40 protein-coding genes, 5 tRNA genes, 3 rRNA genes and 5 pseudogenes (1 of these 53 running past the window's edge) are annotated in these 57,671 nt (G+C 63.3%); 30 read left to right on the top strand and 23 right to left on the bottom strand.

The genetic code is table 11. The features are described 5' to 3' along the window. The first annotated feature begins 273 nt into the window (after positions 1-273). Genes HT579_15865 through HT579_15855 form a run of 3 tightly spaced genes read left to right on the top strand, consistent with a single transcriptional unit; the run spans position 274 to position 4,800 of the window. Entirely contained in the window at positions 274-2,049 is a 1,776-nt protein-coding gene (locus tag HT579_15865) for a type I secretion system permease/ATPase (GenBank protein ID QKS30260.1), read from the top strand. A gap of 16 nt (positions 2,050-2,065) precedes the next feature. Beyond that, the gene (locus HT579_15860) at positions 2,066-3,460 is read left to right on the top strand and encodes an HlyD family type I secretion periplasmic adaptor subunit (protein ID QKS30259.1); all 1,395 of its coding nucleotides are present in this window, start codon (positions 2,066-2,068) and stop codon (positions 3,458-3,460) included. 2 nt (positions 3,461-3,462) lie between these two features. Beyond that, the gene (locus HT579_15855) at positions 3,463-4,800 is read left to right on the top strand and encodes a TolC family outer membrane protein (protein ID QKS30258.1); all 1,338 of its coding nucleotides are present in this window, start codon (positions 3,463-3,465) and stop codon (positions 4,798-4,800) included. 114 nt (positions 4,801-4,914) lie between these two features. Here HT579_15855 and arsS read toward each other — a convergent pair whose 3' ends face one another. After that, entirely contained in the window at positions 4,915-5,913 is a 999-nt protein-coding gene (gene arsS / locus HT579_15850; GenBank protein QKS30257.1) for an arsenosugar biosynthesis radical SAM protein ArsS, read from the bottom strand. Positions 5,914-6,362: 449 nt separating this feature from the next. On the opposite strand from arsS, the gene HT579_15845 reads away from it, so the two are divergent. The 7 genes from HT579_15845 to HT579_15815 all read left to right on the top strand — a co-directional run bounded on the left by HT579_15845 (position 6,363) and on the right by HT579_15815 (position 14,592). Then, positions 6,363-7,682 (top strand): trigger factor, encoded by a 1,320-nt coding sequence (locus tag HT579_15845; protein QKS30256.1) that lies wholly within the window; start codon positions 6,363-6,365, stop codon positions 7,680-7,682. Between the two features lie 157 nt (positions 7,683-7,839). Then, positions 7,840-8,472, top strand: coding sequence for an ATP-dependent Clp endopeptidase proteolytic subunit ClpP (gene clpP / locus HT579_15840; protein ID QKS30255.1), 633 nt, complete (start codon positions 7,840-7,842; stop codon positions 8,470-8,472). Between the two features lie 48 nt (positions 8,473-8,520). Then, a complete protein-coding gene (gene clpX / locus HT579_15835; protein ID QKS30254.1) occupies positions 8,521-9,795 on the top strand; it encodes an ATP-dependent Clp protease ATP-binding subunit ClpX in 1,275 nt (424 codons plus the stop codon). 84 nt (positions 9,796-9,879) lie between these two features. After that, on the top strand, positions 9,880-12,306 hold the full coding sequence (lon, locus tag HT579_15830; protein ID QKS30253.1) for an endopeptidase La: 2,427 nt from the start codon (positions 9,880-9,882) through the stop codon (positions 12,304-12,306). Positions 12,307-12,417: 111 nt separating this feature from the next. After that, positions 12,418-12,493 (top strand) — tRNA-Val (locus HT579_15825). A 37-nt stretch (positions 12,494-12,530) separates the two neighbouring features. Next, positions 12,531-12,607: transfer RNA gene (locus tag HT579_15820), tRNA-Asp, on the top strand. Positions 12,608-12,681: 74 nt separating this feature from the next. Next, positions 12,682-14,592: a SurA N-terminal domain-containing protein gene (locus tag HT579_15815; GenBank protein ID QKS30252.1), complete on the top strand. Its 1,911-nt coding sequence runs from the start codon at positions 12,682-12,684 to the stop codon at positions 14,590-14,592. A 135-nt stretch (positions 14,593-14,727) separates the two neighbouring features. Here the strand turns inward: HT579_15815 and groL are convergent, their stop codons facing one another. Together groL and groES are read right to left on the bottom strand one after the other, a co-directional pair. Next, positions 14,728-16,380 carry a chaperonin GroEL gene (groL, locus tag HT579_15810; protein QKS30251.1) on the bottom strand — a complete coding sequence of 551 codons (1,653 nt, stop codon included), beginning with the start codon at positions 16,378-16,380 and terminating at the stop codon, positions 14,728-14,730. A 99-nt stretch (positions 16,381-16,479) separates the two neighbouring features. Next, a complete protein-coding gene (gene groES / locus HT579_15805) occupies positions 16,480-16,770 on the bottom strand; it encodes a co-chaperone GroES (GenBank protein QKS30250.1) in 291 nt (96 codons plus the stop codon). A 430-nt stretch (positions 16,771-17,200) separates the two neighbouring features. On the opposite strand from groES, the gene HT579_15800 reads away from it, so the two are divergent. From HT579_15800 to msrA, 7 genes are all read left to right on the top strand, one after another. After that, a tRNA-Met gene (locus HT579_15800) sits at positions 17,201-17,277 on the top strand. A gap of 194 nt (positions 17,278-17,471) precedes the next feature. Continuing rightward, positions 17,472-19,013, top strand: a 16S ribosomal RNA gene (locus tag HT579_15795). Positions 19,014-19,070: 57 nt separating this feature from the next. Continuing rightward, a tRNA-Ile gene (locus HT579_15790) sits at positions 19,071-19,147 on the top strand. A gap of 61 nt (positions 19,148-19,208) precedes the next feature. Then, positions 19,209-19,284, top strand: a tRNA-Ala gene (locus HT579_15785). A 233-nt stretch (positions 19,285-19,517) separates the two neighbouring features. Continuing rightward, positions 19,518-22,422, top strand: a 23S ribosomal RNA gene (locus HT579_15780). Positions 22,423-22,496: 74 nt separating this feature from the next. Continuing rightward, positions 22,497-22,610 (top strand): 5S ribosomal RNA (gene rrf, locus HT579_15775). Together the 16S, 23S and 5S rRNA genes with 3 tRNA genes alongside form the textbook arrangement of a ribosomal RNA operon. 137 nt (positions 22,611-22,747) lie before the next feature. Beyond that, positions 22,748-23,299: a peptide-methionine (S)-S-oxide reductase MsrA gene (gene msrA, locus HT579_15770; GenBank protein QKS30249.1), complete on the top strand. Its 552-nt coding sequence runs from the start codon at positions 22,748-22,750 to the stop codon at positions 23,297-23,299. Here msrA and HT579_15765 read toward each other — a convergent pair. Then, positions 23,283-24,116, bottom strand: a complete 834-nt coding sequence (locus HT579_15765) for an alpha/beta hydrolase (GenBank protein ID QKS30248.1) — start codon at positions 24,114-24,116, stop codon at positions 23,283-23,285. The genes msrA and HT579_15765 overlap by 17 nt on opposite strands. A 106-nt stretch (positions 24,117-24,222) precedes the next feature. On the opposite strand from HT579_15765, the gene HT579_15760 reads away from it, so the two are divergent. Next, positions 24,223-25,170, top strand: a complete 948-nt coding sequence (locus HT579_15760) for an MBL fold metallo-hydrolase (GenBank protein QKS30247.1) — start codon at positions 24,223-24,225, stop codon at positions 25,168-25,170. A 165-nt stretch (positions 25,171-25,335) separates the two neighbouring features. Here HT579_15760 and hybE read toward each other — a convergent pair whose 3' ends face one another. The 7 genes from hybE to HT579_15725 all read right to left on the bottom strand — a co-directional run bounded on the left by hybE (position 25,336) and on the right by HT579_15725 (position 31,902). After that, positions 25,336-25,920, bottom strand: a complete 585-nt coding sequence (gene hybE / locus HT579_15755; GenBank protein QKS30246.1) for a [NiFe]-hydrogenase assembly chaperone HybE — start codon at positions 25,918-25,920, stop codon at positions 25,336-25,338. Continuing rightward, complete coding sequence (locus tag HT579_15750) at positions 25,917-26,228, bottom strand: HypC/HybG/HupF family hydrogenase formation chaperone (GenBank protein QKS30245.1); 312 nt, start codon at positions 26,226-26,228, stop codon at positions 25,917-25,919. Before HT579_15750 ends, hybE begins: the two co-directional genes overlap by 4 nt. A 1-nt stretch (position 26,229) precedes the next feature. Beyond that, a complete protein-coding gene (locus HT579_15745; GenBank protein QKS31667.1) occupies positions 26,230-26,721 on the bottom strand; it encodes a HyaD/HybD family hydrogenase maturation endopeptidase in 492 nt (163 codons plus the stop codon). Between the two features lie 76 nt (positions 26,722-26,797). Then, entirely contained in the window at positions 26,798-28,501 is a 1,704-nt protein-coding gene (locus tag HT579_15740) for a nickel-dependent hydrogenase large subunit (GenBank protein QKS30244.1), read from the bottom strand. A gap of 23 nt (positions 28,502-28,524) precedes the next feature. Then, complete coding sequence (hybB, locus tag HT579_15735; protein QKS30243.1) at positions 28,525-29,694, bottom strand: Ni/Fe-hydrogenase cytochrome b subunit; 1,170 nt, start codon at positions 29,692-29,694, stop codon at positions 28,525-28,527. Then, a complete protein-coding gene (gene hybA, locus HT579_15730; protein ID QKS30242.1) occupies positions 29,691-30,728 on the bottom strand; it encodes a hydrogenase 2 operon protein HybA in 1,038 nt (345 codons plus the stop codon). Before hybA ends, hybB begins: the two co-directional genes overlap by 4 nt. Before the next feature lies 1 nt (position 30,729). Next, positions 30,730-31,902, bottom strand: a complete 1,173-nt coding sequence (locus tag HT579_15725) for a hydrogenase small subunit (GenBank protein ID QKS30241.1) — start codon at positions 31,900-31,902, stop codon at positions 30,730-30,732. A gap of 478 nt (positions 31,903-32,380) precedes the next feature. On the opposite strand from HT579_15725, the gene HT579_15720 reads away from it, so the two are divergent. Beyond that, positions 32,381-33,769, top strand: coding sequence for a PAS domain-containing protein (locus HT579_15720; protein QKS30240.1), 1,389 nt, complete (start codon positions 32,381-32,383; stop codon positions 33,767-33,769). 68 nt (positions 33,770-33,837) lie between these two features. Here HT579_15720 and HT579_15715 read toward each other — a convergent pair whose 3' ends face one another. Next, positions 33,838-35,385, bottom strand: coding sequence for a diguanylate cyclase (locus tag HT579_15715; GenBank protein ID QKS30239.1), 1,548 nt, complete (start codon positions 35,383-35,385; stop codon positions 33,838-33,840). 278 nt (positions 35,386-35,663) lie between these two features. On the opposite strand from HT579_15715, the gene HT579_15710 reads away from it, so the two are divergent. Both HT579_15710 and HT579_15705 read left to right on the top strand, forming a co-directional pair. Then, entirely contained in the window at positions 35,664-36,665 is a 1,002-nt protein-coding gene (locus HT579_15710; GenBank protein QKS30238.1) for a tRNA-dihydrouridine synthase family protein, read from the top strand. After that, positions 36,655-37,356, top strand: a complete 702-nt coding sequence (locus HT579_15705) for a methyltransferase domain-containing protein (GenBank protein ID QKS30237.1) — start codon at positions 36,655-36,657, stop codon at positions 37,354-37,356. Before HT579_15710 ends, HT579_15705 begins: the two co-directional genes overlap by 11 nt. Positions 37,357-37,577: 221 nt before the next feature. Here the strand turns inward: HT579_15705 and HT579_15700 are convergent. Beyond that, a pseudogene (locus HT579_15700) lies at positions 37,578-38,144 on the bottom strand (HipA domain-containing protein). Positions 38,145-38,513: 369 nt separating this feature from the next. On the opposite strand from HT579_15700, the pseudogene HT579_15695 reads away from it, so the two are divergent. From HT579_15695 to HT579_15680, 4 genes and pseudogenes are all read left to right on the top strand, one after another. Then, positions 38,514-38,951 (top strand): annotated as a pseudogene (locus tag HT579_15695) (hypothetical protein). Positions 38,952-39,025: 74 nt separating this feature from the next. Then, positions 39,026-40,024, top strand: a complete 999-nt coding sequence (locus HT579_15690) for a ParB N-terminal domain-containing protein (protein ID QKS30236.1) — start codon at positions 39,026-39,028, stop codon at positions 40,022-40,024. Positions 40,025-40,040: 16 nt separating this feature from the next. Next, the gene (locus HT579_15685) at positions 40,041-41,321 is read left to right on the top strand and encodes a DDE-type integrase/transposase/recombinase (GenBank protein ID QKS31666.1); all 1,281 of its coding nucleotides are present in this window, start codon (positions 40,041-40,043) and stop codon (positions 41,319-41,321) included. Beyond that, positions 41,314-42,129: an ATP-binding protein gene (locus HT579_15680; protein ID QKS30235.1), complete on the top strand. Its 816-nt coding sequence runs from the start codon at positions 41,314-41,316 to the stop codon at positions 42,127-42,129. The genes HT579_15685 and HT579_15680 overlap by 8 nt, the downstream gene beginning before the upstream one ends. Before the next feature lie 407 nt (positions 42,130-42,536). Here the strand turns inward: HT579_15680 and HT579_15675 are convergent. Both HT579_15675 and HT579_15670 read right to left on the bottom strand, forming a co-directional pair. Beyond that, a pseudogene (locus HT579_15675) lies at positions 42,537-43,237 on the bottom strand (HipA domain-containing protein). Beyond that, positions 43,227-43,559, bottom strand: coding sequence for a helix-turn-helix domain-containing protein (locus HT579_15670; GenBank protein QKS30234.1), 333 nt, complete (start codon positions 43,557-43,559; stop codon positions 43,227-43,229). Before HT579_15670 ends, HT579_15675 begins: the two are co-directional and overlap by 11 nt. 165 nt (positions 43,560-43,724) lie before the next feature. Between HT579_15670 and HT579_15665 the strand changes: the two genes are divergently transcribed. Next, the gene (locus HT579_15665) at positions 43,725-44,711 is read left to right on the top strand and encodes an IS5 family transposase (protein ID QKS30233.1); all 987 of its coding nucleotides are present in this window, start codon (positions 43,725-43,727) and stop codon (positions 44,709-44,711) included. A 232-nt stretch (positions 44,712-44,943) separates the two neighbouring features. Here HT579_15665 and HT579_15660 read toward each other — a convergent pair whose 3' ends face one another. From HT579_15660 to HT579_15630, 7 genes are all read right to left on the bottom strand, one after another. Next, positions 44,944-45,969, bottom strand: a complete 1,026-nt coding sequence (locus HT579_15660) for an IS630 family transposase (protein ID QKS31665.1) — start codon at positions 45,967-45,969, stop codon at positions 44,944-44,946. 722 nt (positions 45,970-46,691) lie between these two features. Beyond that, positions 46,692-47,873 (bottom strand): ThiF family adenylyltransferase, encoded by a 1,182-nt coding sequence (locus HT579_15655; GenBank protein QKS30232.1) that lies wholly within the window; start codon positions 47,871-47,873, stop codon positions 46,692-46,694. After that, the gene (locus HT579_15650; protein ID QKS30231.1) at positions 47,848-48,597 is read right to left on the bottom strand and encodes a multiubiquitin domain-containing protein; all 750 of its coding nucleotides are present in this window, start codon (positions 48,595-48,597) and stop codon (positions 47,848-47,850) included. The genes HT579_15655 and HT579_15650 overlap by 26 nt, the downstream gene beginning before the upstream one ends. A gap of 83 nt (positions 48,598-48,680) precedes the next feature. Further along, positions 48,681-52,064, bottom strand: coding sequence for a UvrD-helicase domain-containing protein (locus HT579_15645; protein ID QKS30230.1), 3,384 nt, complete (start codon positions 52,062-52,064; stop codon positions 48,681-48,683). Between the two features lie 2 nt (positions 52,065-52,066). Continuing rightward, positions 52,067-52,633 (bottom strand): hypothetical protein, encoded by a 567-nt coding sequence (locus tag HT579_15640; protein QKS30229.1) that lies wholly within the window; start codon positions 52,631-52,633, stop codon positions 52,067-52,069. Continuing rightward, positions 52,630-53,409 (bottom strand): sigma-70 family RNA polymerase sigma factor, encoded by a 780-nt coding sequence (locus HT579_15635; GenBank protein ID QKS30228.1) that lies wholly within the window; start codon positions 53,407-53,409, stop codon positions 52,630-52,632. The genes HT579_15640 and HT579_15635 overlap by 4 nt, the downstream gene beginning before the upstream one ends. A gap of 635 nt (positions 53,410-54,044) precedes the next feature. After that, positions 54,045-54,953: a LysR family transcriptional regulator gene (locus tag HT579_15630; protein QKS30227.1), complete on the bottom strand. Its 909-nt coding sequence runs from the start codon at positions 54,951-54,953 to the stop codon at positions 54,045-54,047. Positions 54,954-55,077: 124 nt separating this feature from the next. On the opposite strand from HT579_15630, the gene HT579_15625 reads away from it, so the two are divergent. Then, positions 55,078-55,356 carry a metal/formaldehyde-sensitive transcriptional repressor gene (locus HT579_15625; GenBank protein QKS30226.1) on the top strand — a complete coding sequence of 93 codons (279 nt, stop codon included), beginning with the start codon at positions 55,078-55,080 and terminating at the stop codon, positions 55,354-55,356. Between the two features lie 195 nt (positions 55,357-55,551). Here HT579_15625 and HT579_15620 read toward each other — a convergent pair. Next, positions 55,552-56,841: pseudogene (locus tag HT579_15620) on the bottom strand (heavy metal translocating P-type ATPase). Between HT579_15620 and HT579_15615 the strand changes: the two are divergent. From HT579_15615 to HT579_15605, 3 genes and pseudogenes are all read left to right on the top strand, one after another. After that, positions 56,785-57,007: pseudogene (locus HT579_15615) on the top strand (hypothetical protein). The pseudogenes HT579_15620 and HT579_15615 overlap by 57 nt on opposite strands. A 74-nt stretch (positions 57,008-57,081) precedes the next feature. Next, the gene (locus HT579_15610) at positions 57,082-57,366 is read left to right on the top strand and encodes a metal-sensing transcriptional repressor (GenBank protein ID QKS30225.1); all 285 of its coding nucleotides are present in this window, start codon (positions 57,082-57,084) and stop codon (positions 57,364-57,366) included. 59 nt (positions 57,367-57,425) lie between these two features. Continuing rightward, on the top strand, positions 57,426-57,671 hold the 5' portion of the coding sequence (locus HT579_15605) for an MFS transporter (protein ID QKS30224.1). It continues 1,080 nt past the right edge of the window; the window shows 246 of its 1,326 coding nt (coding positions 1-246); its start codon is at positions 57,426-57,428; its stop codon lies off the right edge, out of view.

Here is a 57,671-nt window from a genome sequence, read left to right as displayed (position 1 = left end):
CCATCGTCATCGGCCTCGCCAGGGCGGCGCCTCGTCGCCCCGCATGGCGCGTGCAGGCGCGCTGGGATGCAGTTGGTGTGGCGCAACGGACACCGGATGGGCGCTGGGCGACGCCCAGGGCCGCGAGGCTGGTCCTTGTCGCGCGCATCGGTCATCATTGTCCCCCGCCGCAGAGCAGGTTCCTGCCCGGCACGTCGCTGGCGCCGACTGCCGGCGGCGGTTTGAGGCCAGGATCGGGAAGGAGAGGCAGCGTGTCTTCAGGGAATGGCGGCAATGAATAGGCCAGCGCAGCAACGCAGCGAGCTTGCCGAGGTGCTGCTGTCGCTTCGCCGGGCGTTCATCACCGTCGGCAGCTTCAGTTTCTTCGTCAACCTGCTGATGCTGACGCCGGCGATCTACATGCTGCAGATCTACGACCGCGCGCTCGGCAGCCGCAACGTCACGACTCTGCTGATGCTGACGCTGATCACGCTCGGCCTGTTCGGGCTCATGTCGGTGCTCGAGTGGATCCGGTCAATGGTGCTGGTTCGTGTCGGCGCGCGCCTCGATCTCGACATCAATGCCCGCGTCTTCGATGCGACCTTCGAGCGCAACCTGCGCCACGCGGGCCAGAATCCGGCACAGGCGCTGAACGACCTTGCCTCGATGCGGCAGACGCTGACGGGTGCCGGCCTGATTGCCCTGACCGATGCGCCGTGGATGCCGATCTATGTTCTGGTGATCTTCATGCTGCACGTACAGCTCGGGATTTTCGCGCTGATCGGGGTGCTGCTGCTGGTGATCCTGGCGGTGGTCAACGAGCGGGTTTCGGCGGGGCCCCTGGGCGAGGCGCAGAAGCTGGCGATGGCCGCAAGTGCGCAGGCCAACAACAATCTGCGCAACGCCGAAGTGATCGAGGCGATGGGAATGCTGCCGGCGATTCGCGGTCGCTGGTTCAAGTTGCACCAGAAGTTCCTGATGCAGCAGGCTCTGGCGAGCGATCGTGCGGGTGTGCTCAACGCCATCACCCGTTTCGTGCGGATTTCGATGCAGTCGCTGGCACTGGGTTATGGTGCGCTGCTGGCGATCGAGGGCGAGATCACGCCCGGCATGATGATCGCCGGCTCGATCATCATGGGTCGTGCGCTGGCTCCGGTCGAGGTCCTGATCGCCAACTGGAAGCAGCTGGTATCGGCGCGCGCGGCGTATGGGCGCCTGGCCGAGTTGCTGCAGGTCTATCCGGCCCGCGTTGCCGGCATGCCGTTGCCTCGACCCGATGGCGTCGTACTGGTGGAGAATGCGGCGACCGCGGCTCCCGGCAGCAGGGTGCTGATCCTCAAGAATGTCAGCTTCAGCCTGCAGGCGGGCGAAGTCGTCGCGGTCATCGGGCCGAGTGCTTCCGGGAAGTCCACACTGGCGCGCCTGCTCGTCGGCGTCTGGCCGCCGCTGGCCGGTTCCGTGCGGCTCGATGGCGCCGAGGTGTTCAAGTGGAACAAGGACGAGCTGGGTCGCCATCTCGGCTATCTGCCGCAGGACATCGAGCTGTTCGACGGAACCGTTGCCGAGAACATCGCCCGTTTCGGCGAGATCGACTCGGAACGGGTTCTGGCAGCGGCGCAGGCTGCGGGTGTCCATGACCTGGTCCTGCTGTTGCCAATGGGCTACGACACGCCGCTGGGCGACGGCGGCAGCGCCCTTTCGGGCGGGCAGAAGCAGCGGATCGGTTTGGCCAGGGCGCTCTATGGCGATCCGGCGCTGATCGTGCTCGACGAGCCGAATTCGAACCTGGATGACCAGGGGGAAGCGGCGCTGGCGGAAACGCTGCGGCGCCTCAAGGCCCGGAAGCGCACGGTGGTGATCATCACCCACCGCCTGAGCACGCTGGCCGTCGCGGACAGCATTCTGGTGATGCATGAAGGGACGGTCAAGCTGCACGGACCGCGCGACCAGGTTCTGGCGGCGTTGCGCGCGGGGAACCAGGGCGGTGCAGAACGTCCGGGCGCCGCCGCCCGGCCGGCACCGGTGACGGTTGCCGGGAGCACGCCGGCGACACCGCGCGTCGGCGCCTGAAGGGAGAATCAGGAGGATGTCGATCAGCATGTTTGGGCGGAAGAAGGCGTCCGAGGCCGACATCACCGATGTTGGCGAGGTCGCGCAGTTCGGTGAGGTCGGCGGGCAGCGGGCGGCTGCGGTCGATATCGATCATGGTCGGGCGTCGCGTTTCGGCTGGCTGGTTCTCGCCATCGGTTTCGGCGGCTTCATGCTGTGGGCGGCTCTGGCGCCTCTCGACCAAGGGGTCCCGGCGGGTGGTCAGGTCGTCGTGACCGGCAACCGCAAGACGGTGCAGAACCTTGGTGCGGGAAAGGTCGAAGCGATTCTGGTCAAGGACGGGGATGGAGTGCAGAGCGGCCAGGTACTCGTTCGTCTCGACCCAACGATGGCGAGTTCGCAGTACGAGGTGGCGCGGAGCCAATGGTTCGTCGCCAAGGCGGCCGAGTCGAGGCTGCTGGCGGAGGCGCAGGGCAAGTCGGAGATCGTCTTTCCTGACGCATTGCTGCAGGCACGCGACGACCCGCGCGCTGCGAGTGCGATGGCGGTGCAGACGCAGTTGTTGCGTTCCCGGCAGGCGGCGCTGCAGGCTGAACTGGGGGCGATGCGCAGCATGCTCGCCGGTCTGCAGTCGTCGGCCCAGGGCCTCGAGGCGACGCGGCGGGCCAAGGAAGAGCAGAGCAGGCTGCTGCTGGACGAGCTCAAGGGCTTGCGCGACTTGGCGGCGGAAGGTTATCTCCCGCGCAACCGCCTGTCCGAGCAGGAGCGTCTGCTGGCGCAGCTCAGCGGTGCAATTTCCGAGGACATCGGCAATCTCGGGCGAACACGACAGAGCATTGCCGAGGTCCGGATGCGGATGACCGCGCGCCAGCAGGATTACGACAAGGACGTCGAGAACGGCCTCGCCGAGGTGCAGAAGGAGGTGACATCGCTTGACAGTCGTCTCGCCGGACTGGCCTTCGAACTCGCCAACACGGATATCCGCGCGCCGGCGGAGGGAATCGTCGTCGGACTGAGCGTGCATACCGTCGGCGGCGTGCTGGCGCCGGGGACGCCGCTGATGGACGTGGTGCCGAAGAACGAGCCGCTGCGCATCGATGTGCAGATTCCGACGACGCTGATCGACAAGGTGCGCATCGGCTCGCCGGTCGACATCACTTTTCCCGCGTTCAACCAGCGCACGACGCCACAGATTCCGGGTGACTTCGTGCAGGTCGCGGCCGACGCAACGACCGATCCGCAGGGCAGGGTGCCGCCGTACTACCGTGGTCAGGTGGTCGTCACCGAGGACGGGATGAAGAAGCTCAAGAGCTACGAGATCAAGGCCGGCATGCCCGCCGAGGTGTTCATCAAGACCGGTGAGCGGACGATGTTGAACTATCTCTTCAAGCCCCTCGTCGATCGCATGAAGACGGCGCTGACCGAGGAATGAGGATGAGGAGTTGCGCTGCTGCCGGGCTGGCGGGCTGCGTGCTGGCACTGGTGGCGTCCGCGGTGTCGGCGGCCGGCCTGATGGATGCGTACTACGCCGCGCGACAGAACGATCCGACCCTACGCGCAGCGCGCTACGAGCGGGACGCCGGGCAGTATGCGATCGCCATCGGCCGCGCCGGATTGCTGCCGAACATCGGCATGACTGGCGCCTATTCGAGGAACCGGGGTGAACGGACGTACTACACCAGGGCAGGCAGCCCGACCGAGGATCTCGATTACCGCGAGGAGGCTGCTGCCATTGCCCTGCGGCAGCCGTTGTTCAACTACGACAGTTTCGTCCGCTACCGGCAGGGGGGCGTGCAGGCGGCGTTCAGCGACGCCGTCTTCGATCGCAAGGAAGCGGAGTTCGCCGTCAAGCTCGCGGCAGCCTATTTCGAGGTACTGTTCTCGCTCGAGAGGCTGGCGCTGAGCGATGCCGAGATCGCCGCCTACCGTGCCGACCGTGAGACCTCAGAACGGCGGCGCCGGGGGGGCGAGGGGACGGTGACCGAGGTTGCCGAGGCTGAGTCACGATTGCAGCTCGCCCGTGCCGGTCGCGCCGATGCCATCGACCGGTTGTCGGTGGCGATGCTCAAGCTGGAGACGATGACTGGCAAGGCGATGGCGCCGCTATGGCCGCTGCGTCCGGACTTCAGCCCGAGCGCGATGCAAGGCGTCGGTCTCGACCAGTGGTCGGCGATGGCGGAGGAGAGCAGCCCGGAGATTCGGGCGCGGCGCAAGTCCTTCGAGTTCGCCAGCCTCGAGGTCGATCGCAATCGCGCCGGCCATTATCCACAGCTCGACCTGGTTGCGCGCGCATCGCGAACGCAGGGGGAAACGCTGTCGACTGTCGACCAGCGGAACGTCATCAACTCCGTTGGCATGCAGCTGAACATCCCGTTCTTTGCCGGCGGCCGGGTCAACGCGTTGACCGACCAGGCGGTCGCCAACCGCGAGCGCGCCCGGGCCGAGCTGGATGCGGCCGTCAACGAGGTTCTGGTCGAGGTCCGGCGGCAGTTCATGGCAGTCGAGACGGGTGTCAGCAAGGTCGCCGCTTATCAGAAGGCCGTCGACGCCAGCGTCGTGGCCGTCGAGGGGACGCTGCGCGGCATGCGCAGCGGGATCAGGAGCAACGTTGATGTGCTCAACGCCGAACGCGTGATGTTTGTCGCCAGGCGCGACCTCGCGCAGGCGCGTTACGAGTATCTGCTCAGCACCCTGCAGCTCAGGGCCGCCGCTGGCGTACTGTCGGAAAAGGACTTGCAGGAGACGGCAAGCCTGCTGCTACCGCCGGAGTGATTGCTGCCAGCGCCCGGGCGACCGGCAGACCGGCGTTGCTCATCGTCCTGTGCTCCTGTCCGCGGGGTACGAGCGGTCTTGGGCGGTGCGCCTGCCGTTGTACCTGGCAGCAGTTCAGGTGCCACAGGTTGGCGCTGGGGCCGGCTCGTCGCCGAGGGCGCCAGCACAACTCGACCCCTGTCCGGCGGTGCAGCCGTAGCAGTGTTCGGCGACACGGATTGCGTGACCCTCGAGTGAGGCCGCGTCGATGTCGCTGATGTGCAGGCGAAAACTGCCGCGCCCGCCGATCGGCAGGCCGAGTTGCTGGTTGAAATCGCAGTCATAGAGATAGCCTTGCCAGTCGACCGAGAGCAGATTGCGACACATGATGTGCGCGACGTTTTCCTCGCGGTGGGCGGCACGCAGCAGTTGCATGTAGCCGTTGAACTGGCCACGCGAGACGAGGACCGAGCCAAAGCGCTGGATCGGCATGTTTGCCAGGGTGAAGAGCTGGTTGAAGACGATGCCGAACCTTTCTCCGAGCTGTTCCCGGTAAGCCGTCGCCAGTGCGGCCTGCGGTGGTGGCAGCGTCGGCCCCTGCGGATTGAAGACGAGGTTGAGCTGCAGCCCGCTGTCTGCCACGCCATAACCGAGCGCGTTCAGCCGCTGCAGGCCGCGGATGCTGGCGGCGAAGCTGCCCTTGCCACGCTGTTGCTCGACGTTTTCCTCGAGGTAGCACGGCAGCGAGGCGACGACCTCGATGCGATGCGTGGCGAGAAAGTCGGCGAGATCCTCGTGCCCGGGCTCCTCGAGAATGGTGAGGTTGCAGCGGTCGATCACCCGCAGGCCACGCTGCCGGCCGGCGACCACCAGTCGCCGGAAGTGCGGGTTCAGCTCGGGTGCGCCGCCGGTGAGGTCGAGCGCCCGGACTTCGGGACTGGCCGAGATGAAGGCAAGCACGGCATCCACCGTCTCGGCGGTCATTTCCTCTCGGCGCTGCGGACCGGCGTTGACGTGGCAGTGGAGGCAGCTCTGGTTGCAGCGGTAGCCGAGGTTGACCTGGAGGACCTCGACCGAACGGCGGGCCACGGCCGGGAACGTCGTGATCGAGAGCAGGGGCAGGGTGGCGTGCATGAGTCGTTCTCCGTGGGGTGTGCAGGTGCTGTCGCAGCGTGCGTGATTTACTTACAGCTGCGCGTCGTCATCGACGCATCGGCTGCCGCGCCTCCTCGTGCCGGCGGTCGGGCGAATGCTCGGCTTGCCGGCAGGGCGCCACCGACCCGTTGCCGGGTTTGCCGGGCGGTGGGTTTCGAGGCGTCGAATAATACTGTAGAATCACCCGCTTTCCGTGCGCGGGGAGGCAGCGCAACGGTCGGCGCGTGGCTGGCGGTGGCTGCCGAGAGTGCCCGGGTGGGTCTGTGGTCGTCGTGCAGGCGCGGCGGGAGGCGGTTGTAGCGCAGTCGTCTGGTGCCCGCCGGCGGTCGCTCCGGCTGCCGGCGCAGCACGGTCTGGAAGCGTCCGGGGTCGTTCGTGGCGACCTCCGGTTCGAGTCACATTTCAGCCTGTATCACAAGGATTTTTCAATGGAAACTAACGCTGCTAACACTGCTGCACCCGTGGCAAGTGCCCTTGAGCGCCGCCTCGACCTGTCGGTGCCGATAGCCGAACTCGAGCAGGAAGTCGACCGGCGCCTGTTGCGCCTGGGCAAGAACATGAAGCTGCCGGGCTTTCGCCCAGGCAAGGTGCCGGCCAGCATCGTCAGGCAGCAGTATGGCCACCAGGCGCGCTTGGACGCCCTGCAGGAGGCCTTGGGGCGTTTGTTCGGCGAGGCGGTCAGTGCCCAGAAGCTGCGCGTCGCCGGTACGCCGAAGATCGAGGCGAACAACAGCGGCAGTACGACGCACATGGATTTCTCGGCGACGTTCGAGGTTTACCCGGAAGTCACGCTGAGTGATCTTGCCGGCGTCGAAGTCGAACGGCCAGTGCTCGAGGTCGGTGTGGAGGAGATCGACAGCACGCTGGAGATTCTGCGCAAGCAGCGTGTGCGCTACGAGCCGGTCGATCGTGCGGCGGCTCTGGCCGACCGGGTCACCATCGACTTCCTCGGCAAGAAGGACGGCGAGCCCTTTGCGGGTGGCCAGGGCAAGGACTACCGTTTCGTCCTCGGGGAAGGGAAGATGCTTTCCGACTTCGAGAATGCGGTGATCGGCACGCGCGCCGGCGAAGCCAAGTCGTTCGACATGACGTTCCCGGACGAGTACTTCTCGAAGGATCTGGCAGGCCAGTCGGTGACCTTCGACATCGTGCTCAAGGAGGTCTGTGAGCCAGTCCTGCCGGAACTCGACGGGGATTTCGCCCGCGCTCTGGGTGTCGAGAATGGCGACCTGACGCAGATGCGGGCCGAGATCGAGGCCAACCTCCGGCGGGAAGTGAAGAAGCGTCTGCAGGGCCGGATTACCGCCCAGGTGATGGACGTGCTGTTGCAGGCGAACCCGCTGCACGTGCCGGAGGCTCTGGTTCAGCGAGAGGTCGAGCGGTTGATGCAGGCGGCGCGTCAGGATATGGAGCAGCGCGGCATGCAGGTCAAGGATCTGCCGATGCGACCGGAGTGGTTCACCGATCAGGCCCGGCGGCGGGTATCGATCGGCCTGATCCTGTCGGAAATCGTCAGGGTCAACGATCTGCAGGCGCAGCCGGCGCAGGTGAAGGAACTGGTCGAGGAGGCTGCGCAAAGCTACGACAATCCGCCAGAGGTCGTTCGCTGGTACTACGCCAAGGCCGAACGCCTCAACGATTTTGAAGGCGCGGCGATCGAGGCGAACGTGGTCGAATGGGTTCTGCAGCGGGTGACGGTTCGTGACAAGCCGGTGGCCTTCGCCGAACTGATGGGGCAGCAAGCCTGACACGCGGCGCGGCGGTGCTGGCGACGAAGTGGCGGCAGCGGCTGCGCAGCGCCATTGGCATCGTCGGCTTCCCTTGCCCCTGATGCTCTTCCAGCCCTGGTGGTGGAAGGGGCTTCGTGAATCGCGACAGCGATTTCACGGCAACCAAGGAAACGAAATGGGCATTGACCCCGCAGGTAGTTGGAACCCGCAGGCACTTGGACTGGTGCCGATGGTGATCGAGCAGAGCGGTCGTGGCGAACGCGCCTATGATATCTACTCGCGTCTGCTGAAGGAGCGCGTGATCTTTCTCGTTGGTCCGGTCAATGACGTGACGGCGAACCTGGTGGTCGCGCAGCTTCTGTTTCTCGAAGCCGAGAATCCGGACAAGGACATCCACTTCTACATAAACTCACCGGGCGGTGCGGTCTCGGCGGGGCTGTCGATCTACGACACGATGCAGTTCGTCAAGCCCGACGTCTCGACCCTGTGCATGGGGCAGGCATGCTCGATGGGGGCCTTCCTGCTGGCGGCCGGCGCTGCCGGCAAGCGCTTCGCGCTGCCGAACTCGCGGGTGATGATCCACCAGCCGATGGGTGGCTTCCAGGGGCAGGCCTCGGATATCGCGATCCATGCGAAGGAAATCCTGTCGCTGCGCGCCAAGCTCAATGAACTCATGGCGCAGCACACGGGGCAGGCGATCGAGCGGATCGAACGCGATACCGATCGCGACAATTTCCTTTCGGCGCAGGAAGCGGCAGAATACGGCTTGATCGACAAGGTACTGGCCAATCGGCAGGCGGCGCTCTGACGCCGCATCCGGGTAGCCCCGGTCGGGCTCGACTGTGAGGTAGACGAGATGTCGGAAAAGAAAAGTGGCACTGAGAAACTCCTCTACTGCTCGTTCTGCGGCAAGAGCCAGCACGAGGTCAAGAAGCTGATCGCCGGACCGTCGGTTTTCATCTGCGACGAATGCATCGAGCTGTGCAACGATATCGTTCGCGACGAGATCGCGGCCGACCAGGGCGGCGGCAAGGGCGGTAAGGGCGAACTGCCGACGCCGCGGGAGATCTCGGCGCTCCTCGATCAGTACGTGATTGGGCAGGACCAGGCGAAGCGCATCCTGTCGGTGGCGGTCTACAACCACTACAAGCGGCTGCGGCATTTCAGCAAGACCACCGACGAGATCGAACTCGCCAAGAGCAACATTCTGCTCATCGGCCCGACCGGCTCGGGCAAGACCCTGCTGGCACAGACGCTCGCCCGCATGCTCGACGTGCCCTTCGTGATGGCGGATGCGACGACCCTGACCGAAGCCGGCTACGTCGGCGAGGATGTCGAGAACATCATCCAGAAACTGCTGCAGAAGGCCGACTACGATACCGAAAAGGCGCAGCGCGGCATCGTCTACATCGACGAGATCGACAAGATCTCGCGCAAGTCGGACAATCCGTCGATCACGCGCGACGTGTCGGGCGAAGGAGTGCAGCAGGCGCTGCTGAAGCTGATCGAAGGGACGGTTGCCTCGGTGCCGCCCCAGGGCGGTCGCAAGCACCCCAATCAGGACTTCGTGCAGGTCGACACGACGAACATCCTGTTTGTCTGCGGCGGCGCTTTCGATGGCCTCGACAAGGTGATTCGCAATCGCTCCGAGCGCGGTGGCATCGGCTTTGGCGCCGAGGTCCGCAGCAAGGACAACAAGCGGGCGATCGGCGAGGTCCTGCGAACCGTTGAACCCGAGGATCTGATCAAGTTCGGTCTGATACCCGAACTCATCGGACGGTTGCCGGTGATTGCTACCCTTGAAGAACTGTCGGCGGCCGCGCTGGTGGAAATCCTCGTTGAACCCAAGAATGCACTGGTCAAGCAGTACCAGAAGCTGTTCGCCATGGAGGGGGTCGCGCTCGAAATACGGCCGGCGGCAATGATGGCGATTGCCCGCAAGGCGCTTGAAAGGAAGACCGGAGCGCGTGGTTTGCGCTCGATCCTCGAGGGAGTCCTGCTCGACACGATGTACGAACTTCCAGGTATGGAGAATGTCACAGAGGTCGTTATCGACGAAGGGGTGATCGTCGGTGATGCCAAGCCGTTGCTGATCTACGCGGATCAGCCAAAGGTGTCTGGCGGTAACTGATGTCCTGGCCGCCTTTGCTGCGGCTTGAAATTCGGGCTCTTGCCACCATATCCCGCGAGAGCCTCCACCTATAGGGCACAACCCATGTCTGCACCCCCGAAGCTGTCTGCCGAGCCGCTCAAACTGCCGCTGTTGCCGCTGCGCGACGTCGTCGTGTTTCCGCATATGGTCATCCCGCTCTTTGTCGGTCGCCCGAAGTCGATCAAGGCTCTGGAAACGGCTATGGAGGCTGGCAAGAGCATCCTCCTCGTGGCGCAGAAGTCGGCTGTCAAGGACGAGCCCGAAGCCGAGGATCTGTATGGCGTCGGCTGTCTCGCCAACATTCTGCAGATGCTCAAGCTGCCCGATGGGACGGTCAAGGTGCTGGTCGAGGGCGGGCAGCGCGCCCGCCTGCAGGCGATTGATTCGCGGTCTGAGATGTTCCTTGCGGAGGCGCGCCCGGTTCCGGCCGAGGATGGCGTCAACCACGAGGTGGAAGCACTGCGGCGTGCGGTCATCGCTCAGTTCGATCAGTACGTCAAGCTCAACAAGAAGATACCTCCCGAAATCCTGACCTCGATCGCCGGCATCGAGGAGGCTGGACGTCTGGCCGACACGATTGCCGCGCATCTGCCGCTGAAGCTCGAGCAGAAGCAGGAAATCCTCGAGATGTTCGACGTCCGTGCGCGTATCGAACGGCTGCTGGCGCAGTTGGAGTCCGAGATAGACATACTGCAGGTGGAGAAGCGCATCCGCGGCCGCGTCAAGCGCCAGATGGAGAAGAGCCAGCGCGAGTACTATCTCAACGAGCAGGTCAAGGCGATCCAGAAGGAACTTGGTGAAGGCGAGGATGGTGCCGACCTGGAGGAATTGGATCGCAAGGTCAAGGCTGCCGGGATGAGCAAGGAAGGACTTGCCAAGGCGCAAGCGGAGTTCCGCAAGCTGCGACTGATGTCGCCGATGTCGGCAGAGGCGACCGTCGTGCGCAACTTCATCGAAACGCTGATTGGTCTGCCGTGGCGCAAGCGGACCCGAATCAGCAAGGATCTGGCGGCTGCCGGCCGGATTCTCGACGCCGATCACTGGGGCCTCGAGAAGGTCAAGGAACGGATCATCGAGTATCTGGCCGTGCAGCAGCGGGTCGATCGCCTGAAAGCGCCGATCCTCTGCCTGGTCGGGCCGCCCGGCGTTGGCAAGACCTCGCTCGGCCAGTCGATAGCCCGTGCCACTGGCCGCAAGTTCGTTCGCATGAGTCTTGGTGGTGTTCGTGACGAGGCCGAAATCCGCGGTCACCGGCGAACCTACATTGGTTCGATGCCGGGCAAGATCCTGCAGAACATGAGCAAGATCGGCGTCCGGAATCCGCTGTTCCTACTCGACGAAGTCGACAAGATGGGACAGGATTTTCGAGGTGATCCAAGTTCGGCGCTGCTCGAGGTGCTTGATCCGGAGCAGAACTCGACTTTCGTCGACCACTATGTCGAGGTCGAGTACGATCTCTCGGAGGTGATGTTCGTGGCGACGGCGAACACCCTGAACATCCCGCCGCCGTTGCTCGATCGCATGGAGGTGATCCGGCTCTCGGGGTACACCGAGGACGAGAAAGTCAGCATCGCCCAGCGCTACCTGCTGCCGAAGCAGATGAAGAACAACGGGCTGAAGGCGACCGAGCTGACGGTGGCAGAGAGCGCATTGCGCGACATCGTTCGCTACTACACGCGCGAGGCAGGTGTGCGTTCGCTCGAGCGCGACATCTCGAAGATTTGCCGCAAGGTGGTGAAGACGCTGTTGTTGCGGAAGAGTCAGGGTAAGGTCGCGGTGAGTGCGCGCAACCTCGACAAGTTTCTCGGGGTCCGTCGCTACAACTTTGGCGTTGCCGAGCGCGAGAACCAGATTGGCCAGGTCACGGGTCTGGCATGGACCGAGGTTGGCGGCGAACTGCTGACCATTGAGGCGGTGGTCCTGCCGGGCAAAGGCAAGACGACGACCACCGGCAAGCTCGGCGAGGTGATGCAGGAATCGGTCCAGGCGGCGCTGTCGGTCGTCCGCAAGCGTGCGCAGTCGCTGGGAATCGACCACGATTTCTACCAGAAGAGCGACATCCACATCCATCTCCCCGAGGGGGCGATCCCCAAGGATGGGCCTTCGGCTGGCGTCGGCATCTGCACCGCGTTGGTGTCCGTGTTGACTGGCATACCGGTGTGTTGCGATGTCGCGATGACCGGCGAGATCACCCTGCGTGGCGAAGTGCTGCCGATCGGCGGTCTCAAGGAAAAGCTGCTCGCGGCTGTCCGGGGCGGACTGGCCAGGGTTCTGATACCGGAAGAAAACGTCCGGGACCTGGCCGAGATTCCGGACAACATCAAGAACAAGCTCGAGCTCATTCCAGTGCGCTGGATCGATCAGGTGCTAGAGCACGCCCTCGAACGCAAGCCGGAACCGTCGGTTGTCGACGGGGCGGACGTGCCGCCAACGGTGGCGACGACTGCGCCCGACCCGGCTGCGGCTGCGTCCGCCGGTCTCACTCATTGATCCGGCGCGGCGGCCGTTCGCCGGCCGCCGCCGACTACGGCGCCGCCTGCCGGTCTGGCCAAGTGCAGGCGGATGCGTTAGACTCGCGCCTCCAGAGCTTCATCACACCGTGGGTGCTTAGCTCAGTTGGTAGAGCGCTAGCCTTACAAGCTGGATGTCGGCGGTTCGAGCCCGTCAGCACCCACCAGGAGCAGCAGCAGGATGGATTGTGCAGTGCGTTCTGTGGAGTGGTAGTTCAGTTGGTCAGAATACCGGCCTGTCACGCCGGGGGTCGCGGGTTCGAGCCCCGTCCACTCCGCCAGTATCGAAAGGCGAACGCTAGTTCGCCTTTTTTCTTTTGGCTTCAACCTTCCAGTGAGTTAGCGGCCTACCACCATGTTTTTTGACTCCGTTCGCAACAACAAGAGGCTTGTACAGATCTTTCTTGCCCTGATCGCGCTGCCTTTCGCCTTCTGGGGCGTCGATTCGTACGTCCGTGGCGGCGGCCCTGGCGCCGATTTGGCCAGTGTCGGCGACACCAAGATCACGCAGCAGCAGTTTGACCAGGCTTGGCGCGTGCAGCAGGATCGCATGCGGCAGGCACTCGGCGACAGCTTTCGCCCCGAGGCGATGAATACCCCGGCGGCACGGCTCGCCGTGCTGAACTCGTTGATCGATCAGCGTCTGCTGCTCCTGGAAGCGGCGAAGGGAAGGCTCGGCGCGAGCGATGAAGCGCTGCGCGAGGTGATCGGCAGGATTCCCGCTCTGCAGGAGAATGGCCAGTTTTCGATGGCGCGCTACCAGTCGGCATTGGCCGCTCAGGGCCTGTCGCAGGCGCAGTTCGAGGCGCAGATCCGGCAGGATCTGACCCTGCAGGAACTGGTTTCGGCCATTGGCGATACGGGCATCGCTGCCGGCACCGAGACCGCGAGGCTTCTGGCCATCCAGTCCGAGGAACGACAGGTTGCCGAGTCCCGCATCGCTCCGGAGCAGTTCGCCGGCCAGGTCAGGATCGACGAGCCGGCGCTGCGGAAGTTCTACGACGAGAACGGCAAGCGATTCGAGATCACGGAGCAGGCCCGGGTGGAGTACGTGCTGCTCTCCCTCGACGGTGTGGTGGCGCAGACGGTGGTCAAGGATGCCGATGTGCAGGCCTGGTACAGCAGTCACCTTGATCGTTACCAGCAGGCTGAGGAGCGGCGCGCCAGTCATATCCTGATCCTGGCCGCGACTGGCGAGGCGGCCCAGGCCAAGGTCAGGGCGAAAGCGGAAGAGGTTCTCAAGGAAGTGCAGAAGGCGCCAGGACGCTTCGCCGAGCTGGCGAAACAGCATTCGCAGGATCCCGGCTCGGCGGCCAAGGGTGGCGATCTGGGTGTCGTTGCGCGCGGGACGATGGTCAAGCCTTTCGAGGAGGCCGTCTTCAGCCTGCGCGAGAACGAAGTCTCGGGCCTTGTGCAGTCGGAGTTCGGCTATCACATCATCAGGGTGACGGCCATCAGACCGGGCAAGCAGCGCAGCCTCGCCGAGGTGCGCCAGGAGATCGAGACCGAACTGAAACAGCAGGCGGCGCAGCGGCGATTTGCCGAGGAGGCCGAGGCGTTCAGCAACACTGTCTATGAGCAGCCCGACAGCCTGCAGCCTGCCGCCGAGCGCTTCAAGCTGAAGCTCCAGCAATCTGGCTGGCTGCCACGGAATCCGTCGCCCGAGGCATTGGCGCGCCTGGGCCAATTGGGTAACGCGAAGGTGCTCGCTGCCATCTTCTCGGAAGACTCGATCAAGAACAAGCGCAATACCGAAGCCATCGAGGTGGCTCCCAACACCTTGCTGGCAGCGCGCGTGATTGAGCACCGGCCAGCGAGTGTGCGGCCGTTCGAGGAGGTGAAGAGCGATATCGAGGCAACGCTGAAGGCGCAGGGCGAGGCGGCGCTGGCACGCTCCGCCGGTGAGGCACGGCTGGCCGAGTTGCGACAGGGTGCCGCTGACGCAGTTGTCTGGACAGCGCCGCGCAAGCTTTCGCGGCAGGACACGCGGCAGTTGTCGCCAGCCGCGGTGAAGGCCATATTCAGCGCCGACGTGCAGAAGCTGCCGGTCTACGTTGGTGCCGCGGCTGGCGATGCGGGCTATGTTCTGTACAAGATCCTCACGGTGGCGCAGCCCGAGGGCATCGACGAGGCGAGGCGGCAGGCGCTGCAGCGCGAGTACGCACTGATCCTTGGCCAGGAGGATTTCGCTGCCTACCTCGCCGGGTTGCGCCAGCGCCACAAGATCGACATCAACAAGGCGGCACTGGAGCGCAAGGAGCGTTGACCGCGGTGCGGGTGCCGCCTTCGCCTGCCCCGTGGCGGTCTGCGGCGCGCGTGCGGACCCGACGCAGGACAACGAAAAACCCCGCCGCGGCGGGGTTTTTTCTTGCCCTCCGGGCAAGGCCCGGCTGGTGGGGGATTACATGTCCATGCCGCCCATGCCGCCCATGCCGCCCATGCCACCGCCCATGCCGCCACCCATTGGCGGCTTCTCTTCCGCCAGTTCCGCCACCATGCAATCGGTGGTGAGCATCAGACCGGCGATCGAAGCAGCGTTCTGCAGTGCTGTCCGGGTGACCTTGGTGGGGTCGAGGACGCCCATTTCAACCAGGTCGCCGTAGTCGCCGGTCGCGGCGTTGTAGCCGAAGTTGCCGCTTCCCTGAAGAACGGCATTCACCACCACCGACGGCTCGTCACCGGCGTTGGCGACGATCTCGCGCAGCGGCTGCTCCATCGCCCGCAGGACGATCTTGATGCCGGCGTCCTGGTCGTGGTTGTCACCCTTGAGCGAGTTCAGCCCGGCCCGGGCGCGCAGCAGTGCGACGCCGCCGCCAGCGACGATCCCTTCCTCCACCGCCGCACGGGTGGCGTGCAGGGCGTCCTCGACGCGCGCCTTCTTCTCCTTCATCTCGACTTCGGTTGCCGCACCCACCTTGATCAGGGCGACGCCGCCAGCGAGCTTGGCCACACGCTCCTGCAGCTTTTCCTTGTCGTAGTCGCTGGTCGCGGTTTCGATCTGCGCGCGGATCTGCTTGACGCGTGCCTCGATGTTGGCGCTGACACCGGCACCATCGATGATGGTCGTGTTCTCCTTGCCGATTTCGATGCGCTTCGCCTGGCCGAGGTCAGCCAGGGTTGCCTTTTCGAGCGTCAGCCCGACCTCTTCGGCGATCACCTGGCCGCCGGTGAGGATCGCGATGTCCTCGAGCATGGCTTTGCGGCGGTCGCCAAAACCGGGTGCCTTGACGGCACAGGTCTTCAGGATGCCACGGATGTTGTTCACCACCAGGGTCGCGAGAGCCTCGCCATCGACGTCCTCGGCGACGATCAGCAGCGGACGGCTCGACTTCGCAACCTGTTCAAGAATCGGCAGCAGGTCGCGGATGTTCGAGATCTTCTTGTCGAAGATCAGGATGAACGGGCTCTCGAGGATCGCGTTCTGCTTCTCGTTGTTGTTGATGAAGTAGGGGCTCAGGTAGCCGCGGTCGAACTGCATGCCCTCGACGACGTCGAGTTCGTTGTTCAGCGACTTGCCGTCTTCGACGGTGATGACTCCTTCCTTGCCGACCTTGTCCATGGCCTTGGCGATGATGTCGCCGATGTCGGCGTCCGCGTTGGCGGAGATGGCCCCGACCTGAGCGATTTCCTTGCTCGTCGAGCAGGGCTTCGAGAGGGCCTTGAGCGCGTCGACTGTAGCCACCACGGCCTTGTCGATGCCGCGTTTCAGATCCATCGGATTCATCCCGGCGGCGACATACTTCATGCCTTCGCGAACGATCGACTGTGCCAGCACGGTGGCGGTCGTGGTGCCGTCACCGGCGATGTCGGAGGTCTTGGACGCGACTTCCTTCAGCATCTGTGCGCCCATGTTGGCGAACTTGTCCTTCAGTTCGATCTCCTTGGCGACCGAAACTCCGTCCTTGGTGACCGTCGGGGAGCCGTAGGAACGCTCGAGAACGACATTGCGTCCTTTCGGGCCGAGGGTAATCTTCACCGCGTCGGCAAGGATGTTCACACCCTCGACCATGCGTGCGCGTGCGCTGTCGCCGAACTTGACGTCTTTAGCTGCCATAGATTTAACTCCTGTGTATCTTCAATGATTTATGACTGAATCGGGCAAACTGCCGGGATGCCGGCCAAGCGCCGCTGGGCGCCGTCCGGGATGGGCCCGTCAGGCTTCGATGACGCCCATGATGTCTTCCTCGCGCATGACGAGCAACTCCTCGCCGTCGACCTTGACGGTCTGGCCAGCGTACTTGCCGAACAGGACGCGGTCGCCAACCTTGACGGCGAGCGCACGGACGCTACCGTCATCGAGGATCTTGCCGTTGCCGACGGCGCGAACCTCGCCCTGGTCGGGCTTCTCGGCGGCGGTATCCGGGATGACGATGCCGGATGCGGTCCGGCGCTCCTCTTCGAGACGTTTGACAATCACGCGGTCGTGCAGCGGACGAATCTTCATGCAGTTTCTCCTAGGGTTGATGACAAGTCGGAACATCGGCTAGCCTGTTGGGTGCCCCGCAGTTCGGGCGCGGGGGCACGAGTGTGTTGGCACTCACCGCTAACGAGTGCTAATAATAGGGTCGCTCGCTCCGGATTTCAAGACCTGTCGCTGCAGGTGGCCCTGATTGCGTGGACAACGCGGCAGCCGGCGAGCCCAAGCAAGCCGTCGCCCCGATCCCGGTGCGGCGTCCTTCGCGGACCGGGCGAGCCGGGCGCGGCCGGCTCGCCCGAGGGCAGATCTCGATAATTCTCTGCAAAGTCTATTGACGTCAGCGGAGGCCATGGCTACAATGCTTCCTCTTCGCAGCTGGCAGGCGCCCCGACCACAAGCTATCATCGGCTCGGGGGCGGCAAGCGGCGGAGGTTGCCGGGGTTCTTTCCCGGCGTGTCGCGGGGTGGAGCAGTCTGGCAGCTCGTCGGGCTCATAACCCGAAGGTCACAGGTTCAAATCCTGTCCCCGCAACCAGCTCTTTAAAAATGAGACAACCGATAGGTGTGGGTTCTTGGTCTGGTGGTGGTTTGCGAGAGTTTTGCGCGGGCTGCCGAGAGATGGAAGGACTCGCACGGAAGTTTAGCTGCTGATTCTGGGATGAGGGTTCTGGTGTTGATCCGGGGTTTGAGTTCTGGGGTTGGTAGCGCGTCGAGCGAGAGTTTTGGGATTTGAACTGAAGAGTTTGATCCTGGCTCAGATTGAACGCTGGCGGCATGCCTTACACATGCAAGTCGAACGGTAGCGCGGGGCAACCTGGCGACGAGTGGCGAACGGGTGAGTAATGCATCGGAACGTGCCCTGGAATGGGGGATAACGTAGCGAAAGTTACGCTAATACCGCATATTCTGTGAGCAGGAAAGCAGGGGATCGCAAGACCTTGCGTTCTGGGAGCGGCCGATGTCGGATTAGCTAGTTGGTGGGGTAAAGGCCTACCAAGGCGACGATCCGTAGCGGGTCTGAGAGGATGATCCGCCACACTGGGACTGAGACACGGCCCAGACTCCTACGGGAGGCAGCAGTGGGGAATTTTGGACAATGGGCGGAAGCCTGATCCAGCCATGCCGCGTGAGTGAAGAAGGCCTTCGGGTTGTAAAGCTCTTTCGGTGGGGAAGAAATTGCACGGGCTAATATCCTGTGTAGATGACGGTACCCGACTAAGAAGCACCGGCTAACTACGTGCCAGCAGCCGCGGTAATACGTAGGGTGCGAGCGTTAATCGGAATTACTGGGCGTAAAGCGTGCGCAGGCGGTTTGGTAAGTCAGATGTGAAAGCCCCGGGCTCAACCTGGGAACTGCATTTGAGACTGCCAGGCTGGAGTGTGGCAGAGGGGGGTGGAATTCCACGTGTAGCAGTGAAATGCGTAGAGATGTGGAGGAACACCGATGGCGAAGGCAGCCCCCTGGGTCACTACTGACGCTCATGCACGAAAGCGTGGGGAGCAAACAGGATTAGATACCCTGGTAGTCCACGCCCTAAACGATGTCAACTAGGTGTTGGGAGGGTTAAACCTTTTAGTGCCGTAGCTAACGCGTGAAGTTGACCGCCTGGGGAGTACGGCCGCAAGGCTAAAACTCAAAGGAATTGACGGGGACCCGCACAAGCGGTGGATGATGTGGATTAATTCGATGCAACGCGAAAAACCTTACCTACCCTTGACATGTCAGGAATCCTGGAGAGATTCGGGAGTGCTCGCAAGAGAACCTGAACACAGGTGCTGCATGGCTGTCGTCAGCTCGTGTCGTGAGATGTTGGGTTAAGTCCCGCAACGAGCGCAACCCTTGTCATTAATTGCCATCATTGAGTTGGGCACTTTAATGAGACTGCCGGTGACAAACCGGAGGAAGGTGGGGATGACGTCAAGTCCTCATGGCCCTTATGGGTAGGGCTTCACACGTCATACAATGGTCGGTTCAGAGGGTTGCCAACCCGCGAGGGGGAGCCAATCTCAGAAAGCCGATCGTAGTCCGGATCGCAGTCTGCAACTCGACTGCGTGAAGTCGGAATCGCTAGTAATCGCGGATCAGCATGTCGCGGTGAATACGTTCCCGGGTCTTGTACACACCGCCCGTCACACCATGGGAGCGGGTTCTGCCAGAAGTAGTTAGCCTAACCGCAAGGAGGGCGATTACCACGGCAGGGTTCGTGACTGGGGTGAAGTCGTAACAAGGTAGCCGTAGGGGAACCTGCGGCTGGATCACCTCCTTTCTAGAGAAGAGCTGGATCGAGAACTCACAACCTATCGGTTGTCACAGGCTGCACATGCGGCGGGTCTGTAGCTCAGTCGGTTAGAGCATCGTCTTGATAAGGCGAGGGTCGTTGGTTCGATTCCAACCAGACCCACCAGCGTTGCGACGGAGCGCCGGAGATTGGTGCGACGGATGGGCGTTGAGTTGTTGAGCGCGGCGGGGGATTAGCTCAGCTGGGAGAGCACCTGCTTTGCAAGCAGGGGGTCGTCGGTTCGATCCCGTCATCCTCCACCAGGGTTGTGTGCGGCGAGTGAGTGGTCAGGCCTGCGGGGTGGTGGCACCCTGCAGGCCTGACCCCTTACGGGGTCTGTGTTCTTTAACAAGATGGAAGAAGGTTGTATTGCCGGCATCCCGGGACATTGGGTTGCTGGTGATACGGTTGTGATTGCATCGAACCCCTGTGCCTATTGGTATGGGGGTTGCACCGAGTTGCCTGTGGCGTTGTGTTCTCGACAAGAGAGCGCAAGGTTATAGGATCAAGCGAATAAGTGCATGTGGTGGATGCCTTGGCGATTACAGGCGATGAAGGACGTACAAGCCTGCGAAAAGCTCTGGGGAGCTGGCAATGAAGCTTTGATCCAGAGATGTCCGAATGGGGAAACCCACTCCGCGAGGAGTATCCCACGCTGAATACATAGGCGTGTGGAGGCGAACCCGGCGAACTGAAACATCTAAGTAGCCGGAGGAAAAGAAATCAACCGAGATTCCCAGAGTAGTGGCGAGCGAAATGGGAGCAGCCGGCAAGTGATAGCGATCGTGTTAGCGGAAGCTTCTGGAAAGTGGCGCCGTAGTGGGTGACAGCCCCGTACGCGAAAACCTGATCGTGGTACCAAGCTTGCGACAAGTAGGGCGGGGCACGAGAAATCCTGTCTGAAGATGGGGGGACCATCCTCCAAGGCTAAATACTCGTAATCGACCGATAGTGAACCAGTACCGTGAGGGAAAGGCGAAAAGAACCCCGGGAGGGGAGTGAAATAGATCCTGAAACCGCATGCATACAAACAGTGGGAGCCCCCTCGTGGGGTGACTGCGTACCTTTTGTATAATGGGTCAGCGACTTACGTTCAGTAGCGAGCTTAACCGCATAGGGGAGGCGTAGGGAAACCGAGTCCGAATAGGGCGCCTAGTTGCTGGACGTAGACCCGAAACCAAGTGATCTATCCATGGCCAGGATGAAGGTGCGGTAACACGCACTGGAGGTCCGAACCCACTAATGTTGAAAAATTAGGGGATGAGCTGTGGATAGGGGTGAAAGGCTAAACAAACTTGGAAATAGCTGGTTCTCTCCGAAAACTATTTAGGTAGTGCCTCAAGTATCACCGACGGGGGTAAAGCACTGTTATGGCTAGGGGGTCATCGCGATTTACCAAACCATTGCAAACTCAGAATACCGTTGAGTGCGAGCTTGGGAGACAGACATCGGGTGCTAACGTCCGGTGTCGAGAGGGAAACAACCCAGACCGCCGATTAAGGTCCCAAAGACATGGTTAAGTGGGAAACGAGGTGGGAAGGCTCAGACAGCCAGGAGGTTGGCTTAGAAGCAGCCATCCTTTAAAGAAAGCGTAATAGCTCACTGGTCGAGTCGTCCTGCGCGGAAGATGTAACGGGGCTCAAACCATGCACCGAAATCGCGGATATCCGCAAGGATATGGTAGGAGAGCGTTCTGTAGGCCGTTGAAGGTGTCTCGAGAGGGATGCTGGAGGTATCAGAAGTGCGAATGCTGACATGAGTAGCGATAAAGGGAGTGAAAAGCTCCCTCGCCGAAAGCCCAAGGTTTCCTGCGCAACGTTCATCGGCGCAGGGTGAGTCGGCCCCTAAGGCGAGGCTGAAAAGCGTAGTCGATGGGAAACGGGTTAATATTCCTGTACCTCTTTGTAATGCGATGGGGGGACGGAGAAGGTTAGGTCAGCCGGGTGTTGGACGTCCCGGTTCAAGCGTGTAGGCAGGTCTCTTAGGCAAATCCGGGAGATCAATGCCGAGGCGTGATAACGAGTGGTCTCTGACTGCGAAGTGATTGATACCATGCTTCCAAGAAAAGCCTCTAAGCTTCAGTTACAAGGAGACCGTACCGCAAACCGACACAGGTGGGCAGGATGAAAATTCTAAGGCGCTTGAGAGAACTCAGGAGAAGGAACTCGGCAAATTAGCACCGTAACTTCGGGAAAAGGTGCGCCCTGATAGGTTGTAGCCCCTCGCGGGTGAAGGCTGAAAGGGTTGCAGTGAAATGGTGGCTGCGACTGTTTAATAAAAACACAGCACTCTGCAAACACGAAAGTGGACGTATAGGGTGTGACGCCTGCCCGGTGCCGGAAGGTTAATTGATGGAGTGAGAGCTCTTGATCGAAGCCCCGGTAAACGGCGGCCGTAACTATAACGGTCCTAAGGTAGCGAAATTCCTTGTCGGGTAAGTTCCGACCTGCACGAATGGCGTAACGATGGCCACACTGTCTCCTCCTGAGACTCAGCGAAGTTGAAGTGGTTGTGAAGATGCAATCTCCCCGCGGTTAGACGGAAAGACCCCATGAACCTTTACTGTAGCTTTGCATTGGACTTTGAACCGACTTGTGTAGGATAGGTGGGAGGCTGTGAATCCGGGACGCTAGTTCTGGTGGAGCCAACCTTGAAATACCACCCTGGTTTGTTTGAGGTTCTAACCACGGCCCGTGAATCCGGGTCTGGGACCGTGCATGGTAGGCAGTTTGACTGGGGCGGTCTCCTCCTAAAGTGTAACGGAGGAGTACGAAGGTACGCTAGGTACGGTCGGAAATCGTGCTGATAGTGCAATGGCAAAAGCGTGCTTGACTGCGAGACCCACACGTCGAGCAGGTACGAAAGTAGGTCATAGTGATCCGGTGGTTCTGTATGGAAGGGCCATCGCTCAACGGATAAAAGGTACTCTGGGGATAACAGGCTTATACCGCCCAAGAGTTCATATCGACGGCGGTGTTTGGCACCTCGATGTCGGCTCATCACATCCTGGGGCTGTAGTCGGTCCCAAGGGTATGGCTGTTCGCCATTTAAAGTGGTACGTGAGCTGGGTTTAAAACGTCGTGAGACAGTTTGGTCCCTATCTGCCGTGGGCGTTGGAAATTTGAAGGGGGCTGCTCCTAGTACGAGAGGACCGGAGTGGACGAACCTCTGGTGTACCGGTTATGACGCCAGTCGTATCGCCGGGTAGCTAAGTTCGGAAGAGATAAACGCTGAAAGCATCTAAGCGTGAAACTCGCCTTAAGATGAGATTTCCCCGGGGACTCGATCCCCCTCAAGGGCCGTGGTAGACCACCACGTTGATAGGCTGGATGTGGAAGCGCAGCAATGCGTTGAGCTAACCAGTACTAATCGCCCGTGCGGCTTGATCCTATAACCTTGCGCTGCAACTCAAACACATCACAACCCCTTCTTCCCCTCTTGCGTCCGCAGACACACCGCGGACACTCCCGTTACGCTTGGCGGCAATAGCCCTTTGGACCCACCCCTTCCCATCCCGAACAGGACCGTGAAACGAAGGAACGCCGATGATAGTGCATACCTCATGTGTGAAAGTAGGTCACCGCCAGGCTCCCAACCAACCAAAAGCCCTCCCCACTCACTCGTGGCGAGGGCTTTCGGCTTTTTTCGACCGACAGACGCAGCACGATGGGCGCACCGCTGGCGCTGCCGCTGCAGGGGCTCGCGCGGCAGATGCGAGGAGAGAGGATGATGACCGCGATATTGGAGACGGCGACGCTCGGTGGAGGTTGCTTCTGGTGCCTGGAGGCGGTATTCGAGCAGATGCTCGGGGTCGAGTCGGTGGTGTCCGGTTACTGTGGCGGCGGCACGGACAATCCGGGTTATGAGGCGGTCTGCAGCGGGCGGACGGGGCACGCGGAAGTCGTTCGGCTGACATTCGACCCGCAGAGGAGCGGTTTCCGCCAGATCCTTGAAGTTTTCTTTGCGATTCACGACCCGACGACCCGCAATCGCCAGGGCAACGACGTCGGAACTCAGTACCGGTCGGTGATCTTCTTTCACAGCCCGGAGCAGGAACAGACAGCCCGGTCGCTGATCGCCGAACTCGAGCAGGCGGGTACCTGGACGGCGCCGGTGGTTACCGAGTTGCTTCCGGTGACGGCGTTCTTCGCCGCTGAGAGCCATCATCAGCAATACTTTCGTCGCAACAGCGATCAGCCGTACTGCCATTTCGTTGTCAGCCCGAAGCTGGCCAAGTTCCGCCAACGCTTCGCCTCGCGGGTCAAGGCGAATCGATGAACCCGCGCAGGTCACGGACGAAGCGCTCGCGTTCCCACTGGTGTGGCGAGTGGTCCGTGCCTTCGTAGACGTGCAGGACAGCGTTGGCGATTCGATTCTTCACGTAGTGCGCTGTCTCGCTGCGATAATAGTTGCTGTTGCCGCCATAGACCAGAAGGGCAGGGATGTCGATGCGCTCCAGGGTGGCTCGATAGTCCGCTTCGGTGAGGCTCTCCCAGCAGGCGATCAGCGGCGCTGGATCCTGCTCCTTGAGCCATTGTCGGGCTTTCGCCAAGCCGCGCGATCCGGTGTGGTACTTTTCCCGGGCGCGTTCGTTGAGCCCCATGGCGCCGAGCAACAGAACCGATTCCGCGAAGTCGTTCTCGAGGTGCTTGAGGAATGCGGCTGAACGTGCGCGGTCGAAGTCACCATAGATGCCGTTCAGCCACTCGGCATCGGTCAGCAATTTCGGCGACTGGTCGAGGAAACAGAGCTTGCTGAGTCGGCTGCAGCCATGTTCCTCGATGTACTGCCAGAGGGTGAGCGCGCCCATCGAGTGGCCAACGGCGATCAGACCATCGAGTTCGTAGTGGTCGATGAGGTTGTGCAGATCACGAGCCATGCGTTGTACCGTCGGCACGGTGTCGCGCGTCAGGCGGTGGCCGCCGTGGCCGCGCGCGTCCCAGCGGAGGACGCGATGGTGCGGTGTCAAGTGATCGAGAAACGGCGCCCACTCCAGGTGACTGGCGGTCCAGCCGTGCAGCATGATGATTGGCGGGCCTTCTCCGGCGACCTTTACATGGATCTTTTCGCCATCGTCAGCAAAGAAGTGCGTCATCGTCAAGCAGGGCAGGCAAAGGTGGGCAGGCGTGGGAACCGGCGGTGTCATCACGCCGCAACCGGGGCAACTATAATCCGTGCCTGAGAAAAAGGAAACCATCGCGATGAACGCCCTCAGGTCCTACGAGCATGACATCCACGCCGTCGACGCGGGCTACGTCCGCCCCCTGCTTGCGGCAATTCACCTGATCGTCGCGAAGGGGCGGGTGGCGATCGTCGACAGCGGCAGCAACGCATCGGTGCCGGCGCTGCTCGAAACCCTGACGGCACTGGGTCTCTCGGCGGACGCGGTCGATTACCTCATCCTGACCCACATCCATCTCGATCATGCGGGCGGCGCCGGAAGCTTGATGCGTCTGTTGCCGAACGCACGACTGCTGGTGCATCCACGTGGCGTTGCGCACATGGTTGACCCGTCGCGCCTCGTCGCCGGTGTCACTGCCGTTTACGGCGCGGCGGCTGTCGGCCGACTGTACGGCGAGATCCTGCCCATCCCGGAGTCGCGGATCATTGCTGCGACGCACGGTCTGGAGGTTGATCTGGCGGGTCGCGAACTGCTCTGCCTCGACACGCCCGGGCACGCCCGACACCACATCAGCGTCCTTGACCGCCGCAGCTCGAGCTGCTTCACGGGTGACATCTTCGGGCTGTCCTACCGCGAGCTCGACCGGGACGGCGGGCAGTTCATCTTTCCGACGACGACGCCGGTGCAGTTCGACCCGGCGGCCATGCACGCCTCGATCGACCTGCTGCTGAGCCACGCCCCGCAAGTGATGTACCTGACGCATTACAGCCAGGTGCGCGATGTGGCAGAAAAGGCGGCACGATTGCACGAGTTGATCGACGCGCATGTCGGCATCGCACGTGCTGCCCAGGCGGCGGGCAGCCGGCGACAGCGGATGATTCGCGCGGGACTGCAGGAACTGCTGCTGGCTGAAACCGAGCGCTTCGGCTGCGTGTTGCCCGCGGCGCAGGTGCTCGACATCTTTGCCACCGATCTCGACCTCAATGCGCAGGGTCTGGATGCGTGGCTTGACACACTGGCTGGCTGAAGGTCCGCACCTGACGGTAGCATGCGCGTCGGCGGACCAATGCCGGGGGGCCGACGTCGCGCTGTCGGGGACGTGCCCGCACGCGGCGGCATGCTGCGCACGACGCCAATGGCGTCTGCGCTGCGCCAGTTATCGGGGCCGGCTCGTCGCGGGTTCGTCACAACCTCAGACTTTGGCGAAGCGGCGCAGGAAGGCGCGACGGGACGATTCTCGCCGCTCGACCGCCGGCTGCCTCCCCGGGCTGCCGCGCAAGCCCGTTCCGGTCAGCAGGGCGGCGAGTGCCGCAGTTGCTGCCGCCTGCGCGGCGGCCTGCGAGGATAAGCTGCTGGGTGGGGCAAAGAGCGGGCAATACTGGCACGCGGGCAGTTCCGCGTCTGGCTCGTAGTCGGCGATGAACTCGACCGGACCAATGGGGAACTCGACGTGGCAGCGGTCGCCGGGACGACGATCGGACCACAGGATGCCGCCTCCCGGCAGCAGGAGAAGGCCGATCAGCCATGGCGTGATGATGGCGCCGATCCAGTCGCCGGCGTTGTCGTCCGTGGCGGGGTCGGCCATCGATCGGTCGCCGGAGCCATAGCGACGGAAGCCGATGGCCTCGACCGACAGGGCGGGATTGATGAACGGCAGGTCGCGCATGCTCGTTGCCCAGAGGTGGAGGTACTTCGCCTCGACCCGCCGCGCCGGGTTCTCGTCGATCGGCCTGGCGGGTGGCGGCTGCGCCGCCTCGAACGCGCGCCGGCGGATCACGACGGATTCTCCACCACTGGTGGGGCGCGCTGCAGGTCGACGAAGTGCCTTTCGGCATCGTAGCGGCCGTCCTGCACAGCCTGTACGGCCGCGAGTGCGTCCTCGATCAGCGCTCTTTCATCCGCGCTGACGATCTCGCGCGCCAGGCCGAGGGAGACGAGAACCCAGGTGCCGATCGCTTGCGGGCCAAGCAGCAGCATGTTGGCTCGTTCGCGCCGCAGCACGCCGCCATCCCGCCGCTCGACGATGGCGACCTCGCCACTCGGGTCGTCGTGGGCGACGACCTGCATCGGTACCGATAGACACATCTCAGATTCCTCCGCTGCCGGTCGGGGTCGCCGCCAGCCCGAGCAACGCCAGTTCGGATACGATCATGCCGAGGAGCGCGGGCATGCCATCCTCCACTTCGCGGCTCAGTTCCATCCCCAAGGCCAGCGATTGCGGCTGCAGGCCCAGGATGCTGATGTGGCGAGGCAACCTGCCGAGCAGTTCGAGGCTGGCCAGGACGTCGCACAGGCCCACCTGGTGTGGTGACAGCTTGGTGCGGAAGAACACCGGCAGCGCCTCGCCGGCCAGCCGGATCGGCGTCGCCGCCGGCGCTCCGGCGCGGATGGCGTCGACCATGATTAATGCGTCGATCCCTTCGAGATCCGCGAGCAGTTCCATTCCGGATGTGCCGCCATCGATCACTGCGATCTCCGCTGGCAAGGAATAGGCACGCGCTAGACGTTCGACTGCGCGGACGCCAAGTCCTTCATCGCTCAGGAGAATGTTGCCGACCCCGAGGACGACGACGCGCATGCCCGCTGCCGCGGCACCGACCATCAGGGCCGGCCGGGCGCGGTGGCACCCGGCGGCAGCCCGGCCAGCGGCCGCATCAGGCCGCCCTGACCCGGACCACCGGCTGCCGCTCCTGATCCACGACATGTACCGCGCAGGCCAGACAGGGATCGAAGGAATGCACCGTCCGCAGGACCTCGAGCGGCTGGTCCGGAATCGCCACCGGTGTTCCGGCCAGGCAGGCCTCGTAGGCGCCGGGCTCGTCCTTCTCGTTGCGCGGTGCAGCATTCCAGGTCGTCGGCACGACACACTGGTAGTTCCTGATCGTTCCGTCCTGGATCACGATCCAGTGCGAGAGGACCCCGCGTGGCGCTTCGTGGATGCCGACCCCGGTGATCTCGCCTTTCGGGAACACCGGTTTGTTGAAGGTCCGCAGATCGCCCCTGGCCATGCTCGCCAGAAGCAGATCCCATTGCCGTGCGAGTTCGTCGACCTCGACCGCGCAGGCGACGGCACGCGCGGCATGGCGCCCGATCGTCGAATGCAGCGCGTCGATGCCGACCTTGGTCTGCGCCACGGTCGACACCAGTTCGAGCGCGTGCGTTGCGTAGTCGATCGTCGGCTGGTGTCCGGCAGCGACCATGGCCAGCACCCGTGGGAGCGGGCCGACCTGCATCGGCTTCTCGTAGAAGGTTGGCGATTTCAGCCACGAGTACTTCCCGTCATCCTGGAAGTCGGTGTACTGCGGTCGTGTTTCCCCCTTGTACGGATGCAGCGGACCCTTGCCGCCTTCATACCATGAATGCTTGACCGATTCACTGACTCCGTCCTTGAAGTACGCGTCGTCGTGAGTCTTGATCTGCTTGAAGCTCGCCAGGTCGCCGCCGGCGATATGGCCGCCGGGCAGGGCAAACTCCGTGTTCCTGCCGTCGAGTGGAATGTCCGGTACCGAGATGTAATCGACGATCCCGCGGCCGATCCGTGTCCATTCGGGATAGGAGCCACCGACCACCGCCACGTCGATGAGGTAGACGTTCTTGACGAAATCGGCGAGCTGGTCGATCCAGTCCTTGACCGCCAGCAGGCGCTCGACCGTGAGCACCGCCTGCGAGTCGACCGCCAGTGCGTTGGCCACGCCACCGACGACGACGTTCTGGATGTGCGGGGTCTTGCCGCCGAGGATACTGACCACCTTGTTCGCGTGGCGCTGTACCTCGAGTGCCTGCAGATAGTGGGCGACGGCGATCAGGTTGATCTCCGGCGGCAGCTTCATCGCCGGGTGGCCCCAGTAGCCGTTGGTGAAGATGCCCAGCTGACCGGTGCCGATGAAACCCGAGAGGCGCTCCTTCACCTTGCCGAACTCGGCCTTGCCGTTGCCGGACCAGGAGGAGAGACTCTCGGCGAGGCTGGCAGCCTTCGCCGGGTCCGCTTTCAGTGCACTCGTGACATCCACCCAGTCGAGCGCCGAGAGATGGTAGAAATGAACGATGTGGTCATGCACCGCGTGCGCCAGGATGATCATGTTGCGGATGTACTGGGCGTTGACCGGCAGTTCGAGTCGCAGGGCATTCTCGACCGAACGCACCGAGGCGAGTGCATGCACCGTCGTACACACACCGCAGATGCGCTGCGTGATCGCCCAGGCGTCCCGCGGATCGCGCCCGATCAGGATGTTCTCGACGCCGCGCCACATCTGTCCCGAAGCCCAGGCCTTCTTCACCTTGCCGCCATCGACTTCGACATCAACGCGCAGATGGCCCTCGATTCGCGTGACCGGATCAATCGTGACTCTTTGCGACATCTCGTTCTCTCCTGAAAGCAGCGTCAGCTGCGCGCCGGCTGGGCGCAGGCTTGTTCACGCGGCAGGACGGGGAAGCGGCGGGTAATGTAAATGTAGCCGAAAACCTCGGCGGCGAAGATGCCGATGGTGACCAGCAGTTCGGGGACCGACGGGAAGTAACTCCAGCCCGGTCCGGTGTCGAAGGCGATCAGGAAGCCATTCAGGCGCAGCAGGATGCCGCCCAGCATCACCGTGATGCCGGCGAGGAACAGCCGGGCAGGATTCCGTCGCGCCTCGACCGTGCCGATCAGCAGGAAGGTCGCCAGCAGGCACGCGTTCTCGACCCAGAAGGTCAGGGCAACATGATTGACCCGGAAGGCTTCGGGTAGCGCGCCCCGCACGGCGACATCGGCAAAGCGGACGAGGAGAAAGACCGCGATGATGCCCAGCATCACCCTTGCCAACGGATTCAGCAGGCTGAGCTCGATCTGGCGTCGGTAGGCCGAGGCGGCCACGCAGGACTCGAAGAGGATCACCCCATAGCCGAGCATGATCGCCGACAGCAGGTAGAGCAGCGGCTGGATCGGCGTCTGCCAGAGGGGATGGACCTGGTCGCCCATGACGACGAGCATCGTCCCCAGTGATGCCTGGTGCATCATCGGCAGCACGACGCCGAGCGCGATGAAGAAGAACAGGATCCTTTCAAGCTTGCGGCGCGCGTCTTGCAGGCCGAGCTTCTCGAGAAAGACCGGCGAGAACTCGATCCACATGACGATGATGTAGAGCGTGATGCACGCAGCCACTTCGAACATCACCGAGTTCACGTTGAAATAGCCCGGCCAGAAGATGTGCCAGAAGTTCCACCAACGACCGAGGTCGAAGGTGATCGCGGCGCCGGCAAGGGTATAGCCGAAGAGGCTGCCGAGCAGAGCCGGCCGCACCAGCGGGTGGTACTTGCCCTTGTTGAAGATATAGACCAGCAGCGCCATGCAGAAGCCACCGCAGGCCAGGGCTGAGCCGATGAAGACGTCAACCACGACCCAGATGCCCCACGAGTAGCCATCATTGACGTTGGTGGTCGAACTCAGGCCAAAGAACAGGCGGACGACGATGATCGTCGCCGCGACCGCCATCAGCACGCCGCAGACCAGAGTCGTGGCGTTGAACAGGCTGCCGCCGACCGGTGCCGGTCGGGCATCATGCTGGGCGCTCATGATTCCTCCCGGTCGGACTCGGCCGCCGGCGGCGTGTCGTCCTCGTGATGGACGTTGCGCCTAGCGACGTAGGTCATCGCCCCGAGCACGGCGAAGGGCATCAACAGTCCGCCGTAGAGCGTGTGCTGAATGGTTTCCGAGGTCGACGCCGAGGACTTCGGCGGCAGGTACGGCATGCCCACCTTCTCGAAATCGACCGCCGAGAGCTTCAGTACCTGCGTGCCGCCGTATTCGGTTTCGCCGTACACGTGCTGCCTGTACTTGCCGACCCTGCCTTCGTAGCTCTGGTCCGGCCCGCCGCTGAGGTTGCCGCGCGGATAGGTGGTGACGCTGCCGGGGGTGAGTGCGAGGCGGCGCTTCGCTTCGGCGAGCAGATCGCTGGTGCGCCCGTAGAGCGTCGCGCCGGTCGGGCAGACCTCGGCGCAGGCCGAGTAGTGACCATCCTTGTAGCGATGCCGGCAAAGCTCGCACTTGCCGATCCTGCCGGTCGGCGAGTCATACTGGTACTTCGGAATCCCGAAGGGGCAGGCGACGACGCAATAGCGGCAGCCGACGCAGGCTTCCGCATCGTAGGCGACGATGCCGGTTGTCGCGTCCTTCGTCATTGCCGTCACCGGGCACGCCGAGACGCAGGAAGGGTCGGCACAATGCATGCATGAGGTCTTCATGAACGCATAGCCATTTTCCTCGTCGTCCTTCGTCGCCATCGTTCCGCTGCGGTACATCTTGATGATGTTGAAGGTGTAGCCGCTGGTGTCGAGAGGCGTGTCCCATAGCCTGTCGGCGGTCGAGAACTCGGCAGGATTGTCGTTCGCCCGCTTGCAGGCGGCGACGCAGGCCTTGCAGCCGATGCAGAGGGTGGCGTCGTAGAGCAGGCCGAGCGCTTCCGCGGGCCGCCGGTAGGTGTCACGTGCGGCGGCCGGGCTGCTGACGGCAGCGGCGGCGACGGCGGCTCCGGCGGTACCGAGAAAACCTTTGAGAAAGCGGCGACGGCCGTACGGCACGACTCGCCCCTTGCGTGCTTGTGTCTTCATGTCAGTCCTCCGTCCTGCTGCTGGCAGCCTTGGCGCGTTCGGCTTCCTCCGCCTTGTGTGACAGGCCGAGGTTGCGTGCCACCATCGCCGCACCGCCGGCGGCCGCACCGGCGACGGCGGCTAGGATGGACGCCGAACCGAGCGTCGCGCCCATGCCTTTTTCCTCGACGATGCGCGGGTACTGTTGCGGGGGTTCGACGTTCGTCACCTTGGCCAGCATGTGCAGCGGTTTGCTGAAGCCGACACCCTGCTCGCTGCAGCCGAAGCACGGGCAACCGCAGCCGACCGGCCAAGTGCCGGCACCAGCGTCGCCGAACAGGATGCTCGGACAGTTGGCGTAGGTCTCCGGACCCTTGCAGCCAAGCTTGTAAAGGCAGTAGCCCTTGCGATGGCCCTCGTCGCCGAACTCGATGGCGAAGCGGCCAGCGTCGAAATGGGCGCGCCGCTCGCAGCTTTCGTGAATCAGCCGTGAGTAGGCAAACTTCGGCCGGCCCAGATCGTCGACCGGGGGCAGGCTGCCAAAAGCCAGGAAATGGACGACCGTGGACAGGAAATTGTAGGGGTTCGGCGGGCAACCGGGAATCGTCACGACAGGTTTGCCGAGGACGGCGGCGACGCCCGACGCACCGGTCGGGTTGGGATCGGTCGCCGGCATGCCGCCCCAGCTTGCGCAGGAGCCGATGGCGATCACCGCCGCCGCATCGGCCGCACACTCGCGGGTCAGCTCGACCGCCGTCTGGCCGCCGACCTTGCAGTAGATGCCGCCGTCGCGAGTCGGTATGGCGCCTTCGACGACGAGAACGTACCCCCCCCTGCTGGCCGCCATCGCCGTCTTGCGCGCCTGTTCGGCCTGATGTCCGGCAGCGGCAAACAGCGTTTCGTGATAGTCGAGCGAAATCACGTCGAGAATCAGCCTTTCCAGCGTCGGGTGCTCGGCACGCAGCATGGACTCGGTGCAGCCGGTGCACTCCTGGAAATGCAGCCAGATCACCGAAGGTCGCTTCTTGCTTGCCACCGCCTCGGCGACCGCCGCGTCGGCGCCCGGCGGCAGCCCCAGGCTGGCCGCGACGGTGGCACAGAACTGCAGGAACTCGCGTCGCCGAACGCCGATTCGTTCGCTTGCGGCGGCGATGCGCGAGTCACCTTCGAGCTGCAGCAGACTGCTGTTTGCCATCTTCCTGTCCCCTCTCTCGTCGCCCGACCGTCGGTCGGGAGCTTGGCACGGGCTGTGTCCGGAACTGCGGAGCCTCTCCCGAAGAAAGTGCACACAAAAACCATGCCAGAGGCAAAAAGATCAACGAAAACAGTGCACCAGCCGCTGCAGCGGACCTCCACGTGCGGCAGTTTGCTTGCCAGTTGTCGCTGAACTGGACAGCTTCTTTCCACCTCGCTACGGCGGCAGGCGCTGGCGAGCCACGCCACTGGCTGTGTCGGCGGGCGACCGCCCAGTGCCGGCCTGGGGCGCCGGCACGTGGCCGTTGCGGTCATCGCCGATTGGCTCTACGATCGCTGCATGCGCTGCATTCCCCGCCCAATCAGCTACCGCGACGCTTCGCCGTTGCCGGCTCGACCCGTCAGGCTGGATGGCCACAGCCGCGGGCCAGCGGGCCGGGAACTGGCCCGCCGTTATGGGTGCCGCTGCCAATCGTCCGATGGCGGGCACTGACCCGCGGACCGTGCGTCGGCGACCTCCGTTGCGCGGTCCGGAGCCGCTCGCCGACACGCCGTCAAGTCTCGACGAGGTGGGCGAAGCGGTGTGGGTCGAGGTGATCCGCAAGATGGACGAGGTTTACAGCGACCTTCTGCAATACGAGGTGGTACTCGAGCAGAAGAACGCTGCCCTGGAGGACTCGCAGCAGTTCATCGAGAGCGTGCTCGCGTCGATGTCGGACATCCTCATCGTCTGCAACCGGCACGGTACGATCCAGGAGGTCAACGACTCGTTGCGACGCTGCATCGGCCAGGACGAGAGCCAGTTGCGTGGGCGAGCCTTCGCCGACCTGTTTGCCGACGAAGGTTCGCGGCAGCGCGCGCGCGATTTCTTCTCCGCGGCCAGCCCGGCTGCGGTGCAGGATTGCGAACTGCTGATCAGCGGTCGTGACGGCAGTCCATTACCGGTTTCGCTGAACTGCACGCCACGGCTTTCGGGGACGGGCAAGCTGGTCGGCATGGTCGTCACCGGTCGCCCGGTCGGCGAACTGCGGCGGGCCTACCACGCCCTGCGGCAGGCACACGAGGATCTCAAGCGGACGCAACAACAGCTGGTGCAGGCCGAGAAGATGGCCTCGCTCGGCCGCCTGGTGGCCGGGGTGGCGCATGAGCTCAACAATCCGATCAGCTTCGTTCTCGGCAACGTGCTGGCTTTTCGGCGCTACGCTGCTCGCCTGCAGACCTATATCGATGCGGTCCACGCGGACAACTGCCAGCGCTCGCCCGAACTCGAACGATTGCGGCAGGATCTGCGCATCGACCGCATCATGGCCGACCTCGAACCATTGCTAGACGGCATGACCGAGGGTGGCGAGCGAACGCGCGACATCGTCGACGGGCTCAAGCGCTTCTCGGCCATCGACCGCAGTGTCGACGAGCCGTTCAATCTCACCGATGTCGTCGCGCGGGCGATTCGTTGGGTGACACGCGCGGGACCGTCGAGCTTTCAGGTGAGGGTCGATCTGCCGGCCGAGCTGCCGGTCACGGGGTCATCGGGGCAGATGCAGCAGGTGCTGATGAACCTCGTCCTCAACGCCCGTGATGCCACGTCCAGTTGCCCCGCACCACTGCTCGAGGTTTCGGCCTCGATCAGCGAAGGCACCATCAGGCTGTACCTCGCCGACAATGGTTCCGGAATCGAGCCGGCCAACCTGTCGCGACTGTTCGATCCCTTCTTCACCACCAAGCCGGTGGGGCAGGGGACCGGGCTCGGCCTGTCCATCAGCTACGGCATCGTCGAGCGACATGGCGGGCGTCTGGAGGCCCGCAACCGTCCGCAGGGGGGGGCGCTGTTCATCCTGAGCCTGCCACTGACGCAGGCGATGTCCTGAGTACCCGGATGCGGCGTCGCCACGCACGGTAGGGCTGATCGGTGTCGTTGCGGTCTGCTGGCAACCTTTCAGGCGCCCATGACGCGGTTCTTGCCGGCGCGCTTGGCGAGGTACATGGCCTGGTCTGCCCGCCGGATCGCGTCTTCGCCCGACTCCTCGGGGTGCAGTTCGGCGACGCCGGCGCTGAAGGTGATCAGGATCTTCTCGTTGCGGGAGAGGAAGAAGTTCCGCGTCAGTTCCCGCTGCAGGCGGCGCATGGCCGTCATGCCGTCTTCGAGGCGGGTGTCCGGCATCAGGATCACGAACTCCTCGCCACCATAACGTGCCAGGGTGTCGACCGGCCGCATGTACTGGCGAACGACCTGCACCAAGTGGATGAGTGCGTCATCGCCCGTCGCGTGGCCAAGGCGGTCGTTGATCTGCTTGAAGTTGTCGACGTCGAGCAGCGACAGCGACAGCGGCTGCTCCGTCTTGCGACGCATGCCGGCAATCTCGCGCGCCAGAGCCTCGTCGAGCCCGCGGCGGTTGAGCACGTCGGTCAGCGGGTCATGGCGCGCCGAGGCGCTCGCTTGCTGCAACTCCTCTTGCAGCCGGGCGAGTTCCGTGTTGGTATCGACGACCCTTGTCTGCAGCCTGCCCAACTGATCGCGCACGGCAGCGGTTTCCGTCGCCATCGAGCGGGTAGCGTTGAGCACGCGTCGCAGCAGCGGGGTCAGGTCCTCGATCGTTTGCACGTCGGCGATCTGCAGCGCGCTTTCCTCGAGGTTGTTCTGGAAGTCCGTGCTCGACTGGTTCATCGTCGCGAGCTGGTCGATGAAGGCGGCCAACATCGCACGCATCGCCTCCTGCGCCGCCAGCGTGCGCTCCTTGGCTGCGCGCTGGCGGCCGATGACATCCTGCAGGCGGCGCTCGACGTCGTCGAGGCGGCGCAGTGTCAGCGGCGGCAGCACCGCTCTGGCAAGGGTATCGATCTGGCCCTGTACACTTCGCTCATCCACGCTGAGCACAGCAATGTTGTCGACGATCAGTTGCAGCAGCTTGAGCAGGGTCAGCCGGACTTCGCCCTGTTCCTCGGCGATCAGCGAGATGCGCTGGCTGAAGGCCGACAGTCGGGGCAGGAGTCCATGGCAGTCCCCTGCCTGGGCCTCGAGAGTCTGCAGCAGCTGTCGTCCCTGTGCCAGAAGGGAGTCGTCGTCGTGACAGAGGCTCGGCAACAGGCTTTCGACCAGGCGCACCAGTGGCGGCAGCAGGCTCGTGCGCAAGGCAGGCGCGCTGTCGCCGTTGGCGGGCGGTGCCTCGCCCTGGTCGGCGGGCGCGACGGTGGGCTTGTTCCGGGTCGTGAACGCCACCAGCGCCTCCTGAACGCCTTGCCAGCTGCGCCTGCCGATCGCCGTCTCGAGTGCCGAAAGGTGCTGTTCGCCCGCCTCGAGGCTCAGCCTGCCCAGTGCGGCCACGAGCTGACGCAGCGGTGCCTCGGGGAAACCGGCGACGTTGGGCAGTTTGGCGACCTCGTTGTAGTAGGCCTGGTAGTTTGCCGGCGTCGGCAGCAGCTTGCGCAGAGACAGCAGTCGGAACGTCTCACGGGCCACTTCGAGGGGATTCTTCGGGTCGATCATGCTGGCAAGAGGAAAATCGTGGCAGTGTTTCGCGGATGCGGCATCATCCCGGCAGCCGCGGGCGCAGTTGCGCTGTCCTGCGAGTCTATCGCCAAACGGCGTGCAGCGGGAGTCAATCGCTCGACGCACGTGCCGCCGTGCCGGGCCCGCTTGTCTGCCCGACCGGCAACGGCGGTTGCCGGTTGCGCGGACCGAGCAGCGAAGGATCCACGGGTTGATCGTGATGCACGGCCCGAATCCGCGGCAGCGTACAATCCAGATCGGGATGGTGGGACGAGATGAGCCGATTGCTGCTGGCGCCGATGGAGGGTCTGCTCGACGATGTGCTGCGCGACGTACTGACGCGGGTCGGCGGCTATGATCTGGCGGTCAGCGAGTTCATCCGCGTCTCCGGCAACCTGCTGCCGCAACGAAGCTTTGTCCGCGTCTGCCCGGAACTCGCGCGTGCCGGCCGTACCGGGGCGGGCACGCCGCTGGTCGTGCAACTGCTCGGCAGTGACCCGGCCTGTCTCGCCGACAATGCGGCGCAGCTCGCGCGGCTGGCGCCGGCCGGGATCGACCTCAACTTTGGCTGTCCGGCGCCGAAGGTGAACCGTCATGGCGGTGGAGCGACCCTGCTGGCCGATCCGGAGCATCTTTTCCGCATTGTGTCGGCGGTGCGGCGAGCGGTGCCGGCGGCAATCCCCTTCTCCGCCAAGATGCGGCTCGGGGTCCGCGACACGTCGCAGACGCTCGACTGCGCGCGGGCGCTCGCAGATGGCGGCGTCGACTCTCTGGTCGTCCATGCACGCACGCGCGCCGAAGGCTACCGGCCGCCGGCGCACTGGGAGTGGGTTGCCCGCATCCGCGACGTGGTGTCGCGGCCGGTGGCGGCAAATGGCGAAGTCTGGACGACGGCCGACTATCGGCGTTGCCGTGCCATCAGTGGCTGCCGGGACGTGATGCTTGGCCGCGGTGCCGTCGCCGATCCCTTTCTTGCGCGCAACATCCGTCGTCTGACCGCCGGCCAGGAGGAGGAAGGCGATCGCCGCGCCGACTGGCAGCAACTGCAGCCCCTGCTGGCGTCGTACTGGCAGCAGGTATGCGCCAAGGTTGCGCCGCAGCATGCGCCGGGACGCCTGAAGCTGTGGTTGGCGGCGCTGCGGCCGAACTTCGTCGAGGCGGCCGCGCTGTTCCTTGCGATTCGCCCGCTGCGCACGGTCGCCGAGGTCAATCAGCGGCTGCAGCAGCACGGGGTGCTGGCGGTTGCGCGCGTCGACGTGCAGGCCGGTGCCCGCTGACTCGCGACTGCCGGTCAGCGGCCAGGACACCGTCCATCGGTACTTGGCACGGCTGCTCGATCGCCATTCCCGGGCGCCCTTTCGCAAACCGGTCGCGGACTACAATCGTGTCGCCTTTGCCGACAGTTTCGAGCGCTATCAGCGTCTCGCGGGCGGCGCGCAACTGATTCTCGACTCCGGTTGCGGTGTCGGCGAGAGCACCGCCGCGCTCGCCCGGGCTTTCCCGGGTCACTACGTCATCGGCGTCGACCAGTCGGCGGTTCGCCTGGCGCGCGCTCGCCGCGGCGCCGCTGGCTGGCCCGACAATCTCGACCTGGTGCGCGCCGACCTCGTCGATTACTGGCGCCTGCTGCACGACGCGGGCGGGCGACTCGACCGCCACTACCTGCTTTACCCGAACCCCTGGCCGAAGAGCTGCCATGTCGGCCGGCGCTGGCACGGTCATGCGGTATTTCCGACCGTTCTCGCTCTCGCCGGCGTGCTCGAATGCCGCAGCAATTGGCCGATATACATTGCCGAACTCTGCGTCGCCATCGAACTGCTGCGCGGGCGCGCGGTGGCCTGTGAGGCTTACGTTCCAACGGCGCCGATCACCCCCTTCGAGCGCAAGTACCTCGACTCCGGACATCCGCTCTGGCGCTGCCGGGTCGATCTCCGTTGGCAGCCGGGCACCGGCGCCGGGCCGTGCTGATGGTGGCTGAGAAGCGGCGAAATGGAGCGGGCGAAGGGAACAGAACACAACACCCAACCCATTGTTTGAAAACTGATTCTTACTGTTTGCCCAATGGGACAAGACCGGATTATGTACCGCCCCCTCCCTCTCGACAAGTTTGGCTGTCTGCCGGAGTCTGCTGACGCCTTCCCACGGCTATCAACTGGAGCACTCCGTACTCGATGCGCATACGCGTTGTCTCAGACATCGGGCTGCCTTTCAAAGAAGAAGCATGCCGGCAGAAAGGCCGGAGCAATGTACTCGACGTCCTTTGCCGACACGCCACAAGCGAAGAAGCTCTCCCGCCATTGCCGAACGATTGCGACGATGTGCTCGATCTCCCGTTGTGCCTTTTCCGCGGACAGGCCGAACCGCCCTGCCTGGGAGAGCAGGTTGTAGATGCTGGCCGTGCGACCGTAGCGCCCTACGCTCAACGCGAGATCGCGTCGTTCGAGACTGACCACGGGTGCGGGCATTAGGTCGTAGGCGGGCGAGGGCCGCCAGCCCTTTTGTCGGCGCAGCAGGGCATGGTTGCGCGGGTGGTCGTTGTTGTTGGTCACGGCCGCGTTGAAGACCATCCTGCGGAACAATTCGGCGCAATCGGCTTCGGGCTTGTCGGACCACCGCCGCAGGTTATCGGCCAGCAGCGGATAGGACCGGCAATCCCTGTCCAGATGACTGTCGCCACAGTCGAGCACAGTCAAGCCACTGACCAGTCCGAAACGTAGGTAGCCGCCTTGGGTGTGCTCGCGATCAAATCGCTGCAGCCCTTGGCGCTCACCAGAATTGACCCGTTTCTGCTCACCAAAGCTGACCCACAGCGCGGGCTTGGCGAGAGGTCTGCTCGGGCATGTTGGAGCGTGCGCCGCAAGGGGAGATGTTCTGGCTGCTGAGAATCCGGGAGACGTCTCGCCAGGTTGAGCGGCATCGGTTCCGATGGCGGCTGGTGGCCCGGAGTGATGGAGCGCTGGTCCGAAGACGCTTCTTCGTGAGGGCGCGACCCGGTCCCCCGTCACGGCGCCCGTTACCGGGAACGGCCCCTCCCCGGATTTCCTGGACCGACTGACGGCCAACACACACTCCGGCAGCCCTATCTTGCCGCCCGACATCACCATCTCGTGCGGGGAGCAGCCACCATGGAATTCCGGAGATGCCAGGCGTGCCAAGAGCTCTTTCGGCCACGCCCGCAAGTGGCCGAGCAACGCTTCTGTTCCGCTGCCGCCTGCCAACGCGAACGGCGACGGCGCTGGCAGGCGGCCAAGCGGCAGAACGATCCGGACTATCGCGAGAACCAGAAGCGGGTGCAGAAGGCCTGGGCAGAACGCCATCCGGATTATTGGCGGGACTATCGACGCCAGCACCCGGAGTACGCCGAGCGCAACCGTGCCCGGCAGCGGCACAGGGCGCAGGACAGGGCGACCGGGCAGGTTGCAAAGATGGACGCGTCAAAGGCTGAAATGCCCATTCCTTCAGGCACCTAGCGTTTGTCCCGTGTGGTGGACGCCGCGCTTGCAAAGAGTGACGCGTGGATGGTCGAAATCACCGTCATTACAGCGGCTTGCGCCTCACCCTGAGGAATTGCAAAAGACGACGTGCTCGCCCTGGCGGCAGGTGGCCGCTACGCTGGGTCCGACAGGAGGTTTCTCGCATGGATCAGTCGTCGGCTGTGGGGGTTCTGACCCTCGACCTGCACCGTCTCGAATTGCGCTACGCATCGCTTCGCCTGCCGGACCCGCCGGCGATCACGCGTCTGGCCCGATCGATCGCCGCGGATGGGCAGTTGGTTCCCTGCATCGCGGTCGCCGGGGAGGGCCAGGCGTTCATCCTGGTCGACGGCTATCGCCGGATCGCCGCGCTGCGTTCCCTCGGGCGCGACCGGGCAGAGGTCGAGTGCTGGCCGGTGGACCTCGTGCAGGCGCTGTTGGGCGTGTTGGCGCGTACGCACAGCCGATCGTTCGCGCCGATCGAAGAAGCCTTCCTGTTGCGCGAGTTGATTTCCGGCGCGTCGTTGAGCCAACACGAAGTCGCCCGGCGTTGCGGGCGCGATGCGAGTTGGGTCAATCGCCGCCTGCAACTGCTCGGGGGTCTGTCGGATGCCTTGCTCGAGGCCGTACGCCAGGGGCAGGTGTCGACTTGGGCGGCGGTGCGCATCCTCGGACCGTTGGCGCGCGCCAACAGCGCGCACGCCGAACGACTGCTCGCGACCCTGCGCCAAACGCCCCTGTCAACGCGGCAGTTGGCCAACTGGTTCGCGCAGTACCAACGCGCTGCGCGACCCGTGCGTGAGCGCATGGTCGAGTCCCCGAAACTGTTGCTCGAGGCCGTCGCAGCCCGGCAAGAGGAGCAGGTTGCCGAACGTCTGCGTGCTGGGCCGGAAGGCGAGGTGCTCGCCGATGTGCGCATCCTGGAAGCCGTCGGCACCCGCCTGAAGCGGCGTTTGTCCGCATTGAGTTCGTCCGCGACCCCTCTGCCGCCGGTCGTCAGGACGGCCGTGGCTGCTCTGCAACCGGCGCTCGAATCGTTGCAGCGCCATCTGACCCGGATCTGCCCACATGATATCCAAAGAGATTCGTCAATCCGTCCAGACGCTGCATCAGCAAGGCCTGGCGATACGCGAGATCAGTCGGCTCTTGAGTCTCTCGCGTAATACCATTCGCCGCATTCTGCGATCGCCGGTTCTTGCCGAGGCGCGCGAGCCCGCGTGCCCGGCGCCGGTACGCCTCTGGCTCCCTGCCGCTTTCGTTCGCGTGCGCGGCAACGGGGTCCGCCTACAGGAGATGCTGCAGGCGGAACTGGGCGTCGATCCCGGCTACAGCACGCTCACCCGCTGGATCCGGGAAGCCGGCCTGCGCACCCCGCCCAAGCGCTCGGGCGAGTATGTCTTTGCGCCCGGCCAGGAGATGCAGCACGATACCTCGCCGCACCGCGTGACCCTCGCCGGCAAGACGCTGACGGCACAATGCGCGTCCTTGATCCTGGCGTACTCGCGCTGTCTGTTCATCCGGTACTACCCGCGCTTCACGCGCTTTGAGGCCAAGCAGTTCCTGCTCGAGGCGGTGCGCTTCCTGGCCGGCTGCTGCCCGACCTGCGTCATCGACAACACGAGCGTGATCGTCGTCGACGGCGCCGGCGACGACGCGGTGTTCGCGCCCGAGATGGTGGCGTTCGCGCGCACGCTGGGATTCGCCTTCCGTGCCCACCCGGTCAATCAACCCGATCGCAAGGGGCGCGTCGAAAGACCCTTTGCCTGGGTCGAAGGCCATTTCCTGGCCGGCCGGACGTTCGCCGATTTCGCCGACCTGAACGAGCAGGCGCGGGCCTGGTGCGAGACGGTGGCGAATGCCAAGCCGAAGCGTGTCCTCGGAATGGCGCCGAGCGCGGCCTACGCGGTCGAGAGGCCCTGCCTGCAACGGCTGCCGGCTGTCCTGCCACCGGTCTATCAGGTGGCCGAGCGGGTGGTCGATCTGTACGGCTTCGTGTCGGTCGAGACCAATCGCTACTCGGTTCCCGAACGCTGGGTGGGGAAGACGCTGACGGTGTATCTGTATTCCGACGAACTGCGGATCTGTGCGCGCGACGAGGTCGTCGCGGTGCACCCGCGCCTGATCGGTATCCGCGGTGCGAAGCAGAAGCTGCCCGGACACCACCCGACACCGCAGGGCCGACTCCGCACGCCAGCGCCCGAGGCGACGTTGCTGCAGGGGCACCACCCGGTGCTCGACGCGTACGTCGCGGCTCTGGTCAAACAGGCGCATGGCCGCGGGGTGCGGCCGCTGCGCCGCTTGCTGGCATTCCGGCGGACTTATCCGCAAGCACCCTTCCTGGCCGCAGTGGCGCAGGCGCTGCAGTTCGGTCTCTTCGATCTCGGCCGCCTGGAGGCGATGATCCTGCAGCAGGTCGCCGGGGCGTTCTTCCATCTCGACGAGGGGGATGAGGATGCGTGAGCGCCTGCGTGCCCTGATCGAGCAGATGCGTTGCTCCGGCATCGCTCGCGTCCTCGACGAGGAACTCGATGCCGCCGAGCGGCAAGGTTCGCCCGTTGCGGAGGTCGTCTTTCGTCTGCTCAGCGCCGAAGACGCGGCGCGGCGCGAGAAGAGCCTCGCTTATCGTCTGGCGCAGGCGCGTCTGCCCTGGCCGTGGACCTTGCAGTCGTTTCCCTTTGCCCACCAGCCGAGCGTGAACAAGGCGCAGGTCCTGAGCCTTGCGGGACTGGACTTTCTGCGGCGCGGCGAGAACCTGCTGCTGATCGGCCCTCCCGGAACGGGCAAGTCGGGAATCGCCGTCGGGCTCCTGCGCGAAGCCTGTCTGAATGGCTACCGTGCCCGGTTCTATAACGCGCAGGTTCTGCTCGACGAGTTGTATGCCTCGCTCGCCGACCGCTCGACGGTCGGGCTGCTCAATCAGTTGTGCCGCCTGCCGCTGATCGCCATCGACGAACTCGGCTACCTCAACCTGAAACCCGAGCAGGTGAATGCGTTCTTCCGCCTGATGGACCAGCGCTACAGCTTGCGTCTGTCGACGATCGTCACGACGAATCTCGACCTGCCCGACTGGTACGAGCTGTTTCAGAAGAAGGCGCTGGTCGATGCGCTCCTCGACCGCCTGCAGCATCGCTGCACGATCCTGCGCCTGAGTGGTTCGAGTCTGCGCAGCGAACCGGCCGTTTCCCAGGAACGCCAGACGACGGCCCCGCCGGCTGCCCCCACGCGCGCCACGTCGCGCAAGAGGACTTCGCCAGACGCGTCCGCGTAGCGCTTGCCAGCGCCAGCGAACGGCGGCAGTGGGTTCGCCCCGCGTCACGGTCGCTTCTCGCCGACCGCGACGCCGGCCCAACGTCCGAAAACGCCCGTCTGCATGGCAGTCAGCGCGATACTGCCGCTCTGACTGCCACGCCCCAGCGTATCGCCCCTGCGCTGCGTCAAGGGACGCTGCGCCAGGCTGCGAAAAGCCGCAGCCTGCCCTTGACCCAGTTCCGGGGCGCCTCTCCCGCAACGCCACGGCTGCCCTCCCATACGCCAGAAGTCCCCGCGCACCGCTTGCCGAACCCCGCTGCCGCAACCCCTTCACCCTCGCCTGAAGCCGCGCACAGACCACCACCTGTGCCTCCGATGGATCCATTCTCGTGAGCGAAAAAGGGTCAGGTTTCGTGAGCGTCAAGGCTGCAGCATCAGCACGTCGCCGTGGCCGACCGTTTGTAGCCGTTCCTGGGTCACGTTCAGGCCACACCGTCTAGCTAGATCCAGCGTCGCGAACTCGACCCGCTGCAGGTTGCAGCGGTCATCCTTGGCGGGGAACTTGCCGAGCCACAGGCATTGGCCGTCTTCGATAGTGGCCTTCGGCCGCGTTCCCCCCATGCTGGTGCCCGGATCGAGTTGTTCGAGCAGATACGCAGCCACGTGCTTGCCTTCCTCGATGGCCTGCGCAGCAGCGATCAGTTCGTCCAGTTGATGTGTGCGGTTGTAGGTGCGCCTGGCTGCGGGGGGGCTGCCTTCAGTCCAAAGCTCAGATACCCAGCGCCATCCTGGGGCCCGTGGAGCAGGTAGTCGATCTCCTGGAGATCGGCCGCGCTGCGCTCCAGCTTGTTTTCGATCACCCGCTGGCCCCAGGCATCCGGCGCAGCATCGCGTGCCGCGCCCGGGATGCCCCTGAGCGCGGTGAATTCAAACACCTGCTTTGCCAGGGGCATCCGGAACGGATCGAGTGCGACCGCCTCAGGCCGCGCGAGATAGCGATCGCCGTAGCGGAAGCGGCCGATCTGTGTGCCGTCGGGCAAGGTCTGCACGCGCAGCAACGCCGCCGGGACCGTCTCCAGGGTGCCGGGAAGCTGAATGTAGACGTAGGCCTCGCGTTCAGAAGTCATAGTCGTCGCTGCTCTTGCGTGGCTTGCCTGCGCGGCGAGGACGCTGCGCCGCTTCGAGCGCCTTGCCATGCAGATCGGCGTCCGGGTCGGCCACGCCTTCCAACGTCCGGTCCAGGCCCAGGGCCCACAGGACAGTGAAGCACACTCCAATCGCCGTGCCGGGCTTGCCCAATTCCAGCGCGGTCAGCGTGTTGCGGTTGACGCCCGCCTTGCTCGCCAGATCAGCCACGGACCAGCCGCGGCGGATGCGGGCGATCCGGATTCGCTGGCCGAGCTGCGCCACTTGGTCGGCGACGTGCATCGGGGTTTCGAATCGGCTCATTGAAGTAGGCATTTCACAGTGGAATGCCTAGCATAATAGGCGGTACGCTGTCTTTTGCAAGTCAGAAAGCGTTCTTGAAGACTGCTATGGAAGCACTGATTTAATCGTCCCGGCGGACGATGCCTCTGGTATAATGTGCACGTCGCCGATGATGGAATTGTGCCAGTGAAGCAGATCAGCTTTTCGGAAGCCGAGTTTGCCGGGAAGAGGCGGCTGACCAGACGCGAGCGCTTTCTTGCCGACATGGAACAGGTGATCCCTTGGCAAGACGTGCTGGCGATCATAGAACCGTACTACCCGAAAGGGAAGCGCGGCCGGCCGCCAATCGGGCTGGAACGTATGCTGCGGGTGTACCTGGTCCAGCAATGGTACGGCCTGTCGGACGAGGGGGTAGAGGATGCGATAACCGACAGCCAAGCTTTGCGGGGATTCGTGCGGATCGATCTGTCGCGAGAGGCGGCGCCGGATGCGACGACGCTGCTGCAGTTTCGCCACTTGCTGGAAGAGAAGGACCTGTCGAAGGCCATCTTCGCGGCGATCAACGCGCAACTGACGGCCAAGGGGCTGATGATGCGTGAGGGAACGATTGCCGACGCGACGATCCTTGCCGCACCGCCGTCGGTGAAGAACGAAGCGAAGGCCCGCGATCCGGAGATGCACCAGACGAAGAAGGGCAACCAGTGGCACTTCGGGATGAAGGCGCACATCGGGGTCGATGCTGAGAGCGGTCTGGTGCATACGGTGGTGGGAACGGCGGCGAACGTCGCCGACGTGACGCAGACCGCCGAACTGCTGCACGGCGAAGAGAAGACCGTGTATCTGGATGCCGGTTACACCGGCGTCGAGAAGCGCGAAGAGCTGAAAGACCGGGACATCGACTGGCAAGTGGCGACCAAGCGGAGCAAGCTGAAGGCGATCCCGAAGGAGAGCAAGCTTGGCCCACTGCTGCGTCGCCTGGAATCGGTCAAGGCGAGCATCCGCGCGAAGGTCGAGCACCCCTTCCACATCGTGAAGAATCTCTTCAGCCATCGCAAGGTCCGCTACAGGGGGCTGAAGAAGAACACCGCCCAGTTGCACATCCTCTTTGCGCTGGCCAATCTGGTTATCGCAAAGCGACAGCTTCTGGCCCTTTACAGCCAAGGTGCGTCCTGAGCACGGCGAAGGGCCCCGAAAAGGAGCAGCCAAGGCCAAGACGCGGCTTTGAACCCGCGAGAAATCGGCCGAAATGACGCGACGCCTGACCGCGCGCGCTCTGCTTCCCGGCCGAGAGCGGTTTTGGCGCGTGTTTAGGTCCATTGATCAGTGGTTCCCTATGTTGTGCAATATATTGCTTTATGCCTGATATTTTAGGCAATCATACTACTAATCCATAAACAACTGCAGTTCATATTGTACGAGCGCAGTCCGGATGCCTAAAAAACCCTCGCACGATCTCTGGGAGATTCTGAAGACGTTCCAGTGCTGCCTGAATCAGACCCCGCAGACTGATTTTGTCGAGCGGCTTCTGTTTCGCTACGCGCTCTTTGACGCTTTTCCACACTTGCTCGTCCGGATTGAGTTGCGGCGAGTAAGGCGGCAGGAAGTGCAACTCCAGCATGCCGTCGGTGGACGCGACGTATTCGCTCACCAGCTTGGCTTTATGAATCGAATGACCATCGACAACCAAGAAAATGCGCTGCGTCGCGCCCAGCATGAGTTGTTCGAGGAAGCTGCGGAATACTGTGGCGTTGACCAGGCCCTCGTGCAGCATGAACTGGAGTTGCCCTCCCGTACCAACGGCCGACAGCATCTGGACGGAGTCGCGTCGGCCCGTAGCGCGCACCACCGGCGTCCGACCGCGAGGCGCCCACGTCGTGCCTGCGTGGTAGTAGTCGGAGCGCATCCCGGCCTCGTCGGCGAACATGATCAATGCCCCACGAGCCTTCGCACGAGCCTGGAGCGCCGGGTATTCCTCCTCGCGCCAGCGCTGCACCAGCGTCGCATCCTGTTGATAGGCCCGGTACAGCGGGCGCTGGGCCGTGAATCCGAGTTGTCGCATGACCTTGCCCAGCGTCGGCAGACTCAGCGTCATCTGAAACTGCCGCTCGATCAGACTGCCGATCAGGCGCAAGGTCCACAACCCAAACTCGAACTTCAACTGGTCGGGCGTGCGGTCGCGCACCGTATCGGCGATCCATCGCAACTGCTCCGGGGTGACCTTCGGCGGCCGGCCGGCTCCTTCTCGGGCGAGCAACGCATTCTGACCACCGTCGTAGAATGCTGCGATCCATTTGAAAACCGCGCGCACGGAAACATCCAAATGGTGCGCCACATGACTCGCCGGCATGCCTGCCCGCATCATCTTGACGCCTTGCATGCGTACCCATTGCTGTTCCATGCGCTTGGAACTGAAAACCGGCCTCTGCGGCATCAGTGGAGAGTTCATGCTCCATATTATACCTTGGAAAACTCAAAAAACAAACGCCAAATGCACAGAAATACTTTATCTGTTAGTATGTGAGCGAGAAGGGCGGGTCTTGACCGGCGCGCGCCGATCCTCTGAAGTCCCTCGATATGCAGGGAGCACCGTCCGCTTTGAAGCGTCGCTGCCCTTCCGCTCCCGCAAACGAACTCGCCCTCAGGAGCATGAAGCTATCGTTGGCCGCAACAACAGAAGTCCTTACGCTGCAGGAAAGGCAGGGTTGGATTACTTCGAAAACCACGCCCAAAAGCGAGACCATAATCCTCTGGTTTGCTCCGTATCACTGGAGGGTGCAGCCGGCGTCGCGTCAAGTCGCGCAGACGCCGTGGCGCGACCGAAATAAGCGGCTTTCGCCCGCTTGTCACGGCGCCTTTCGGCTTCAACGCGCACATCAGACCACCGGCCACACTCGATAACGCGATTTCTTTCGATCACATAGTGCGAGCGACAATCTTGGTTCCAGTTGCCCACCGAGGGATTGAGCGTCACGGACTCGCCGTCGAACGTTATCCGCCAGTCCGTCGGCGTGAACGGAGTCACCACACGCTCCCCGCAACCGCAGCAGCACGAGTGCACCGCGGTTGCGTATTCCATCGAGATGTACAGAACGCCCGGTTCCAACTCGCGTGGCGCATTCCGGACAAACCGGTGCTCCAGGGTGTGGTGCCGCATCACAATTGGTCTCCGTTCAGCAGCATGCCGCCGTCGGTGGTGTAGGTGCTGTGGTGCTCCTGCTCAAGATCCCGATAAAACCCGCGCAGCTTCTTCCACTTCACGACCGCCAAGCACGCGTTCAAGGCATTCAGATCGGCCACCTGGATGTTGGACGCATATACGTCCTGGCCGCCGCCGCCCGCGAAGGAGATGCGGCCATGGTGCACATGCTCGCGCTTCGTGGGCGTGCTGGTCGTCACGCGCAGGATGCCGCCGAGGCTGCCGTTAGTGAGTTCTAAGCCCATGCCGACGTCGATGAACGGCACACCCAGCGCCTCGAGCTTGGCCACGACGGCGCGCTTCTTCTCGCCGGCATCCATGCTAAGGAACGCGAACGTAATGCCGTCCAGCAGGCCCAGCGTATCCGCGTTAATCTCCACGGGATGCGCCTCGATGCTGCGGTGCATGCGCTCGTAGATGCCTTTCAGGTAGTCCACCTTCTTCGGGGCATCCCGCAGCTCCTCCAGTGACGGTGCACCAGGCGCGCGGAAGGCGTTGTGCGACAGGAAGTCATCACCGTCGAAAAGGCGGATCTGCTTCACGGGCGTCTTCGCGACGAAGTCGAGGATGTAGCCGCCGGTGCCACCCAGGCCGATGATGGCTACAACCTCCTCTTCTAGCTTGCTGGCCAACGCGCCAATCCCGGCGCGGCTGGAGGCCGTGTCGAGATAGTTGAACACGCTGGCCTCATTTTCCTCCTCGCCGCTGCGGAGCACGCGCGGGCTGATGCCCGGCTGCAGCACTGCGGCCGGTCCGGACACGATAGTCGCGTAGGTCGCCATCTTGGCATAGTAGTCCGCATAGCCCAGGTCGCTCGGCTTGCTGGAGAAGCTGTACCGCGCCGTGAGCCCGTGGCCGAGGTCCGTGTTCGGCGCAGCATGCGAGATGCCCTGCAAGGGCGTTCCGTCGGCATTGCACGGAAAGTCGCCATCCCAGTTCATGACATGCGTTTCGGGCTTGCGAGTACGGTCACCAGCAAGGTCAAGGGTCGAGACCAAGGTGCCAAAGCGGACTTGGCGCTGGGCGTCCACGTAGGGTACTTCCAGCATCACCAGGAAGCTTCCCTGGATGCGCATGAAGTAACCCTCCGAGCGGAGTCGGGCCAGGTCGGGATTAAGACTGAACAGTGCGCGTGACATTGAAGATGGTCCCTTTCTTCTTAACTTCAACAGAGCCGCCCTCGCCGAGTTCGCCAGCATGAGGGAGTGACACCGCATTGCGGTAGGTCATCGAGAACTTCACGTTGGTCTCGGGCGGCGCGTTCGGGTGCGACAACTTGACCACCTGCTCGAAGGTTACGTGCTTGTCCGGAACAGTCTCCTCGACAGAGTTGACCAAGATGACGTAGCCCGTCTGCGGCTTGGGGGCAGAGATGAAACGCTCGATGCCCGGCGCGTCAAGGTTGATCCGATCGTCCGGCTCGATGAGCCGGTCCTCACCGCCGCAGACCTCCAGGAAAATGGCATCCTCCGGCGACGTGTCGGCAAGGTCATACAGAACGCTGCCGAGCATGCTGGCGTTGCCCCACGCCAGCTGGCGGTCATTCAGCGAGAACTTGAAGTCGCGGTCCGACTTGAAAGCGATGAAGCGTTCAGCGCCCTTCCCGCGTAGATCAAAGGTCTCGTCGAGGCGGACGTCTTCGAAGTCGCCCGTGTCCAGGTAGGCGTACAGGATGTAGTCAGTGCGATGGTCCAAGCCAGCGCTGGCCAGGATTTGCCTTCCGGTGGGAACCGGGTCCGGCACATTGATGTTGCGAAAAGTCAGCCCATCCAGGCCGAAGCGGATGCGATAGGCAGCAGCCTCCCTCAAAGCGCGACCCTCGCGGATCGCGTCGCCAACGTCGTCAAAATCAGGATATTTCATAGGGTCCTCTAGGTTGTTGTGGCGAAGCTATCTCGCCTACAACCGTCTAATCGGACCCACCGGACGTTGCCGGTAAATTTTCTTCAGAAGTTTTTCATAAGCGCGCCCGGAGGCACGGCGCCACATACGAAGAAAGCTGGGCAGTTAGGGCACGTCACGTCTGATGCCTTGACCCGGAAGTTTCCCTCGCGGATGTCACGTAGGATGTTGCCCAGCTTGACCTGACGGTTACTCAACTCCTTGGCCGACAAAACTAGGGGCTTCGCTTCGGCGTCAGCCAGATGCACCAGTTCCACGATCGCATCTGGAAAAGCTGCGCGAGCTGCCAAGACGAACGCCGCGGCACCGACGTCTTTACCTTCTTGGCTTGATGCGTGTCCGGTCTTGACCCGGCGCAGCGTTCGAATGCCATCACGCACCAAGATTTCGTCCGGCCTGACCTCCACTTCGTGGTCGTCGAAGGTGATGCGCAGCGCGGTGGGCACTTCAACCATGGCACCGGCCCGCGACTCCAGAAAGTAGCCCAGCATCGTGGAGGCCATGGCACGGTAGTCCTCGACGTATCCGTGGTCATGAAGCCCGTGGGTGACGAAGGCCTCCGCAAGAAGCGCATCACACTGATCAGTCGAGGCAACTCCGTTGGTGACTATCTTTCGATAGACCTCCCGGATCGCCTCGTGCATCTGCATGAAGGCGCTCATCCGTCGACGCCCTCCGACTTGCAGCAGATGTGTATACAAGAACCGCCGCCCGCACGACTCGTAGAGCGCGACCGCCTCGGAACTGAAGCATGGCGCGCCCGAAAAGATCACGGGTATTCGTGCAGCGTCTGAGGCTGGAGGCAGGACGGTCACTGGCGTTACCGACCGCTGGCTGGCGGCACCGATACGGTCAAGGAACTTCGACAGTGGCCTCGAGGTGCCGTTGGACTTCGTCGTGGCGCCGTAGAACGCCACACGGTCCCTTGCCCGCGACATCGCCACGTAGAAGAGGCACTCCTGCTCCTCGTTGTGCGCGGCCCGCGCGATTTCGTCCGGACTGCCCGCCACTCCCGTGACCATGCCGTTCGGCGGCGGACATTTAGAGGGGCGGATAGCACCAGGGATGGAGTCCTGATTCACGCCCACTATGTGGACCACGGGAAATTCCAAACCCTTGGAGCCGTGGATCGTCATCAGGCGAACAGCGTCGATGCCTTGGGCTGCAGCGGGCAGTTGCCTAAGGTCCCTGTCGTCCCTGAGGCGCAGCAGCCTGCGCACGCGGTCGGCCAGCCGCTGGATCGGAAGGCCCTGCCCGTTGGGCTGGACCCGCACGAAATTCATGAACTGCCAGATGGCGATGCCTTGGGCCTGTTCAGGAACGCTAGACGACGAGGCGATGCGCGCTGCCAGCCTCGTTCGGTCAAGCAGCAAGGTTGCAAGCACTGCCCAGGGCTGCGCCGTGGCCTCGAAGCCGTCGAGCGCGGTACTTAAGGCAGACAGGGCGGCCTGCCCGGCTCGAGTGACGTCTGGTGCTCCTTGCCGCCACGCACCAGGCTGCACTTCAGCGCCGCGAAGGCGTTCAAATATGCGTACAGCGTCCTCAAGCGCCATAGCGAATTCGGGCCAGCAGGCGGTGCGAATCAGACCCATGGCGCGCCTGTCCACGAGGAGCGAGAGGACAGCGACAAGATCCTTTATCTCGGTGCGCTCGAAAAGACTGCCCAAAAATAGGACGGGCACGCCGGCACGCTCAAGCTCCTGCCCGGTATCGGACAGCCTATCGTTGCCCCTGCACAGAACTGCTTGATCGCGATACCGAAAGCCCGCTGCGCGGAACCGCTCAATGCTGTCGACTAGCACCGAAGTAACGAGCCAACCATCAGCAACGGTGATGACCTCCGGATGCGCGCCGCCGGAGCCCCGATCGGCCACGAGGGACGTGGGCCCGTCAGCGGCACTCATGCTGGCTGCGAAGTTGGAGAAGGCGCTAACGATCTCTGTCGTGGAGCGGTAGTTGATGTCTAGGCTGTCTCGAACACCATCGGGGAAGTCCTCGTGGCCGAAGCGCGCCATGTTGAAAGACGAAGCGCCCCGGAAGCGATAGATGGACTGCTTGGCGTCCCCAACCACCCACAGGTTCTCTCCGGTAGGCTTCAGGGCCGTGAGGAGCCGGACACTGCTTCGGTTCACGTCCTGGTACTCGTCTACCAGTACGTGGTCGTAGTCGCTCTGGATCTGGGCCCTCACCGCTTCATCGCTCTCGAGGAGGAGCACCGGCCGCATGACTAGGTCGCCGAAGTCGACGCACCCTGAGGCGGCTTTGAGTTCCTCGTAGCGCGCGTAGACCCCTGCGACCTCTTCAGCCTTTTCAGCAGCTTCGATAGCAGCAGGGTCGGTCGCGGCCGCGCGCATCGTCTGAGCCAGGGCGAGATAGGCCTGAGGACCAACGACCTCGTCCTTAGCTCGGGAGACTGCGGTCAAGATGTCGGCAGCAGTCTGCGATGGGTCGTAAAGGTTTCTATAGTGCGTCAGGCCGAGCCGCGGGAACTCGATTTCGAGTAGTTCAACAGCCTCAGTACGGTCCATCAGCCGAGGGTCCGTCGGCAATTCGCACCTTTCGCTGAATCGTCTGAGGATGTCTAAGCCAAAGCTGTGGAACGTGCCGATGCACAGCGCAGCCGCCTGTTGAGGGCGTTTCCGAGCGATCCGCTCGGCCATCTCGCCTGCAGCCTTGTTTGAGAAAGTAAGGAGGAGGATGCGCCTGGGGTCAACGCCATCGTCAAGTAAGCTCTCGACGCGAGCCACCAGCGTGCGCGTCTTGCCAGTGCCCGGCCCGGCCTGGAGCAGGAATGCGGCGCCACGGTGGGCCGCGGCGGTTTGCTGCTTTAGGTTTAGCGGGACTTCGATCAGCTCTGTAGCTGCAGCTACCGGAAAGGCGGGAAGCAACAGGGCGTCCAGCATCTGCTGGGCAATAGCCTCGAACGGGGCGCCTAGGCGCGCAGCTACGGCGGAGCACGTCTGGCCTTGGGCCACGTGCAGGTCTACCGCGACGTGTCGTGGGAGGAGAAGCTCCCGCGCAAAAAGATCCATCTGGACCTCTCTCCGCTGACGCCGGCTGTAGTCCACTACGCGGTCCATGCCGACGGGTGCCGCTTCCGAGGTACGAGCCGGGTCGATGTTTGTCGCTTGCTCGGGTTCCTCCTCTCCATCGCCCAGTTCAGCATGCCCGATTTCGTGCGCCACCAGAAACGCCTGGTCGAACGGCGACCCGTTGGCTTCGTGGATTATGAGCGGAACGTCCGGGTCGAAGGAGGCTCTTCCGCCATCGAGAAGTGCGGCACTGGGAGCACAGGTCTCGACGGTGATCCCGAGATCGCTTGCTATACCAACGGCAAACTCGTACGGAGACCATGGATTGCGCCCGCGCTGGACGGCCTCATCGTGCAGCCGCCGCGCGTGCTGCCGAGCCAGCTCTATCGGGTCCATGGCTACTCCTCGCGGAGTAGACTTGAAATGCTCTGTTCGTCGACACCAGCGTCCTGCAAGACCCTCTCGAACGACACCTTCTCAGGCGCTACTGGCTTGACGGCCGATTTCCTTGCGCGAGCCATGGGGGCTACGGCAGGAAGCGCGAGATAGGAGAGCAGCGTCTCGGTCGATGTTTTCAGCGCCTCGGCCATCTTCGCGGCCATGCGATGGGGCAAGGTCGCGACCTCGATCCGGCGCTCTCGGAACGCCAGGCCAACTTGCATTGGCAAGGCCAGCGCACTGATGGCTTCGGTGAATACCTTAGCTGGGGCAGCTTCCAGGGACTGCAGCGTTGCAGCGTCCTTCCGGAGGCGCGCCATACCTGCGGCCACAAGGTCAAACTCGGCGGCACCAGGAGGAATGTTGTCATCAAACTCCCGAGTCAATTCCATGGAGAGGTCTATCAGGGCCACGGAATGCTCAGGGTACTCGGCGAGGTATCGCTGCAGAACACCAGTTCCTGGCTGGAAGTCCATGGCGAACGCTCTCAGAACGTCGTCTGCCGAGAGTTGAGGATGCTGAGTCATCGCACCATCCCCTTTCGCTCAAGGAATCGCTTCAGCGATGCAAAGGCCTTGTCTCGATGCGTGCGGATGGTCTTTTCCGACTTTCCCAGCACTTTGCTGATGGACTCGATCGAGGGGTCATTGGACTCGATGGGAATATCTTGGCGCCACATCACGACGATTCTCCTTTGAAGTTCAGGCAGCCTGTCAATCGCGTCGTCTAGTAGGAGCCGGTAATCTTTCTTGTCAAATTCGTCGGATTCGAACGGGTCGTAGCTGCCGACGGCGGATTCCACCTGGGCAGTAACTTCGCCGTCCTCGCTCTCCAGCTCATCGTTCCGGTTCTCAAGCTTCCAGTGGCGAACGTTCGCATCGTGGCGATCTGCCGCGATGGCTGCGTTGAAGTTGACCTCATAGTAGTCGAGGCGCTCGTCATACTCGTTCCGGTCGCTGAGCAGCAGGTCGACGAAGTGGTCAACGACTTCCTCTCGGATGTTCAACCCAGTCAGAGAGACGGTATCGCCGCCCGAATTGGTGATAGGCCCAACTCGGCTGGCCACGCGACCAAGAAGTTTCTCGGTCAGCTTCTCTCGGTAAGCGCCTGGGGCCGCGTTGCGCACGAAGTACAGCAGCGCTTCGGGGGAGATGAATCCGGGTTCCCTACTCGACCACAGGCCAGCGCGACGCTCAAGTTCTGATGCACTGACGTCAGCGAGATCTTGAATCTCGGATTCGACCACGTCTCGCCTGAAATACGGCATCCCGTCGAGCTTGAGTTTGCGGAGGGAGCGTGACACGGATATTCCTCTGTCTTGTGCGCCGGTGGGCCTGCTTTGATAGTTGTAATCAAGTGTAACAGCAGGTGTTTAGTTTGAGGCTTCGCGCGTTCAGGCAAATACCGGAATTCCGTCCGATGACCTTGACCCGACTGCTGTTGCTCGGACGATCCTCGATACGTGCAGCCATCCGCTTGACCGGGAATCGAGCACCGCAGTCCTCGATGTGCTTGCTTCTATTTCAGTCTGACAGCATCTGCCACAGGTCTAAGCGCTGGGCAGGTTTGCTGAAACACAAGAGAGCATGTCGCGGCCAACCTGAAAGTGGTCGCCGTGAGCCGGCGTGAAGTTGGATGTTTGGAGTTGGATTTCGCTGGATGTCACTGGATCGAGAAGAGGCTAAAAACTTAACCGATTCAGCGACCTGCAACACTCCTTGGATTTCGGTGGAAGTCCTTGGAAAGTTGAAGTGGAGCGGGCGATGGGAACAATCCCAAGCATCCAACCCGTTGATTGACAACTGGATTTTCCCATTCACCGCACGGGAAAAGACCACATATTGTACCAGTCAATCGTGCTCGTCAACGCATTGCTTCCGTCGCCGTCTGGGGACGATCAGCAACAGCCACCAAAGCTCAGGTTCTGGCGGCTCGCGTTCAAGCGCCAGTCTCACCGCCTGGTGCCCCGCCAATCGCCTTCACGCGACTGATGAAGCGCTTCATCGGCTCGGACGGCTCTCCCTGGCGGCGCAGCAGGAACGTGGTCAGCGTCGGCGCCGTGCCGGCCAGCGGCCGGATTGCGATGTCCGGGCGCTGCCAAGTCTGCACCTGCGAACCGATCGCGAAACCAATGCCATAGCCTGCGCCCACCAGTGTCAACATCACGCCCAGGCTCGTCACGTGGTCGGCTACCTTGGGTGTTACGGCTGCTCCATCCAGCACCGCCTGGATTTGGCTGTGACAGCCCGAACCTGCATCCGGGTGGCACAGCACCAACGGGAACTTCAAGGCATCCTGCAACTTGACTTGGACATGAGCAAGCAGCGGATGGCGCGCCGGCACAATCACCGACAGCGGATCGCTCCAAGCCGGCTCGGCCACCAGCCCGTCGTTGACTCCATCCGATAGCGCAAAGCCGATGTCGAGCAGGTCGTTGTGCAGGCCTTTGAGCTGCTGCGAGAACGGCAACTCAAAGACGCGGATGCCCAACTCTGGCTCTTCCTCGCGGCTACGGGCCAACAGCAACGCGATGCGCGGCTGGGCCAGGCTGTCGCAGATGCCGATGCGCAATGTGCCCTGATAGCCTTGGGCCGCGCTCTTGGTCGCCTGTACCGCATGATCGACCGTTGCGAGCACGCGCCGGGCTTCGCCCAACAGCACTTTGCCAGCCCAGGTCAGGCGCGTTTGGCGCGTGCTGCGGTCGAACAACTGCACGTCAAGCAAACGTTCGAGGTCGCGCATCGCACGCGACACCGGCGACTGCTCGATGCCTAAACGTTCGGCCGCTCGGGCCAAGTGCAACTCCTCCGCTACGGCGATGAAGTAGCGCAACAACCTGAACTCCATAGCGGCCTCCTTTTCGCGTTGTTTTGGTGTGGCCGACCCGCCCAACACGTCCGCCCCATTCTTGTTCCAAGGATGAAGTCAATATACGATACCCCCCTATCCTAAACAAAGATGAACATCTATCATGAATCACACAGTCAGGGAGAAGCCAAAGCTCCTCGCTCGTGTGCGTCGCATCCGCGGACAGCTAGAGGGGATCGAGCGTGCTCTGGAAGCCGAAAAGAGATCTGCCGAGGTCCTGCATCAGATCGTTGCGGCACGCGGCGCGCTGACGGGCTTGATGCGCGAAGTCATGGAGGGGCACATCAACTCGCACATCGCCAATCCGCAGGACCCCGGAGACGGTACGCGCGAGCAAGGCGCTGCGGAACTGATCGCAATTCTGCGCAGCTATATGAAGTGAATCCGATGCCGCCTATGGGCGCAGACCTCTTGGGAGGATCATCGACGATCGCGCATCACGAGCGAGTGGATGGGGACCTGTCCTGGTTGCCACCGCAGAGCGCCATCGACAGTAGGCCGAGTGCCATGACCGTAGGGTGGCTATCGCTCAGCGGACGAATGCAGTTGTTGAGCCGCAGCACGCTGCCGCGACCGTTCAGGCTTTCTGCGCTTTGCCCAGCAACCGCAGTCCGTTGAGCACCACCAACAGGCTGGCCCCCATGTCGGCGAAGACCGCCATCCACATCGTTGCGTTTCCAAAGACGGCGAGCACAAGGAAGACGGCCTTGATGCCGAGTGCCAGCGTGATGTTCTGCCACAGCACTGCATGGGTCGAACGCGACAGTTTTACCGTTTCGGCGATGCGCCGCAGATCATCGTTCATCACGACGACATCGGCTGCTTCCATCGCGGTATCGGTGCCGGCCGCGCCCATTGCCACGCCGATGTCGGCTTGCGCGAGAGCGGGCGCGTCGTTGATGCCGTCCCCGGTCATCGCGGTTGGTCCTAGATCGCGCTGCAACGTCTTGATCGCTTCGAGCTTGTGCTCGGGCAACAAGTCGCCGCGTGCCTGCGCGATGCCGGCCTCCAGCGCGACAGCCGTGGCGGTGGCCTGGTTGTCGCCGGTCAGCATGACCGGGGTGATGCCCAGCGCCTGGAGCGACGCGACGGCCTCGCGCGAGGAGGGCTTGATGGTGTCGGCGACTGCGAACAGCGCGAGGACCCTCTCCGGCCTGGCCAGCAGCGTGACGGTGCGGCCCATCTCCTCATGCTGCTTCAGCCGCTGCTCCAGCGCCGGCGAGCACTGCCCACGTTCTTCGATCAGGCGGTGGTTGCCGAGCACATAGGTCACGCCACCGACCTCGGCCTGCACACCACGCCCGGCCAGCGCCCTGAAGTCCCGCGCCTCGACACCGTTGGGCTTCAGGCCGGCAGCAATCGCGCGCGAGACCGGATGGTCGGAGTGGCTGGCCAGCACCACGGCGACGTGTTCGGCCTGCGCCGCCTCGGTTTCCAGATCGACGACGGCCCAATCCACCAGCCGCGGCTTGCCCTCGGTGATCGTGCCCGTCTTGTCAAGCGCGATCGCCTTCAGCTTGCGCGCCTCTTCGAGGTAGATGCCGCCCTTGACCAGGATGCCGCGACGGGCGGCCGCCGCCAGGCCGCTGACGATGGTCACCGGCGTCGAGATCACCAGCGCGCAGGGGCAGGCGATGACCAGCAGCACCAGCGCCTTGTAGATGGCCTGCATCAAGCTCCAGCCGAGCAGCCACGGGCCGAGCAGCGCAACCGTCAGCGCGATCATGAAGATCGCCGGCGTGTAGACCGCCGCGAAGCGGTCGACGAAGCCCTGCGTCGGCGCGCGCGTCGCCTGCGCTTCCTCGACAGCATGGATGATGCGCGCAAGCGTCGAATTCGACGCCGAAGCCGTGACCTCGAACTCGAAGACTTCCAGCACCCGGCTATTGAAAAGCTTGTCGCCGGGCGCGGGTGGCGCGCCTTCACTGCATCAGCGGATCGGTGCGGTGTACGACTTCGTGCGCAACGAGATCGCCTACGGCTGCAACGAGGCGGATGAGTTGCCGGCCTCGTGGGTGCTGGCTGACGGCTAAGGGCAGTGCAACACCAAGGGGACTAAACCCTGTAAGATATCCCCTCCAGGGGCATAGGATCAAGGCGCTCGGTTATGCACACACATCACTCCGATACACATCAGTCACATCCCGCGATCGTTAAGCGGCTGCGCCGCGCCGGAGGTCATCTGAACAGCATCGTGGAAATGATCGAGCAAGGCCGCTCCTGCCTCGACATCGCACAGCAGCTACAGGCGGTGGAGAAGGCGATTCAGCAGGCGAAGAAGACGCTCATTCAGGACCACCTTGATCACTGCCTGGAGGATGTGGTTGGCCCCTTGGCGCGCGATCAACGCGAGTCCATGGCCGAGTTCAAAGAGATCACCCGATACCTGTGAGCCTTCTATGCCGTCTCTTGCCGAACTGATTCACCAGGGAACCGCGAGCGTCTGACGCCATGCTGCAGATTCTTGCCAACCGCACGTACCGACACCTGTTTCTCGCACAGGTGATCGCGCTCGTCGGTACGGGATTGGCGACGGTGGCGCTCGGGCTGCTGGCATACCAGTTGGCCGGCGCGGATGCGGGAACGGTGCTCGGCACCGCATTCGCGATCAAGATGGTGGCCTACGTCGGTGTGGCGCCGGTCGCAACTGCGCTGGCTGACCGATTCCCTCGCCGCACGATGCTGGTCTGTCTGGAT

Origin of the sequence: Candidatus Accumulibacter similis (assembly GCA_013347225.1) — a bacterium.
GTDB classification, from domain to species: Bacteria; Pseudomonadota; Gammaproteobacteria; order Burkholderiales; family Rhodocyclaceae; genus Accumulibacter; species Accumulibacter similis.
Note: the sequence above shows the minus strand (reverse complement) of the source record. Positions and strands in the feature narration are given on the sequence as shown.

Excerpts from the sequence above, each read along its gene's own strand:
- HT579_15655 (QKS30232.1), bottom strand. The coding sequence starts at position 47,873 with ATGTCACGCGCACTGTTCAGTCTTAATCCCGACCTGGCCCGACTCCGC.
- HT579_15765 (QKS30248.1), bottom strand. The coding sequence starts at position 24,116 with ATGACGCACTTCTTTGCTGACGATGGCGAAAAGATCCATGTAAAGGTC.
- HT579_15745 (QKS31667.1), bottom strand. The coding sequence starts at position 26,721 with ATGCGCGTCGTCGTCCTCGGGGTCGGCAACATTCTCCTGAGCGATGAA.
- HT579_15750 (QKS30245.1), bottom strand. The coding sequence starts at position 26,228 with ATGTGTCTATCGGTACCGATGCAGGTCGTCGCCCACGACGACCCGAGT.
- HT579_15740 (QKS30244.1), bottom strand. The coding sequence starts at position 28,501 with ATGTCGCAAAGAGTCACGATTGATCCGGTCACGCGAATCGAGGGCCAT.
- HT579_15645 (QKS30230.1), bottom strand. The coding sequence starts at position 52,064 with ATGGACCCGATAGAGCTGGCTCGGCAGCACGCGCGGCGGCTGCACGAT.
- HT579_15690 (QKS30236.1), top strand. The coding sequence starts at position 39,026 with ATGGATCAGTCGTCGGCTGTGGGGGTTCTGACCCTCGACCTGCACCGT.
- HT579_15815 (QKS30252.1), top strand. The coding sequence starts at position 12,682 with ATGTTTTTTGACTCCGTTCGCAACAACAAGAGGCTTGTACAGATCTTT.
- hybA (QKS30242.1), bottom strand. The coding sequence starts at position 30,728 with ATGAAGACACAAGCACGCAAGGGGCGAGTCGTGCCGTACGGCCGTCGC.
- HT579_15760 (QKS30247.1), top strand. The coding sequence starts at position 24,223 with ATGAACGCCCTCAGGTCCTACGAGCATGACATCCACGCCGTCGACGCG.
- arsS (QKS30257.1), bottom strand. The coding sequence starts at position 5,913 with ATGCACGCCACCCTGCCCCTGCTCTCGATCACGACGTTCCCGGCCGTG.
- clpP (QKS30255.1), top strand. The coding sequence starts at position 7,840 with ATGGGCATTGACCCCGCAGGTAGTTGGAACCCGCAGGCACTTGGACTG.
- HT579_15670 (QKS30234.1), bottom strand. The coding sequence starts at position 43,559 with ATGAGCCGATTCGAAACCCCGATGCACGTCGCCGACCAAGTGGCGCAG.
- HT579_15630 (QKS30227.1), bottom strand. The coding sequence starts at position 54,953 with ATGGAGTTCAGGTTGTTGCGCTACTTCATCGCCGTAGCGGAGGAGTTG.
- HT579_15640 (QKS30229.1), bottom strand. The coding sequence starts at position 52,633 with ATGACTCAGCATCCTCAACTCTCGGCAGACGACGTTCTGAGAGCGTTC.
- HT579_15720 (QKS30240.1), top strand. The coding sequence starts at position 32,381 with ATGGCGGGCACTGACCCGCGGACCGTGCGTCGGCGACCTCCGTTGCGC.
- HT579_15845 (QKS30256.1), top strand. The coding sequence starts at position 6,363 with ATGGAAACTAACGCTGCTAACACTGCTGCACCCGTGGCAAGTGCCCTT.
- HT579_15715 (QKS30239.1), bottom strand. The coding sequence starts at position 35,385 with ATGATCGACCCGAAGAATCCCCTCGAAGTGGCCCGTGAGACGTTCCGA.
- HT579_15625 (QKS30226.1), top strand. The coding sequence starts at position 55,078 with ATGAATCACACAGTCAGGGAGAAGCCAAAGCTCCTCGCTCGTGTGCGT.
- clpX (QKS30254.1), top strand. The coding sequence starts at position 8,521 with ATGTCGGAAAAGAAAAGTGGCACTGAGAAACTCCTCTACTGCTCGTTC.
- HT579_15725 (QKS30241.1), bottom strand. The coding sequence starts at position 31,902 with ATGGCAAACAGCAGTCTGCTGCAGCTCGAAGGTGACTCGCGCATCGCC.
- msrA (QKS30249.1), top strand. The coding sequence starts at position 22,748 with ATGATGACCGCGATATTGGAGACGGCGACGCTCGGTGGAGGTTGCTTC.
- HT579_15860 (QKS30259.1), top strand. The coding sequence starts at position 2,066 with ATGTCGATCAGCATGTTTGGGCGGAAGAAGGCGTCCGAGGCCGACATC.
- HT579_15650 (QKS30231.1), bottom strand. The coding sequence starts at position 48,597 with ATGAAATATCCTGATTTTGACGACGTTGGCGACGCGATCCGCGAGGGT.
- lon (QKS30253.1), top strand. The coding sequence starts at position 9,880 with ATGTCTGCACCCCCGAAGCTGTCTGCCGAGCCGCTCAAACTGCCGCTG.
- HT579_15610 (QKS30225.1), top strand. The coding sequence starts at position 57,082 with ATGCACACACATCACTCCGATACACATCAGTCACATCCCGCGATCGTT.
- HT579_15660 (QKS31665.1), bottom strand. The coding sequence starts at position 45,969 with ATGCCGCAGAGGCCGGTTTTCAGTTCCAAGCGCATGGAACAGCAATGG.
- HT579_15680 (QKS30235.1), top strand. The coding sequence starts at position 41,314 with ATGCGTGAGCGCCTGCGTGCCCTGATCGAGCAGATGCGTTGCTCCGGC.
- HT579_15855 (QKS30258.1), top strand. The coding sequence starts at position 3,463 with ATGAGGAGTTGCGCTGCTGCCGGGCTGGCGGGCTGCGTGCTGGCACTG.
- groL (QKS30251.1), bottom strand. The coding sequence starts at position 16,380 with ATGGCAGCTAAAGACGTCAAGTTCGGCGACAGCGCACGCGCACGCATG.
- groES (QKS30250.1), bottom strand. The coding sequence starts at position 16,770 with ATGAAGATTCGTCCGCTGCACGACCGCGTGATTGTCAAACGTCTCGAA.
- hybB (QKS30243.1), bottom strand. The coding sequence starts at position 29,694 with ATGAGCGCCCAGCATGATGCCCGACCGGCACCGGTCGGCGGCAGCCTG.
- HT579_15710 (QKS30238.1), top strand. The coding sequence starts at position 35,664 with ATGAGCCGATTGCTGCTGGCGCCGATGGAGGGTCTGCTCGACGATGTG.
- HT579_15865 (QKS30260.1), top strand. The coding sequence starts at position 274 with ATGAATAGGCCAGCGCAGCAACGCAGCGAGCTTGCCGAGGTGCTGCTG.